Annotated in this window: 55 protein-coding genes and 3 tRNA genes (1 of these 58 cut by a window edge); 32 read left to right on the top strand and 26 right to left on the bottom strand. The window is 44.7% G+C overall.

All coding sequences use genetic code 11. The annotated features are described in order from the left end of the window. Window positions 1-74 precede the first annotated feature (74 nt). The 3 genes from AC27G9_RS04250 to AC27G9_RS04240 are packed head-to-tail and all read left to right on the top strand — an operon-like array spanning window position 75 to window position 3027. Window positions 75-1172, top strand: a complete 1098-nt coding sequence (locus tag AC27G9_RS04250; protein ID WP_487071357.1) for a glutathione S-transferase family protein — start codon at window positions 75-77, stop codon at window positions 1170-1172. A gap of 17 nt (window positions 1173-1189) precedes the next feature. After that, window positions 1190-2044 (top strand): DUF1295 domain-containing protein, encoded by an 855-nt coding sequence (locus AC27G9_RS04245; protein WP_487071355.1) that lies wholly within the window; start codon window positions 1190-1192, stop codon window positions 2042-2044. 35 nt (window positions 2045-2079) lie between these two features. Beyond that, window positions 2080-3027, top strand: coding sequence for a hypothetical protein (locus tag AC27G9_RS04240; protein WP_487071353.1), 948 nt, complete (start codon window positions 2080-2082; stop codon window positions 3025-3027). Window positions 3028-3082: 55 nt separating this feature from the next. Here the strand turns inward: AC27G9_RS04240 and AC27G9_RS04235 are convergent, their stop codons facing one another. Next, window positions 3083-3985: a LysR family transcriptional regulator gene (locus tag AC27G9_RS04235; RefSeq protein WP_487071351.1), complete on the bottom strand. Its 903-nt coding sequence runs from the start codon at window positions 3983-3985 to the stop codon at window positions 3083-3085. A 132-nt stretch (window positions 3986-4117) separates the two neighbouring features. Between AC27G9_RS04235 and AC27G9_RS04230 the strand changes: the two genes are divergently transcribed. The 7 genes from AC27G9_RS04230 (at window position 4118) to AC27G9_RS04200 (ending at window position 9748) form a co-directional block, all read left to right on the top strand. Further along, entirely contained in the window at window positions 4118-4567 is a 450-nt protein-coding gene (locus AC27G9_RS04230; protein WP_487071349.1) for a MaoC family dehydratase, read from the top strand. Window positions 4568-5005: 438 nt separating this feature from the next. Next, on the top strand, window positions 5006-7684 hold the full coding sequence (locus AC27G9_RS04225; RefSeq protein ID WP_487071347.1) for a TonB-dependent receptor plug domain-containing protein: 2679 nt from the start codon (window positions 5006-5008) through the stop codon (window positions 7682-7684). Window positions 7685-7839: 155 nt separating this feature from the next. Then, entirely contained in the window at window positions 7840-8145 is a 306-nt protein-coding gene (locus tag AC27G9_RS04220) for a 4a-hydroxytetrahydrobiopterin dehydratase (RefSeq protein ID WP_487071345.1), read from the top strand. Between the two features lie 176 nt (window positions 8146-8321). Continuing rightward, window positions 8322-8398: transfer RNA gene (locus AC27G9_RS04215), tRNA-Met, on the top strand. 70 nt (window positions 8399-8468) lie between these two features. Next, window positions 8469-8545 (top strand) — tRNA-Met (locus tag AC27G9_RS04210). A 46-nt stretch (window positions 8546-8591) separates the two neighbouring features. Then, window positions 8592-8668, top strand: a tRNA-Met gene (locus AC27G9_RS04205). A 309-nt stretch (window positions 8669-8977) separates the two neighbouring features. Next, window positions 8978-9748 carry a hypothetical protein gene (locus AC27G9_RS04200; RefSeq protein ID WP_487071343.1) on the top strand — a complete coding sequence of 257 codons (771 nt, stop codon included), beginning with the start codon at window positions 8978-8980 and terminating at the stop codon, window positions 9746-9748. A gap of 11 nt (window positions 9749-9759) precedes the next feature. Here AC27G9_RS04200 and AC27G9_RS04195 read toward each other — a convergent pair whose 3' ends face one another. Next, window positions 9760-10356: a TetR/AcrR family transcriptional regulator gene (locus AC27G9_RS04195; protein WP_487071341.1), complete on the bottom strand. Its 597-nt coding sequence runs from the start codon at window positions 10354-10356 to the stop codon at window positions 9760-9762. Between the two features lie 130 nt (window positions 10357-10486). On the opposite strand from AC27G9_RS04195, the gene AC27G9_RS04190 reads away from it, so the two are divergent. Together AC27G9_RS04190 and AC27G9_RS04185 are read left to right on the top strand one after the other, a co-directional pair. After that, window positions 10487-10858: a hypothetical protein gene (locus tag AC27G9_RS04190; protein ID WP_487071339.1), complete on the top strand. Its 372-nt coding sequence runs from the start codon at window positions 10487-10489 to the stop codon at window positions 10856-10858. Further along, window positions 10855-11466 (top strand): HD domain-containing protein, encoded by a 612-nt coding sequence (locus tag AC27G9_RS04185; RefSeq protein WP_487071337.1) that lies wholly within the window; start codon window positions 10855-10857, stop codon window positions 11464-11466. The genes AC27G9_RS04190 and AC27G9_RS04185 overlap by 4 nt, the downstream gene beginning before the upstream one ends. 49 nt (window positions 11467-11515) lie before the next feature. On the opposite strand, the gene AC27G9_RS04180 is transcribed toward AC27G9_RS04185, so the two are convergent. From AC27G9_RS04180 to AC27G9_RS04170, 3 genes are read right to left on the bottom strand one after another with little or no spacing between them, the layout of a single operon-like run. Further along, window positions 11516-12424, bottom strand: coding sequence for a helix-turn-helix domain-containing protein (locus AC27G9_RS04180; RefSeq protein ID WP_487071335.1), 909 nt, complete (start codon window positions 12422-12424; stop codon window positions 11516-11518). Further along, on the bottom strand, window positions 12417-12917 hold the full coding sequence (locus tag AC27G9_RS04175; protein WP_487071333.1) for an SRPBCC family protein: 501 nt from the start codon (window positions 12915-12917) through the stop codon (window positions 12417-12419). Before AC27G9_RS04175 ends, AC27G9_RS04180 begins: the two co-directional genes overlap by 8 nt. A gap of 48 nt (window positions 12918-12965) precedes the next feature. Continuing rightward, window positions 12966-13865, bottom strand: a complete 900-nt coding sequence (locus AC27G9_RS04170) for an alpha/beta hydrolase (RefSeq protein ID WP_487071331.1) — start codon at window positions 13863-13865, stop codon at window positions 12966-12968. Between the two features lie 430 nt (window positions 13866-14295). On the opposite strand from AC27G9_RS04170, the gene rimP reads away from it, so the two are divergent. The 6 genes from rimP (at window position 14296) to rpsO (ending at window position 20768) form a co-directional block, all read left to right on the top strand. After that, window positions 14296-14754: a ribosome maturation factor RimP gene (gene rimP / locus AC27G9_RS04165; RefSeq protein ID WP_487071329.1), complete on the top strand. Its 459-nt coding sequence runs from the start codon at window positions 14296-14298 to the stop codon at window positions 14752-14754. Between the two features lie 46 nt (window positions 14755-14800). Beyond that, window positions 14801-16294: a transcription termination factor NusA gene (nusA, locus tag AC27G9_RS04160; protein WP_487071327.1), complete on the top strand. Its 1494-nt coding sequence runs from the start codon at window positions 14801-14803 to the stop codon at window positions 16292-16294. Window positions 16295-16320: 26 nt separating this feature from the next. Beyond that, window positions 16321-18915, top strand: a complete 2595-nt coding sequence (gene infB, locus AC27G9_RS04155; protein ID WP_487071325.1) for a translation initiation factor IF-2 — start codon at window positions 16321-16323, stop codon at window positions 18913-18915. Window positions 18916-19012: 97 nt separating this feature from the next. Continuing rightward, complete coding sequence (rbfA, locus tag AC27G9_RS04150) at window positions 19013-19411, top strand: 30S ribosome-binding factor RbfA (RefSeq protein ID WP_487071323.1); 399 nt, start codon at window positions 19013-19015, stop codon at window positions 19409-19411. After that, complete coding sequence (truB, locus tag AC27G9_RS04145) at window positions 19412-20392, top strand: tRNA pseudouridine(55) synthase TruB (RefSeq protein WP_487071321.1); 981 nt, start codon at window positions 19412-19414, stop codon at window positions 20390-20392. It abuts the gene before it with no gap. Between the two features lie 106 nt (window positions 20393-20498). Further along, window positions 20499-20768, top strand: coding sequence for a 30S ribosomal protein S15 (gene rpsO, locus AC27G9_RS04140; protein WP_487071319.1), 270 nt, complete (start codon window positions 20499-20501; stop codon window positions 20766-20768). A gap of 77 nt (window positions 20769-20845) precedes the next feature. Here the strand turns inward: rpsO and AC27G9_RS04135 are convergent, their stop codons facing one another. From AC27G9_RS04135 to AC27G9_RS04110, 6 genes are all read right to left on the bottom strand, one after another. Then, window positions 20846-21496: a hypothetical protein gene (locus tag AC27G9_RS04135; RefSeq protein ID WP_487071317.1), complete on the bottom strand. Its 651-nt coding sequence runs from the start codon at window positions 21494-21496 to the stop codon at window positions 20846-20848. A 183-nt stretch (window positions 21497-21679) separates the two neighbouring features. Next, a complete protein-coding gene (locus AC27G9_RS04130; protein ID WP_487071315.1) occupies window positions 21680-22099 on the bottom strand; it encodes a nuclear transport factor 2 family protein in 420 nt (139 codons plus the stop codon). Between the two features lie 106 nt (window positions 22100-22205). After that, the gene (locus AC27G9_RS04125; protein ID WP_487071313.1) at window positions 22206-23030 is read right to left on the bottom strand and encodes a nitrate- and nitrite sensing domain-containing protein; all 825 of its coding nucleotides are present in this window, start codon (window positions 23028-23030) and stop codon (window positions 22206-22208) included. Continuing rightward, window positions 23030-24196: a methyl-accepting chemotaxis protein gene (locus tag AC27G9_RS04120; protein WP_487071311.1), complete on the bottom strand. Its 1167-nt coding sequence runs from the start codon at window positions 24194-24196 to the stop codon at window positions 23030-23032. The genes AC27G9_RS04125 and AC27G9_RS04120 overlap by 1 nt, the downstream gene beginning before the upstream one ends. Before the next feature lie 271 nt (window positions 24197-24467). Then, complete coding sequence (locus AC27G9_RS04115; RefSeq protein ID WP_487071309.1) at window positions 24468-25256, bottom strand: hypothetical protein; 789 nt, start codon at window positions 25254-25256, stop codon at window positions 24468-24470. A 151-nt stretch (window positions 25257-25407) separates the two neighbouring features. Then, window positions 25408-26160 (bottom strand): thioredoxin family protein, encoded by a 753-nt coding sequence (locus AC27G9_RS04110; RefSeq protein WP_487071307.1) that lies wholly within the window; start codon window positions 26158-26160, stop codon window positions 25408-25410. A gap of 200 nt (window positions 26161-26360) precedes the next feature. Between AC27G9_RS04110 and AC27G9_RS04105 the strand changes: the two genes are divergently transcribed. Further along, complete coding sequence (locus AC27G9_RS04105) at window positions 26361-28001, top strand: response regulator (protein WP_487071305.1); 1641 nt, start codon at window positions 26361-26363, stop codon at window positions 27999-28001. Between the two features lie 9 nt (window positions 28002-28010). Here AC27G9_RS04105 and AC27G9_RS04100 read toward each other — a convergent pair whose 3' ends face one another. Continuing rightward, window positions 28011-29327, bottom strand: coding sequence for a DUF2252 family protein (locus tag AC27G9_RS04100; protein WP_487071303.1), 1317 nt, complete (start codon window positions 29325-29327; stop codon window positions 28011-28013). A gap of 247 nt (window positions 29328-29574) precedes the next feature. Between AC27G9_RS04100 and ahpC the strand changes: the two genes are divergently transcribed. The 5 genes from ahpC (at window position 29575) to AC27G9_RS04075 (ending at window position 33495) form a co-directional block, all read left to right on the top strand. Next, window positions 29575-30138 (top strand): alkyl hydroperoxide reductase subunit C, encoded by a 564-nt coding sequence (ahpC, locus tag AC27G9_RS04095; protein ID WP_487071301.1) that lies wholly within the window; start codon window positions 29575-29577, stop codon window positions 30136-30138. Between the two features lie 83 nt (window positions 30139-30221). Next, window positions 30222-31811, top strand: a complete 1590-nt coding sequence (ahpF, locus tag AC27G9_RS04090) for an alkyl hydroperoxide reductase subunit F (protein WP_487071299.1) — start codon at window positions 30222-30224, stop codon at window positions 31809-31811. A 111-nt stretch (window positions 31812-31922) separates the two neighbouring features. After that, window positions 31923-32090 (top strand): DUF6435 family protein, encoded by a 168-nt coding sequence (locus tag AC27G9_RS04085; RefSeq protein ID WP_487071297.1) that lies wholly within the window; start codon window positions 31923-31925, stop codon window positions 32088-32090. Window positions 32091-32477: 387 nt separating this feature from the next. Further along, window positions 32478-32828, top strand: a complete 351-nt coding sequence (locus AC27G9_RS04080; protein ID WP_487071295.1) for a PadR family transcriptional regulator — start codon at window positions 32478-32480, stop codon at window positions 32826-32828. After that, window positions 32821-33495: a permease prefix domain 2-containing transporter gene (locus AC27G9_RS04075; protein ID WP_487071293.1), complete on the top strand. Its 675-nt coding sequence runs from the start codon at window positions 32821-32823 to the stop codon at window positions 33493-33495. Before AC27G9_RS04080 ends, AC27G9_RS04075 begins: the two co-directional genes overlap by 8 nt. Before the next feature lie 95 nt (window positions 33496-33590). Here AC27G9_RS04075 and AC27G9_RS04070 read toward each other — a convergent pair whose 3' ends face one another. The 4 genes from AC27G9_RS04070 to AC27G9_RS04055 form a co-directional block, all read right to left on the bottom strand. Continuing rightward, a complete protein-coding gene (locus AC27G9_RS04070; RefSeq protein WP_487071291.1) occupies window positions 33591-34118 on the bottom strand; it encodes a DUF1569 domain-containing protein in 528 nt (175 codons plus the stop codon). Window positions 34119-34120: 2 nt separating this feature from the next. Further along, complete coding sequence (locus AC27G9_RS04065) at window positions 34121-34588, bottom strand: YchJ family protein (RefSeq protein WP_487071289.1); 468 nt, start codon at window positions 34586-34588, stop codon at window positions 34121-34123. A gap of 52 nt (window positions 34589-34640) precedes the next feature. Next, window positions 34641-34997, bottom strand: a complete 357-nt coding sequence (locus AC27G9_RS04060; protein ID WP_487071287.1) for a deoxyguanosinetriphosphate triphosphohydrolase — start codon at window positions 34995-34997, stop codon at window positions 34641-34643. A 193-nt stretch (window positions 34998-35190) separates the two neighbouring features. After that, window positions 35191-37617 (bottom strand): PAS domain-containing hybrid sensor histidine kinase/response regulator, encoded by a 2427-nt coding sequence (locus AC27G9_RS04055; protein ID WP_487071285.1) that lies wholly within the window; start codon window positions 37615-37617, stop codon window positions 35191-35193. 240 nt (window positions 37618-37857) lie between these two features. Between AC27G9_RS04055 and AC27G9_RS04050 the strand changes: the two genes are divergently transcribed. Beyond that, window positions 37858-38463 carry a flavin reductase family protein gene (locus tag AC27G9_RS04050; protein WP_487071283.1) on the top strand — a complete coding sequence of 202 codons (606 nt, stop codon included), beginning with the start codon at window positions 37858-37860 and terminating at the stop codon, window positions 38461-38463. Between the two features lie 27 nt (window positions 38464-38490). Here the strand turns inward: AC27G9_RS04050 and AC27G9_RS04045 are convergent, their stop codons facing one another. From AC27G9_RS04045 to AC27G9_RS04025, 5 genes are all read right to left on the bottom strand, one after another. Beyond that, on the bottom strand, window positions 38491-39135 hold the full coding sequence (locus AC27G9_RS04045) for a protein-methionine-sulfoxide reductase heme-binding subunit MsrQ (protein WP_487071281.1): 645 nt from the start codon (window positions 39133-39135) through the stop codon (window positions 38491-38493). Between the two features lie 14 nt (window positions 39136-39149). Continuing rightward, window positions 39150-40145, bottom strand: a complete 996-nt coding sequence (gene msrP / locus AC27G9_RS04040; RefSeq protein WP_487071279.1) for a protein-methionine-sulfoxide reductase catalytic subunit MsrP — start codon at window positions 40143-40145, stop codon at window positions 39150-39152. Window positions 40146-40311: 166 nt separating this feature from the next. Then, window positions 40312-41688 carry an anti-phage deoxyguanosine triphosphatase gene (locus AC27G9_RS04035; RefSeq protein ID WP_487071277.1) on the bottom strand — a complete coding sequence of 459 codons (1377 nt, stop codon included), beginning with the start codon at window positions 41686-41688 and terminating at the stop codon, window positions 40312-40314. A gap of 11 nt (window positions 41689-41699) precedes the next feature. Beyond that, entirely contained in the window at window positions 41700-42308 is a 609-nt protein-coding gene (yfbR, locus tag AC27G9_RS04030; RefSeq protein WP_487071275.1) for a 5'-deoxynucleotidase, read from the bottom strand. A gap of 5 nt (window positions 42309-42313) precedes the next feature. Then, complete coding sequence (locus AC27G9_RS04025) at window positions 42314-43534, bottom strand: pyridoxal phosphate-dependent aminotransferase (RefSeq protein WP_487071273.1); 1221 nt, start codon at window positions 43532-43534, stop codon at window positions 42314-42316. Between the two features lie 221 nt (window positions 43535-43755). On the opposite strand from AC27G9_RS04025, the gene AC27G9_RS04020 reads away from it, so the two are divergent. The 3 genes from AC27G9_RS04020 (at window position 43756) to AC27G9_RS04010 (ending at window position 46063) form a co-directional block, all read left to right on the top strand. Further along, the gene (locus AC27G9_RS04020; protein WP_487071271.1) at window positions 43756-44277 is read left to right on the top strand and encodes a hypothetical protein; all 522 of its coding nucleotides are present in this window, start codon (window positions 43756-43758) and stop codon (window positions 44275-44277) included. A 309-nt stretch (window positions 44278-44586) separates the two neighbouring features. Next, window positions 44587-45381: a DUF2189 domain-containing protein gene (locus tag AC27G9_RS04015; protein ID WP_487071269.1), complete on the top strand. Its 795-nt coding sequence runs from the start codon at window positions 44587-44589 to the stop codon at window positions 45379-45381. A 364-nt stretch (window positions 45382-45745) separates the two neighbouring features. Continuing rightward, window positions 45746-46063, top strand: coding sequence for a hypothetical protein (locus AC27G9_RS04010; protein WP_487071267.1), 318 nt, complete (start codon window positions 45746-45748; stop codon window positions 46061-46063). Between the two features lie 68 nt (window positions 46064-46131). On the opposite strand, the gene AC27G9_RS04005 is transcribed toward AC27G9_RS04010, so the two are convergent. From AC27G9_RS04005 to AC27G9_RS03985, 5 genes are all read right to left on the bottom strand, one after another. After that, a complete protein-coding gene (locus AC27G9_RS04005; RefSeq protein WP_487071265.1) occupies window positions 46132-49197 on the bottom strand; it encodes an efflux RND transporter permease subunit in 3066 nt (1021 codons plus the stop codon). After that, window positions 49190-52480 (bottom strand): efflux RND transporter permease subunit, encoded by a 3291-nt coding sequence (locus AC27G9_RS04000; protein ID WP_487071263.1) that lies wholly within the window; start codon window positions 52478-52480, stop codon window positions 49190-49192. Before AC27G9_RS04000 ends, AC27G9_RS04005 begins: the two co-directional genes overlap by 8 nt. A 25-nt stretch (window positions 52481-52505) precedes the next feature. Further along, on the bottom strand, window positions 52506-53582 hold the full coding sequence (locus AC27G9_RS03995) for an efflux RND transporter periplasmic adaptor subunit (protein ID WP_487071261.1): 1077 nt from the start codon (window positions 53580-53582) through the stop codon (window positions 52506-52508). 175 nt (window positions 53583-53757) lie between these two features. After that, window positions 53758-54156, bottom strand: coding sequence for an OsmC family protein (locus AC27G9_RS03990; protein ID WP_487071259.1), 399 nt, complete (start codon window positions 54154-54156; stop codon window positions 53758-53760). A gap of 17 nt (window positions 54157-54173) precedes the next feature. Continuing rightward, window positions 54174-55010 carry a CvfB family protein gene (locus AC27G9_RS03985; protein ID WP_487071257.1) on the bottom strand — a complete coding sequence of 279 codons (837 nt, stop codon included), beginning with the start codon at window positions 55008-55010 and terminating at the stop codon, window positions 54174-54176. Between the two features lie 159 nt (window positions 55011-55169). On the opposite strand from AC27G9_RS03985, the gene AC27G9_RS03980 reads away from it, so the two are divergent. The 4 genes in view from AC27G9_RS03980 to AC27G9_RS03965 are tightly spaced (at most 1 nt apart) and all read left to right on the top strand, a layout consistent with a single transcriptional unit that may run on beyond the window. Further along, complete coding sequence (locus AC27G9_RS03980; protein WP_487071255.1) at window positions 55170-55907, top strand: 5-oxoprolinase subunit PxpA; 738 nt, start codon at window positions 55170-55172, stop codon at window positions 55905-55907. 1 nt (window position 55908) lies between these two features. Beyond that, window positions 55909-56607 (top strand): 5-oxoprolinase subunit B family protein, encoded by a 699-nt coding sequence (locus tag AC27G9_RS03975; protein ID WP_487071253.1) that lies wholly within the window; start codon window positions 55909-55911, stop codon window positions 56605-56607. Continuing rightward, window positions 56597-57553, top strand: a complete 957-nt coding sequence (locus tag AC27G9_RS03970) for a 5-oxoprolinase subunit C family protein (RefSeq protein WP_487071251.1) — start codon at window positions 56597-56599, stop codon at window positions 57551-57553. The genes AC27G9_RS03975 and AC27G9_RS03970 overlap by 11 nt, the downstream gene beginning before the upstream one ends. After that, window positions 57550-57671, top strand: partial view of a D-amino acid aminotransferase gene (locus tag AC27G9_RS03965; protein WP_487071249.1) — the 5' end (the start) only. 745 nt of this gene lie beyond the right edge of the window; 122 of the gene's 867 nt are visible here — the first part of the coding sequence; the start codon lies at window positions 57550-57552; its stop codon lies beyond the right edge, outside the window. Before AC27G9_RS03970 ends, AC27G9_RS03965 begins: the two co-directional genes overlap by 4 nt.

Raw genomic sequence — 57671 nt, 5'->3', positions numbered from 1 at the left:
ATTGGGTATTCGCATTAGATAGAATAACGAGTGGCTTTAGAGGCCGCTTCATTGGAAAGCGTTGAGGAGTGCTAATGACTGCGAACTATACCATGTACGGTGCGCCTATTTCTTTATACACGGGCAAGTTACGGAGTTATTTGATTCAAAAATCAATACCTTATGACGAGGTTTTTTCGTCGTTAAAAGTCTATAAACAAACCATCATACCGAAAACTGGTGTTCGATTTATTCCAGTATTGCGCTCCCCTGATGGCGAGTATATGCAAGACACGGCGGCGATAATAGAGCGTTTAGAACAGAGGTTTAAAACTACTCCAGCGCTACCAACCACACCAAAGCAGGGGCTGGTATCTTTGCTATTTGAAATGTGGGCCGATGAATGGTTACTGATCCCGGCAATGCACTATCGCTGGAACAAGGCAAACTTCCCGTATATTTACGAAGAGTTTGGCAAAGTGGTATTGCCTTGGGCACCCGCGTGGATCAGGCGAATTATTGGCAAAAAAATAGGGAGTAAATTTAAAGGGTTTGTTCCTATTCTCGGCATTAACGACAACACTATTCCTGCAATTGAGGACTGGTTCGAGAACCACGTGCTGGCGCAACTGGACATACACTTTCAAACCCATGACTACCTATTAGGTGGGGCGCCAACCCTTGGAGATTATGGTTTAGTCGGCCCCTTGTATGCGCACCTCTATATGGACCCTGCACCCAAAGCGATTCTACAAGCTAAAGCACCAAATGTGGTTAAGTGGCTGGAACGAATGCAACAGCCCTTCATCAATAACGACACTATCTTAGCTAACGATGACATCCCATCGACGATTATCCCTTTACTACAAGACATCTTCATTAATTTTTGGCCAGTGGTCGAAAGTACAGATAGAGAACTGGCGAGATGGACAGAGCAAAACAATCAACCTGAAAACCTGCCTCGTACTATTGGAGACCACACGTTTACGCTAAATGGTGTGACGAGCAAGCGTGCAATTTTGACATTCCATCAATGGAAGGCACAGCGGGTGTTAGACTACTACGCGAATCTGGATCAGGAAAGCAAAGTGATAGTGGACAGCATGTTAGATACTGTTGGGGGTCTATCTGCAATGCAAAGAAAGCCTGTTTGTCGAGTGAGCCGTAAGAATAACAAGTTGGTGTTTGAATAGGCACATTAGGTATTACTATGAAATCTTCGATTGTCCTAATAGTGATTTGGGCGATAGCATTTGGCTTAACCTCTGCTATATCCGGACAAGATGGCCGGATACTGGGGTTGCCTATTACGGTGGCAGTGTGCTTTTTTGTTTTTGCAATTCAATGGCTTGCTTTTATTCCTGCCTATCTCAAGCAGACAGAGCGTTACTATGATTTAACAGGAAGTTTGAGCTTCATTTCTGCTTGTGCGGTGCTTGTTATTTCATCTGAGGCGTTGTCAGTGTTTCAGTTGATGCTCGCTGGTATCGTCTGTATTTGGGCGATGAGGTTGGGAAGTTTTTTGTTTTATCGGATATGCCAAGATGGTGTTGATTCTCGATTCAACGACATTAAACCCAACCCGCTGCGCTTTTTTATTACTTGGAACATGCAAGGATTGTGGGTGGTCGTGACCCTTGCACCTGTATTTGTTGTTTTATCCAGTTCTGTAATGCCAACGATTAATTTCACTTTTTATGCTGGCACTACGCTAGCGATATTAGGTATTGTCATCGAGAGTATTGCCGATTGGCAAAAACGCCAATTCAAACGCTCTGATTCTTCGCTCCCTTTTATCACAACCGGGCTTTGGGCACATTCAAGACACCCCAACTATTTTGGTGAAATAGTGGTGTGGTTAGGTGTGGCGCTGGCGAGCTTTTCTTGGTTACACGGTCTGGCCTATATTGCGTTGGTCTCGCCCTTATTTGTCACATTGTTGCTCACAAAAGTTAGCGGTGTCCCCTTGTTAGAAAACAAAGCAGATGCGCGTTGGGGGTCATTAAGCGCGTATCAAGATTACAAAAGAAAAACACCCGTACTCGTGCCATTCATGCGAAAATAGTAACAGTTGCCGATAAACAAGGATGTATCTAAACAGTGAAGTATACGATGTTAGCCATCGCATTGGTGTTTGTCAGCGCTTTGATTTATGTGGTGACATTTCCATTTTCTTCCCCGACATACGATTCAGTGACTGAATCGACAAGCGACTTACTCCCTGAGCCAGCTAATCCAGTGGTGCCAGAAATCGTTAATGGGCAAATGACAAACGATGTGGCAGTAGACGTTAGCGTCCAAACATCAAATGACAATAAGGTTGCACCATTGGCTGTCATTGCCCCGATTGAATGGCAATTTGACGAACCATTGGCGCGACATATTCTGTTGTTAAAAAAAGCGGCCCAGCAGGGGGATGTAGAAGCCAGCTTCATTCTCGCTAAAAATTTACGGTTTTGTTATCACGTGCCGAAAACAGAGCAAGACTACGAGACGAAACTCTCCGAGTTATTAGAGTTCAGTGATGCAGACCGCGCCGCTGAGCAACTCACGATGCGATTCGAATACTGTCGTGGTGTAGAAACTAGCGATACTGAGCGATTCTTCGACTACTTGGAATATGCGGTTGTCAATGGATCAGTTTTCGCACAAGAAGAAATGGCTAAGCTGCGCCAAGACTTTTATATGAAGAGCCAGGGATTCTCTCAGCTAGAAAGAGGTGCATTTATCGAAAAGCGCGATGCTTTCCTTGCGCAACGGCACGACGCGTTAAAGGGGGCAGCAATGTATGGGAGTCTTAAAGCGATTGAAACGCTAGCTCGCATGAATGCGACTCAAGAGTTAGGCGCAAACACAGTGGCCCAAGCCTTTGCTTACAATGGGTTAATGTTGAGTTTAACGGACGATAACGAGATATATAATCGCTACACGTGGTTTCAAAACAAACTTATCGAACAAATGACGCCAGAAGAAGAGGCTGTAGCTTATTCGCTACTGGAGGAGTGGAAGGCGACGATTTATCAAAATGGCACCTTATATCCTCGGTAATAAACAATGGGCACCAGTGTCACGTATGAACGTGAACACTGGTTGAGGGTTACAATTAATGTGGTTTGAAGCCTTTTGCAACCTCGAAGATTTGTTCACGCATCCACATATGTGCATGGTCGTGATCGGCACTGACATGCCAGTATAAGAAGTATTCGATAGGCGCAATGTCTACAGGCATCTCATAGATGGCCAAATCGTAATGCTTCGCTAGATGATAAGGCAAACACGCAATCAAGTCAGTTTTGACAATGGCACTTGGTACCGTTAAGAAGTGTTGGCCACGCATGATAACCTTGCGGCGCTTACCAATTTTGTCCAGCGCTTGCTCGATAGGGCCATCACCAGTTTTTCTGTGCGATACATTAATATGACCAAGTCGTAAGAACGTATCCAAATCTAACCCATTTTTTAATGCTGGGTGGTTTTTCCTCGCCATGACCACAAATCTATCTTCCGCAATTTTTTGCTTGCACAGGTGAGGGTCAGTAAAGCCAGACGCATCGGCAAAGAAATCCAAGCTACCACTTGCCATACTCGCAAGAACCTGGCTGCGGTTAATTTCGTAATTAGTCAGGGTTATATTGGGGGCTAAATTTTGCAGACGAGCCATCAAGCGAGGCATGATGCTGGCTTCGAGAAGATCTCTAGAGGCGAAATTAAATGCAATTTCCGCTGTTAATGGGTCAAAGGTATGGCTGTCTTGCACGCTCTTTCTCAACAGGGCTAATGCCTGGCGAGCTGGAACAATAATATTCTGTGCTACTGGCGTAGGTGTCATGCTATGTCCGGTTCTAACAAATAACGGATCGTTCAGCATCTCTCTTAAACGTGCCAATGAATTACTTACGGCCGGTTGAGTAATACACAAAACGTCTGCCGCTTTGGTCAGGCTACCCGCTGTGTATATCGCGTCGAATACGGCGAAGAGGTTTAAGTCAATTCTATTGAGGTTCATCTATAGTATCCCTTTCGATTGTCTTCTCAATCAATTTAACATTTCTATTTATAACTGTTTATTATTATAAATCAATTGCAATATTAAATTCATTGATAGTAATGTAACGAAAAACGACAGAGAAGGGAAGTTATGACCACCTTATTAGATATGAATGTCGGCGATGAGTTTGAACAATCGTCATGGCAGCAAGTCACACAAGACGCAGTAAACTTATTTGCGGATGCAACTGGTGATCACCAATGGATACACATTGATGTTGAACGCTGTCAAAAGGAAAGCCCATTTAAAACGACAATCGCTCACGGCTTTCTGACCGCGTCAATGATGCCCAAAGCGTTTGAAGATATTGTAAAGCCTCACCCATCGATTCCATCCATGTTGAACTATGGCATCAATAGTATTCGCTTTCTCGAACCCGTGAAGGTAGGTGAGTCGGTGAAATACGCGTTTCGCTTAAAGGCGGTGGATGACAAGCCTATGGGCAAGTTATTCACTTTCGAAGGGGAATGCCGAATTCAAGGAAATGAAAAGCCTGCTTTGGTAGGCGAATTTTTAATGCTAGCGATAATTAAACGTTAGAAAAAACGCCTCGTTTTGCTTCGCGCAACCCATTTTGGTGTTGCGGTTGCGCGAATTCACACTTTGTTACTCTGTTTCATTTTGCCTATGCCCACTATTCACATTGTAAATAGTGGGCTATCTCTGTGCTGAAAATCCACTTTAACGTGGAAAAAAGCCGTTTTACCTCACTTTTATCCCTGAAATCACACATTTAATGCGTATCAAACGCCAATTCATCGCTCGTGGTCAGACCATCCGTTTCAATGATGTTTACGTATTACTAACAAAAAATTTACAAATCGCAGGGGCGCACCTAACATTTATTGAAGATGACACCTAAGTCATTGAGACAAAAAAGACAAAGTACAACGATAGCAAAGTTCCAGAGAACTGTTGTAGTGCGTGACGTGAGACTTGTCACAGTCAGTTCATACTGGGAATTTAGGAACACACATTATGAAGCTAAACACCCGAAGAACTGTTTTGGCCACATTAGTGGCGTCTCAATTAGCCCTCGCTGCCCCTACCGTAATTGCACAAGAATCTGAACAGCCCGAAGAAAGCCAAGTTGAGTTGATTCTCGTTACTGGTAGTTATGTGCGTCGCAGTGAGAATTTTGAATCTCCTTCTCCACTCGCTGTAGTGGACAGTGTCGCCATTGACGCCATTGGTGCTAAAAACATTGCGGATATTACACAAACCCTCACTATCAATACTGGTGCGGAAAACAACCCTGATGCGTTCACCCAGAACGCAACGGCTGGTACCTCAAACATCAACCTGCGGGGACTTGGCGTAGCCTCCACATTGGTGCTGCTGAATAACAAAAGACAAGTAGTCAATGCGCAACCGAATAATGAAGGACTAAACTTCGTTGATACCAGTTCTCTGGTCCCCATGATAGCCATCGACAGAATGGAAGTGGTGAAAGACGGTGCTTCCGCGCTCTATGGTTCTGATGCGGTCGCCGGCGTAGTTAACTTTATTACCAAGCGCAATTACGAAGGTATGATGTTTTCTGCGGACTATCAAGACGGTGCGCACGGCAACAATAAAGAATATATTTTACAAGGCTTGTGGGGTGCTGTCGGCGACAGAGGCAGTGTAATGACAGCGATCAGCTACACCAATCGCTCTCCACTGTTTATTAGCGATCGCCGCTTATCACGCCCTCAAGATGATACTAGTGCCTTGGGTAGCCCAGGTTCGTTCTTCCTCGGTGCAACACCTTTTATCGACCCAACAGGTTGTGCTGAGTTTGGCGGGTTCCCGCAGTTGCTGGCGCCAAGTGGTACGGTACCGGGTTTGGAAATCGGATTGTGTGGATTTGATTTCGGTGCAACTTATTCATACGTCCCTGATGAAACGCGAGTTAACGCCTATACAAAAGCGAGTTATGAGCTGACAGATGACATAACATGGGTAGCGGAAATTGGTTATGCGCAAAACCGTGCAGAGCGCGGTGGCTCACCGAGTTTCCCCATCTTGACGGCTCCTGTGGTGCCAGCGGATCACCCCAACAACGTATTTGGCGCCCCGGTAGCGTTTTTTGGCCGAGCGTTAGGTAACGGTTTCCCCGGAGACCCAGCTAATACCGAATCTGAAACGTTCCGCGTCAATATGATGCTGCAAGGTGAGCTAGAAAGTGGTTTCTGGGAGCTGAGTTATACACGAGCAACGAATGATTTCTTGTTCACCGTACAAGATGTACTTAATACCGAGTTCAACTTAGCGCTAAACGGTCTTGGTGGTGGTCAGTGTAACCCATTAACAGGTACACCGGGTCAAGGCGATTGTGAATACTTTAACCCATTTGCTACTTCGTATACGACGTCACCAAACTCGCAATACGTTATCGATTCTTTTATCGGTAGACAAACTATCGACTCGAAATCGGATCTAGAGGTGATGGAAGGTTTCGCATCGTTCGACGTCTTCGATATGGAAGGTGGTGCGGCAGCGCTAGCGATAGGTATGCAATATCGCGAAGAGCAACTCAGACAAGACTATGATGCATTGTCGAATCAAGATAGCTTCACATTCGTCATCGGTAACCCAGATTTTGAAGGTACCTTAGATGTATGGGCTGCATTTGCGGAAATCGCGCTGCCAGTGACTGACGACTTAGACATCCAAGTTGCATTGCGTTACGAAGATTACGGCGGTGTGGTTGGCGATACGCTTGACCCGAAACTGGCGTTTTCTTACCGCGCGACGGATACCTTCTCGCTTCGCGGTTCGGTTTCTACCTCATTCAGAGCGCCAACGGTGTTCTTGAGAGAGGGTGGGGCGACCTCGTTACAACAGCTGGTTGACCCGTTAACGAGTGCGACAGCATTCGTTGCAGTACGTACGTCAGGTAATGAAGACCTTGTGCCGGAAGAGTCAACAGCTTACAACTTGGGCTTTTCGATCGAACCTATTGATGACCTTTCTATCGAACTCGACTACTGGAACTTCGAATTTGAAGATTTGATCATCCAAGAAAATGCTCAAGCGGTAGTAAATGCAAACCCAAGTGATCCTGACCGTATCGTTCGTGCTGGTGACCCAGTGAGTGGGCCTTTAGTTCAGATTAACAATACATACGTCAATGCCAGTTCGCTGGAAACGTCTGGCTTGGATTTTGTCATGAGCTACAAAATTGAAACCGGAGCGGGTAACTTCACACCGTCAATCAATGCGACTTACATCACTAAGTACGACTTAGATGATCCGCAAGGCGGAAGTATTGATGGCGCTGGCCGCCGTAACTTCAACAATATCGGTGTGTCCTCTCCAGAGTTACGAGCTAACATTGGTTTGAACTGGCAGAATGACATTCACGCAGCCAACATCTTCATTCGTTATATCAGTGATTATGACGATGACCAAAACTGCGCAGATGGCACGTCAAATACGATGGGATGTACTAATGGCTTCCGCGAAATTGATAGCTGGGTGTCGGTAGATATGCAGTACAACATCGATATCGGTGGTTTACTTGATACCGAGTCAAGCTACGTGTTGACGGTGGGTGGCATCAACGTTACTGATGAAGAGCCTCCACAAGTATTCACAAACAGTGGATTTGACTCAAAAGTACACGACCCTCGCGGTCGCCAGATCTACGCTCGTTTAGCCGTTGAATTCTAAGCGAAGCAGGTGGATTTGACTAAGCCCGGCTCTGAGCCGGGCTTTTTTGTGTAAAGATTTTACTCCGGTTGTCTTTGGGCACGTATCAACGAAGACTCGAAAAACCGTTCGCATATTCGTATTCTTCCCACTACTAAAACGAAAGGACAGATTCCATGGTTTCAAAATACACAGAAGAACAAATTGTCGCCGCGTTGACTACTTTGAACGAAAACCTTGCGCCAGAAGAACAGTGGCAACGAGACGGTGATAAGCTGACCAAAACATTCAAATTTAAGAGCTTTATCCGTGCATTTGGCTGGATGTCTCAAATGGCGATTTGGGCAGAAAAGCTCAATCATCATCCAGAATGGTTCAATGTATACAATCGCGTTGATGTCACACTGAATACGCATGATGTTGGTGGCCTAAGTGAGTTGGACTTTAAAATGGCCGATAAGATGGAGAAATTCAGAAATTAAGTGGTGTTTTCCGGGTTTTTGATTGTAATTTGGGCAGAAAGCTCAATTTGTCGGCGTTTGGACATAAAAATGCAATATTCTTCTATTGTTCGCTTGCCAACGCCCTGACCCTATGTATAATACGCACCACTTGAAACGAGGCAGTCGTTAGACACTCTTTTCAAAACCAGTTCAGACGCGGGATGGAGCAGTCTGGTAGCTCGTCGGGCTCATAACCCGAAGGTCGTAGGTTCAAATCCTGCTCCCGCAACCAAATTCGCCACAATAAGCAGGTGGTGTGTCTCAGGATAGAGAATATCCAAAAGAGAGTAGATAAGTTCAGACGCGGGATGGAGCAGTCTGGTAGCTCGTCGGGCTCATAACCCGAAGGTCGTAGGTTCAAATCCTGCTCCCGCAACCAACTTATCGCAAACGTGAACAGCAAACTGGTAGTCAAAGAATTCAGACGCGGGATGGAGCAGTCTGGTAGCTCGTCGGGCTCATAACCCGAAGGTCGTAGGTTCAAATCCTGCTCCCGCAACCACATCAAAAGCCTCAGCAATTGCTGGGGCTTTTTAGTTTAATCATCGCTCGTTTACCCAATCTTGATTTAACGCTTAAATCTTGTGACGAAAGGTTAACGATCATTGAGCATAAAATAAGTAGGAAGTCGGCTATAGCTTGCAGACAACCTCCAGCTTTTGAACAATCGATTGTAAAATTGTACAGGGAGATTAGTAGGCTCATTTTAGTGGGGCAGTAGAGTAACCAATTTGCAATGAGTTGAGATCTGGGCACAATCGATAGATACTCTACGTAAAGCATAATTGGATTGTGATTAACATTGCTCAGAATGGACTTAGCAAATAAAAAATACGCGGTAACTACCCCATTGAAAGGTTTACTGGTAGCCTCTTTGCTGCCAGTCTTAGGTCTGTCTTTGACCTCACCCGAAACTATGCTATTTGTAGTCCTTATTGCTGTCCCCTTTAGTCTTTTTTGCATGGCACTGATTGGTGCGCCGCTCTATTTTTTGTTGAAACGCTACAGACTTCTTAATTTCCCTTTATGTATTGTCGCAGGGGTGTTGTGCTCTGTGCCAGGGAGTATGGTGTTTTCATCGTCCGACTTACCGATTGAATTTAGCCTGTCTAATTACATTAGTTTTTCATTGCTCGGTGGCGTTGGAGGATGCCTATTTTGGGCTATATATGCTCGGGTATTTGGCAAAGAGCAAAGGAAGATTGGTTCAGTGTTTGGTTTTGTAATTGCAGCAAGCTTTTCTGCTGCTCTTTCATATGCAAACCAATTTAAAACCATAGAGTATGATGATGGGAAAACATTGACTAAAGGCGTGTCATTTGTGGAATCAAATGAAAGGTTGGTGCCCATAAATGTTGAAGGAGAGCAGGTAATGGTTAGACTCGCTGAACAAGTACCCTACATCTGTAATTGTGAAGTCATTCTTGCAAAATGGCGTGACATGTTCACTCACGAAACCAAGTATTCATTCAGCCATTACCCTCAGGTGCCCAGAGCGCATCATTACAACGTGCTTTCAGAAGAGGGTAAGGCTAAAGTGCCTAGAGACTGCCCGAATGATGGAAAAGTTCTTATTTTCTGATTTTGTGCGTGTTAGCAGGCTAGCCTACTTTCAATAAGTTTGATTACCGATTCAGCCGCATAGTCCTTTGGCATTGCATCAGGTGCAGTAACTGACAGCTGAAAAGCCCCTTCAATCGCTGAAACGATAATGGCGCTTAAATGAGCCACTTCAAAGTCTATTTCAATTTTGCTTGTCCATACGTCAACTATTAGGGCTGACAGGATGTCCAGCTGAGTCTTGATCAGGTTCTGATATATGGTTCTTACTTCATCATGCTTGATCGACTCTGATGCAACAACAATCCATGCCGCCACAATTTGAGGCATTTGTGTTTCACCAGTAGCGAGTCTTGCGTTAACAAATGCTTTAAGTTTCTCCCATGGATCTCGCGCATCATTAAGCATTGCTTGTAATCGTTGCTCAGCCGACGTCGCTATCCAATGTATTGCGGCAATAAGGATGTCTTGTTTGGTTTTAAAATGATAATGAATAAGTCCAGGAGCTAAACCAGCTTGTTTAGCAATGGATTGAATTGAAGCTTTCTCGTAACCGACGTTAGCCATTACTTGCAAAAGAGCTTCCACTATTTCCTGTTTTCGTTGTGCTGTATTTGAAGGTCTACCCATTCATCAAACGTCCGATAATTTTTATTTGGTTATTTAACCAAATTACTTTGCATTATGCGACTTCTTTGTTTATGGTTCATTTATTGGTTGATCAACCAAATAAAGGTTCAAGTAACAGGAGTGCATGTAGATGGATACAGATCTAACGCTGAAGTCGGGTAACAAATGCTTACTGCTGAAAGTTAAACGAGAATTAATACCAAACTACTTTGTTTTAGCCTTTCCTGAAACGCAGGGAGAGCCTTCCGCAAATGAGGTGAGGGAAATGTTAGACATCGGTGTTCAATACGCTAGGGGGCTTTCACAGATGATATTAGGTGATTCTGAAGCGTATTCTGTACTTTATAGCGGATACAGCTCAAGAAGAGAGAAGGGGTGGCATATTCATATTGTGCTACTGGGTAATAGGTGGAAGAAAGCATGGCTGTATTTTGTCCTTTGCGGCAAAAATGTTTTGCAAGCGCTTGGTGTGAGAAAAGATGATGCGCCGAGGTTAATATGAATTTGAAAAAGAGATGGGCGCAATTGATGTCAGAGCTGGGGTTAAAGAAAAACGTTGAAACGTATGAATCGCTGATAGCAGCGTATTCGGAATCCCATCGACATTACCACGATGTAAGCCACTTACAAATGGTCTTGAAACAATTTAAGAGGGTCGAGCAGTTAGCAGAAAACAAAAGCCATGTTGAATTGGCGCTTTGGTTTCATGATGCTATCTACAAACCGTACTCTTCTTCAAATGAACAGGATAGCGCTAACTGGGCGAGTGACTTCTTAATTGCCAATGGTGTCTCAAGTACTGTTGTTGAAAATGTATTAAGGCTGATAATGGCGACATTACACACTATTGACACACACGGTAACGATGAAAAGCTGATTGTCGATATTGATCTCACTGTTTTGGGGCAATCTGCGGAAGTATACGAAAAGTACACGCAAGATATACGGAAGGAATACAGGTTTGTTCCTTCCTTTGTCTACAAAAGGAAAAGACGGGAGATGCTCAGGCAATTTCTGAAAAGACGGGAAATTTATCACTTTAGCCGTTTTAACGCAGAATTCGGTAGTAATGCTCATTGCAACTTGCTTTGGGAGATCAATAATCTATGACCATCAAAAGCCTCAGCAATTGCTGGGGCTTTTTTGTTTCTGGTTTACGCTAATTGATCTTGCGATATTGTGCTGGACTCAATCCCGTTTGTTTCTTGAATAACTTGCTGAAGTGCTGGGGATATTCAAACCCTAAAGCATAGGCTATTTGGCTGACCTGTTCATTTGTCCCCAACAACAGCGTTTTTGCTTGGTCGATTATATTATCTTGGATATGTTGTTGCGCTGTCTTTCCCGTTTCTTTCTTCAATAAGTCACTGAGATAGGGGGCTGACATGTTCAGTTGCTCACTGCAGTATTTAACCGTAGGTAAGCCCTTGTTGATTGCCGCTTCTGACGATAGATAGTCTGCTAGAAGACGTTCAAATTTTGAGACTATGTCTAGGTTTTCGTTAGTTCTGACATAAAACTGCCTATCGTAATACCGGGTACAGTAGTCCAAAATTAGTTCGATGTTCGCTACAACTAACTTCTGTGTGTGCCTGTCTATATGAGTATTCATCTCGTCTTGAATTTTACCCACTAATTCTGAAAGGCTTTTCTTCTCTTTTTCCGATAAATGCAGTGCTTCACTCACGTCATAGGAGAAGAAACTGTAGTCGCCAATACGCTTTCCAAGTTGAGACCTGCGTATCAAGTCAGGGTGAAACAGTAAAATCCATCCACTGGCGCCGACCTCTTGTTGGGTGTCTTTGAAACTCATCGCTTGATGTGGGCGAGTAAAGACCATGGTTCCTTCCTGAAAATCATAGGTGTTGCGACCATAACTAAATGTCCCACTAATACCGGATTTGAGGCTAACTTGATAAAAGTGCATTACATATGTAGCGTCACCATAATCAAATTCAGTGATTTTGTTGTCTATCGGAATCACGGAGACTAGGGGATGCAATGGTGGAGCGAGGCCCAGCGCTTGATGTACTTCGGTGATCGTAGTGAAGGTGACGATATTATTCATCAAGTAACTCCTTCTCAGCTCTTGCTTTAATGGCCTGCGCGAGTGTTTGGTATGCTTCTCCAACAGGCGTTGGATTCCAAAAGGGGACTGCAATACCTGAATAGGCCTCGGTTATTGATAACTGGGTACCACCGTTTTTTTCTTCTAGCAGATAATGGTGGTTGAACGTGAGTATCCCGATAGTCCCTCCGCCTTGATTCAGGCATTTTTCGGGCACTATTTTTTTGACTTTGGTCTCAATGTCATAAGACGTGTTTGAGTCTTGTGCAAAATGATACGTCACTGTAGTCCCCTCATAAAGATGGCCTTCAATTACTTTAAATACAGGATTCCATTGCTCATAGTCTTTTGTATTGGTGATCACAGACCATACTTTATTTACAGGTGCACTGACATGTAGCGTTGTTTTGACTGACTTCTGACCGAGTAATAGCAACACAACTAAAACAGAGGCTAGTGCAGCCGCAATTAAAAACCATTTTGAAGTTAACAAACTATTGTCCTTCTATTTTTGATGCGCAAAAGCGGTAATTCGACTTATTTATATTACGTATTTATCAAACCAGTCTAAGATTGCAGTCGGGTTTTCTCCTAACCATTCATAAGCCGCCCCTCTGTTGACGGCCGCACCACCTTTTTTTCTGGCGATGTCTATCCAAAGTAACGCTTTTTCGACATTCAAGTCTTCGTAAAATTGTTCAATAAACGCCTTATTTAAGTACCCATCATTTTTGTTTTGGATAACTAATGTGGGAACATTGACATCACCAACAAAAGGACGCCAGCTCGTCTCATTGAAGTTGATACCTGTTCTATTCTCGATTGCGCGGTCGGTGCTCTTGGCAATAAAGTTTGGTAGCCCCATTGCTTTAACAAAACAGCTATAGTCCATAGGTTGTACGGATATCATCGTTTTTAACTGATCAAACTGTTTTAATCCATTTTCTTGATGAAAGCCTGAAATTGTTGCGCCTTGTCCCATGCAAATGCTGAGCAGACCGATACTAGCATCGCTATAGTCTGGATGTTCGCAGATAAATCGGGTGGCTGCTATTACGTCCTTGCCTTCTTCCTTGCCCCAAGATACAAAAGGTAAAGTGCCCAATCCGCTGTTACCATGGTTACGAAAATCGTACATAAGTACGGTATAACCAGCATCGTTTAAATATTTTGCTTGGCGCAGGAATCGAATGTCATTAGGGTAGAACTTCATCATTCCCTTTCCTTCACGGGTGTAACCAGAGCGGCTACATTGAACGCCAAAATGAGACTGAATTATGACTTTGTCGGTATGTCCTTTAATTAACCAGCCAGACAGCTGAACGTTGTCATCAGCATAAAATGTGACATCTTCGTAGTCTAAATCATAGTCCGCAGGGTCGTCGAAAACGGGTGCCTGAAATGGGTTGATAAATGTGTCTGCTATCATATTGCCGAACATGGTTTCGTCTCCTCAAAGTTGTTGAAAAGAGAATACAAATGAATTGCAAATTGCACGTATATATATTCCAGAGATTTGTACACATTTTAAAGATCCGCAAATAAGTCAGGCGATGAGCTCATTGTTGGCGACAGATTGAAAATTGTGTTTTTTCAGAAGGCTGTGTGTTGCTTATAATGACTAGTAGCAGTATAATGTGCGCACTTAAGCGGGAGGGTGACTTAGTCATCGCAACGCTTTGCTAATTGCAAGCCCTGCTACATACCAACCCAAGTTACTGTTTTGGTAGTAGCGCAAAGGGTACAGATTTTCGCAAAAAGCCCCGCTAGTCCGGGGCTTTTTGTTGTATCTGCAAGCGGTTTTGAATGATTAAAACCGGTATTCTTGTGTATTGGGCGTTAGGCCCTTTTTTCGTTTTTGGAGGTAGGCATTGTCTAAGCTTGAGCAAAGACTAACCGACATGCTCGAACCGGCAGTCGAAGCATTAGGCTTTGAACTGGTTGGTGTTGAGTTTGTTAGAGCGGGTAAACATTCGATTCTTCGTGTGTTTATTGATCATGAAAATGGAATAACCGTTGATGATTGTGCGGACGTTAGTCACCAAGCCAGTGCAATTCTGGATATCGAAGATCCGATCAGCACAGAGTACAACTTAGAGATTTCATCACCTGGCATGGACAGACCTTTGTTCAAAGAATCGCATTATGAAGCGGTTGTTGGTGAAGAAGTAAGTGTTAGGTTGTCAGTACCAATGGACAATCGACGCAATTTCAAAGGACGTTTACTGTCATGCGAAAATGGTGTGGTCAGTATTGAAGTGGATGGCCAGCAGTTCCAGTTAGCTGTGGCGAATATCGAAAAAGGTAACGTTGTTCCCACATTCGACTAATGGAACAGCATCGCTTTCAATTTATGGAAGCAAAAGTGAGGCGAAAATGAATAAAGAAATTTTGTTAGTGGCAGAAGCCGTTTCAAATGAAAAACAAGTGCCTAGAGAGAAGATTTTTGAAGCATTGGAGTTTGCGTTAGCCAGTGCCACCAAAAAGAAAAACGAAGGCGAGATTGAAGTTCGCGTATGTATCGATCGCGAAACAGGTGATTTTGATACGTTCCGTCGCTGGTTGGTTATTCCTGACGATCAAGAACAAGAAAACCCATTTGCCGAATTGACATTCTCTGCGGCGCAAATTGACGAACCAGAAATCGAAATCGGCGATTATGTAGAAGAGCAAATCGAGTCAATTGCATTTGACCGTATTACGACGCAAACCGCGAAGCAAGTTATCGTGCAAAAAGTACGAGAAGCAGAGCGTGCGCAAATGGTTGCTGAATACGAAGACAAAGTCGGTGAGCTTGTCACAGGTACAGTTAAGAAAGTCAATCGCGACAATATCATTATCGATTTGGGTAATAATGCTGAAGGTGTTATCTATCGCGATGACATGCTACCTCGTGAAACGTTCCGTCCAGGTGACCGTGTTCGAGGCCTACTTTATGTTATCCGCCCTGAAGCGCGCGGTGCACAATTGTTTATCAGCCGCACGCATTCAGACATGCTGGTTGAGTTGTTCCGTCTAGAAGTACCTGAAATCGCGGAAGAAACACTTGAAGTTAAATCGGCAGCACGTGACCCAGGCTCGCGAGCAAAAATTGCGGTTAAGACTAACGATAAGCGTCTAGACCCAGTTGGAGCTTGTGTTGGTATGCGTGGTTCTCGTGTACAAGCGGTTTCTGGCGAACTAGGCGGTGAACGCGTAGATATCGTTCTTTGGGATGAAAACCCAGCACAATTCGTAATCAATGCAATGGCACCTGCTGAAGTGGCGTCAATTGTTGTTGATGAAGATAGCCATATGATGGACGTAGCGGTTGAGTCAGACAATCTGGCACAAGCTATCGGTCGCAGTGGCCAAAACGTTCGCCTAGCGAGTCAATTGACGGGTTGGGAATTGAACGTAATGACAGTGGAAGACCTCAACAAGAAACACGAAGAAGAAAACGCGAAAGTGTTGAGTGTTTTTGTTGACGGCCTAGACATTGATGAAGACTTCGCATCTGTACTTGTAGACGAAGGCTTCGCGACACTAGAAGAAGTTGCATACGTTCCTGTAAATGAGCTTCTTGCCATCGACGGCATGGATGAAGACACCGTTGAAGAGTTGCGTAATCGCGCTCGCGCGGCGCTAACGACTCAAGCGCTAGCAAACGAAGAAACCCTTGAAGGTGCAGAGCCAAAAGAAGAGCTACTAAACCTTGAAGGTATGGAACGACACGTCGCTTATGTACTTGCAAGCCGCGGAATCACCGACCTTGAACAGTTGGCAGAGCAGGGTACAGATGAAATTAGCGATATTGAAGAACTGGACGAAGAAAAAGCCGGTGCCCTAATCATGGCAGCGCGTAACATCGTTTGGTTTAGTGAAGAATAGTAGGTCAACAGGGGGATATACACGTAATGGCAGAAGTATCGATTGAAAAACTCGCCAGTGACATTGGGACTACAGTTGACCGACTGGTAAGCCAATTTAAAGACGCCGGTATTACGAAAAAAACCGACGACAATGTGACTGAGGACGAGAAACGTCAATTGCTTGATTTTTTGAGCAAGCAACATGGTGGTTCTGGTTCTGGTGAGCCCAAGCGAATGACCTTAAAACGTAAAACGACTAGCACGATTAACGTTGGTAAGTCGAAAGAAGTGAAAGTTGAAGTTCGCAAAAAGCGCACCTATGTGAAAAGAACAGACGTAGAAGAGCAACGTTTGGCTGAAGAAAAAGCAGCCGAAGAAGCTCGACTACAGCTTGAAGCAGAAGAGAAAGCGGCTGAAGAAGCCCGTCTTGCTGCTGAAGAAAAAGCACGTAAAGCAGAAGAAGCCAAAAAAGCGGCGGAAGAAGCACGTAAGGCTGAAGAACGCCGCCGTGCGGAGCAGGCTAAACTTGCAGAAGAAACAGAGCTAACGCCTGAGCAGATCGCAGAACAAGAAGCCGCTCGTCAGGAAGAAGAGCGTTTGCGTAAGCAACAGGAAGAAGAAACGCAGAAGAAGCTGGAAGAAGAAGCTCAAAAAGCGGCGGAAGAAGCACGTAAACTTGCTGAAGAAAATGAGCGTCGCTGGAAGGAAGAAGAAGAGCGTCGTAAGAAAGCTGAAGCAGAAGAAGTGCATCTTCACTCAAACCGCTACGCGCAAGAAGCTGAAGACGAAGAAGACATGCAGGTTGAACGTTCTTCACGTCGCCGTAAGAAGTCTAAAAAGCAAGCTGCTGCAAACTTGAAGCAAGGTTTCAATAAGCCTGCACAGCCTGTTGAGCGTATCGTTAAGCTTGGTGAAACGATCACGGTTGGTGAGCTGGCAAGCCGTATGGCTGTGAAAGCGAATGAAGTTATCAAAACCATGTTCAAAATGGGTGAGATGGCGACAATTAACCAAGTGTTAGACCAAGATACTGCAGTACTTGTCATCGAAGAGATGGGTCATAAGTACGAGTTGGTGAATGAGAACGCACTTGAAGATGAGTTGTTGGCAGACACAGCGCGTGGCGATAAAACCACACGTGCACCTGTTGTTACCATCATGGGTCACGTTGACCACGGTAAAACGTCACTACTTGATCACATTCGTCGTGCGAAAGTGGCTGAAGGTGAAGCGGGTGGTATTACCCAGCACATCGGCGCATACAGTGTAGAAACGGATAGTGGCCGTATCACTTTCTTAGATACACCAGGACACGCGGCGTTTACTGCAATGCGTGCACGAGGTGCCACAGCAACTGATATCGTTATTTTGGTTGTCGCAGCGGATGATGGCGTCATGCCTCAGACAAAAGAAGCGGTTCAGCACAGTCGTGCTGCAGGTGTGCCGCTAATCGTTGCGGTTAACAAAATGGATAAAGAGACTGCAGACCCTGATCGCGTGAAAACTGAACTATCTCAACTGGAAGTTATTTCAGAAGAGTGGGGTGGTGAGCATCAGTTCGTTAACGTATCAGCCAAAACAGGTTTGGGTATTGATGAATTGCTAGAAGCCATTTCACTTCAAGCAGAACTACTTGATCTTCAAGCCGTCAACAAAGGCCCAGGTCGCGGTATCGTTATCGAGTCACGCTTGGATAAAGGCCGTGGTCCTATCGCGTCTGTACTGGTTCAAGAAGGTGAGCTGCGCTCTGGCGATATCTTGCTATGTGGTGAAGAGTATGGCCGTGTTCGTGCAATGCGTGACGAAAACGGTAGAGAAGTGAAACTCGCAGGTCCATCGACGCCGGTCGAAGTACTGGGTCTTTCAGGTGTACCGATTGCTGGTGAAGACGCGCTTGTTGTTCAAGACGAGCGCAAGGCGCGTGAAGTGGCGGCAAAACGTCATCAGAAGAAGCGTGAGCTCAAACTGGCTCGTCAGCAGAAAGCGAAGCTGGAAAACATGTTTGCAAACATGGAGTCTGGTGATATCAGTGAATTGAACATCGTGCTTAAAGCTGACGTTCAAGGCTCTGTAGAAGCGATCTCTGAATCACTAATGAAGCTTTCGACGGAAGAAGTTAAAGTTAACATCGTTGGTAGTGGCGTTGGTGGTATTACCGAAACAGATGCTAGCCTTGCCGCAGCGTCTAGCGCAATCGTACTCGGTTTTAACGTTCGTGCCGATGCAACAGCACGCCGTGTAATGGAAGCCGAAGAAATCGACTTGCGTTACTACAGCGTAATCTATGACTTGATTGATGAAGTTAAGCAAGCGATGAGCGGTATGCTTGCACCTGAATTCAGACAAGAGATTATTGGTCTTGCTGAAGTTCGTGACGTCTTTAAATCTCCGAAGCTTGGCGCAATCGCGGGCTGTATGGTTGTTGAAGGTAACGTTAAACGCAGTAATCCAATCCGTGTACTTCGTGAAAACGTGGTTATCTACGAAGGTGAACTCGAATCACTGCGTCGCTTTAAAGACGACGTTCAAGAAGTTCGTAACGGCATGGAATGTGGTATCGGCGTTAAGAACTACAACGACGTGAAAGTCGGTGACCAAATTGAGGTCTTCGAAATCGTCGAGGTTGCTCGCGAGATTTAATTCTCCAACAGCAATTGATGAAATTGAGACGGGGGCGGCGATGCCCCCGTTTTTCGTATTTTAGATATCTTCGCCGTGATGGCGAAAGGAGATAATCATGGCACGTGAATTTTCGAGAACCGATCGTGTTGCTCAACAAATCCACAAAGAAGTGGCGAGTATTTTTCAAAACGAATACAAGCATCGAGTAGGCGATATGCCCTTAATTACCATTTCGGGTGTGGATGTGTCTCGTGATCTCGCCCACGCAAAAATATTCTTAACCTTCTACAACGCTGATGAAGCCTCGGTAAAAGAGCAAATGAAGCAGTTAGTGGAATTTAAAGGCTTTATTCGCAGCCTATTGGCAAAGCGCATTCGCATGCGTTCTGTGCCAAATTTACATTTCTTTGAAGATCGTTCAATTACGGAAGGGATGAGAATTTCCAACTTGGTAAGCGAAACCATCGCCAAGGACAAGCAAAAGACACAATCTGACGAAGGTGAAGAAGAGTAAATGGCAAGGCGACGCAAAGGCCGTAGCATTAACGGTATTGTATTGTTAAACAAAGCGTTAGGTGGTTCGTCTAATCATGTTCTGCAACAAGTCAGGCGTTTGTATCAAGCGAATAAGGGAGGTCACACAGGGGCCTTAGACCCTTTGGCAAGTGGCATGCTCCCAATATGCTTAGGTGAGGCGACTAAGTTTTCTCAGTTTTTATTGGATGCCGATAAAACGTACGAGGTTACCGCATATCTAGGTAAGCGCACGACAACCTCTGATGCAGACGGCGAAGTCGTTGAAGAAAAAGACGTCGATGTCACTGAAGCACAAGTGATGGAGGCGTGTTTAAGTTTTATCGGCGCATCGAAACAAGTCCCTTCAATGTTCTCAGCACTCAAGCATCAGGGGAAACCGCTGTATTATTACGCGAGACAAGGTATCGAAATAGATAGGCCAGCCCGTGATATTACTATCTACGAGCTAACCGTTGATCGCATTGAATTGCCCAATGTGGATATGACAGTGCGTTGTAGCAAAGGTACGTATATTCGCTCGTTAGTGGACGATATTGGCCAAATGCTCGGGTGCGGCGCTTACGTTACTCGTTTGCATCGGACACAAGTCGCGGATTACCCGGCAGACAAGATGATGACATTCGAGCAGTTAGAATCGATTGGCAAAGGCCTGGAAGGCAACGATTATTCGCAACTCGATGCCTTGTTGCTTCCGATGGATACGGCGGTTATGCCGTTGCCCAAGATGCAATTGGATGCCCTTCAAACCCATCGTTTTAATCATGGTCAATCTGTTAAATCAACAGATGAAATGACAGTAGAGGCAGATGCCTATTATCGGGTTTATGGCATGACAGACACGCAGCCATCGTTGTTCTTAGGCGTAGGACAAGCAGTCAGTGATCCCATTGACCAACCTGAATCTGTTCGCAGTGAGCCATTTTATGTCAGCCCACGTCGCCGTGTGGTCTATGATTGAACATTAAACACTTGATAAACCACCGCGCGTCATTATAATACGCGCTTCCTTTACTTGGACTGAATTAGTGATCGGCCAAGTTAACCTCTAAATTTTGGAGAAAATTATGTCACTAACTAAAGCAGAAACTGCAAACATCATTGCTGAATACGGTGTAAAAGAAGGCGACACAGGTTCACCTGAAGTACAAGTTGCATTGTTGACTCACAACATCAACAAACTACAAGGTCACTTCTCTTCACACAAGAAAGACCACCACTCACGTCGTGGTTTGCTACGCATGGTTAGCCAACGTCGTAAGTTGCTTGACTACCTTAAAGGTAAAAATGTTGAGCGTTACCTAGACCTTATCAAGCGTCTTGGTCTACGTCGCTAAGCGATAGACAGTTTTGAAAAAGCGCCTATATGGCGCTTTTTTTCTTTGTGGTGAAAATATGCCAAAGACAACTGGCATTAGGCTTTAGGGCAATGACGGTCTCGCCGCTCCTCAAGGTCGCGACATATGGCTTTTCGGCGCTGTGTGTCGTCGGACATGTCGTCAAAGCCAGCCAAATACTCATCAACGTCTAATACTTCTAAGTTAACCGTCAATTTCCGAAAAGGGCGGGGAATGACTTGCCCAGGCGCCATGACATGATGGAGTCCACCACTATAAGCAATAATAAGCTCACTGCCCGAAAACAAGGGGAGTATATCGACAATGCCACTTCTCACCGTCATAGGTTGGCCATTTTTGTCTAACCCGTTGGGACGTTTCATTCTGCCTTCGGGCATGAAAATGAGAATGGAATCTGTACCTAAATCTTGGACAAAGTCGTTCCAGGTATCGTCTCTTTTTCGGCTCAACCTAGCAATTCTGGGGGCAAACAACTTAAACATCTTACCTTGTGCTTTATCTAAGCTGATGTCGGCGACAGGAAATACGAGCCTTTTTGCCATTTGCCAAAGGAAGGGCGTTGGCATCGTTGTTGCGTAAACGAATTCTACTAAGCTGGTGTGATTGAGAATTAAAATCAAGCGCACCTTGCGCCAATCTTTGTTCGCCTCTTTACCTATCCATTTAAGCGTCGTTGGGTAACACCAATAACGACTGAATTTCAGCATGCATAGCATTAAAAATCGAAATAGATTACCAATCAAAGCACAACCCTTTATTCCTCTATGTTGTTGTCAACATTGGAACATAAGTTGGTAATATGCAAATGTGCGTTTTATTTAATTGCTAAAGAGGACAACTTTCGGAAAACAGGCCACTCCAACTTTAAACGGGAGTGGCAATAGTCGCGCCTAACATTGGTGTGCGGGAAAATACCAAACATGTTTAATGCGAGTCGCCGAAAACTCGTACACAGCCATACTGCATTGGCTTTTTACCTGGTCTTTTGACTGCCAAGAGGCCTGTTCTAACGCGTAGACAAAATTACCACTTTGATGAAGGTGGTGAACATGTGACTTGGCACTCGGCACACTCTTAAAATAGCTTTCCATTGCTTGCTTTAGTTCCTCAATACTAGAAGTTTCAGTGGTTATAGTGTGCCCAGTAACGCTCATCCAACGCATATCTTTATTCACAACGGCTAGCATGCCATCAAGGTCTTTGGCATTAAAGGCGTCTACAAATTGAACAACCGTATCACTGTTTTCCTTGGCTATCGTTAAACCTGAGAAAAAACACATTGCGACTAGTGCGGATTGAAAAACTCTCATGAAGATTGCCACCATTTACTAAGAACGTATTCAGTGTAACGCAGAATATGGGGCGCCACAGCAAAATGCTGTTTTGGTGAAGTCCAGTCGAGACTAGACGCCTGTATTAACGCGAGTATTCGGTGAGTTGATTCAACTGTTTATCCAGTATGTTATTGAGTGATGCCATTGTCTGGCTGGCAATTTCAAAGTACTGGTCACTGTCGATGCCAACTTGGTTTTGTTGGATAAATTCCTGCTCTATCGTTTTAGCCAGCTCGAGACAGGCATATCGGGCGTTATTGACCAGGATAGAGCCCGCAGCGCCATTTGATTGCAGTTGATTGAACACTCGCTGAGACAAATGCAGGATCTTTTCGTGAAGGTAACCGAGTTTTACTTTGTCAATTTGGGTGCTGACTCCAGCCGTTGACACTGCCATTCCCACAGCCCTAGCTTGGCCAACGCATTCAACAGTCAGTGGCAGTTCATGCCACAGATAAGAGGTCGCCATGCTGTTTCTGTTCGTTTGTCGTTGCCAAATCTCGGCGATGTCTTCAAGTAGATAGAGCAAGTTTTCAATCATCGCTGTATGTTGGTTAAAACTGTCTTGTACGCTGAGTTCAAAGGCAGCATCTTTTAGTCTTGGCCAATGGTCTATAAAGCTCAACCAACGCTCTTGCTGGTAAACAATTTTAGAATCTTGCATGTTCCTTTGAAGCGAAGCCATATTTTGGCGAAGGGAAATTATCATGGGTTTAACTCCCTGATTTCCCTGTAGGTAGCTCGCGCTCAAGCCTCGATGTTTTTGAGCACAACTGATGAGCTCCTTGGTCATAACAATGACGTTGAAACAGTGCTCAATGTAGACTCGACGCTTTTTATCACGGACAAGATAAACCAGCGTGATTAAAACGGTAACAAAAGCTATGGAGAAGATAATTGGTACCATTACATATTCTCCTGTTCTTTTAGCACGGTGATAGACTTTAAGTAGTGTGCAACATGACTTGATTGGGCCGCGATTTGATTGTTTTCATTCGCGCCTTGTACCACTAATTCCACGTGTTTTGATATCTCTTCAATCGCAACACTCTGTTGCGTTGTATTAGCAGACACCACTAACATTTCTTGTTGTACACTGTCCGATACGGCGTGTATTTTGGCCAATAAGGTTGACGCATTCTTGGATAGTAATATGCAGTGGTTGGCGTGGTTGACGACATCCTGCATTTTTGTCGATACTGTCTGCCTTTGAGTATTGAGTGCTTCCATACTGGCGTTAATCGTATCAGCACATTGTTTGCTTTCTTCGGCAAGATTACGTACTTCCTCTGCAACGACAGCAAAACCCCGGCCAAGATCTCCCGCTCTCGCAGCTTCGATTGAAGCGTTCAATGCGAGCAAGTTGGTCTGCTCAGCGATTCGTTGTATTGTCGACGTAAAAGTAAATACGTCATCTGCGTTCTTTGCCAGAATATCGATAGCCGCTTGTGTCTGGGCAACGTCGCTTTGCACTAGCTTAAATTCCTCCGATAGCTCATCTACTGACTGGTGACCACGTTCAGCCAAGTGGCTAGCAGAGATAGCAGATTCGTTAACTTGTTGTGCTTTACAGGCTACTTCGCTGAGGGAAGTCGTCATCTCACTCACCGCCGCTGCGGTTGAAGTAGTCGCACTGGATTGATTGCCTGTTATGGCCGCTACTTGATTAGCTGAGGCAATCATTTGTTCGGTGGAATAGCTAATTTCAGCGAGCCGTTCTATTAGTTTTTCTTTGTCCCTAATTAAGTTTCGAATCAAATCGGCAACGGTTGAAGCGTGCTCACTTAATACCGCAGAGCGAACGGGACACTCATTAGCCACTTGTGGTGCAGTTTTAGCTCGAGACAACATCGTATCAAGGGTATTGATTTCGTCTGTGATAACGCTGACGAAGCCTCCAAGTAGCCAAACAAACGGCGCACTTAATAACGCGCCTTCAAACAACGTTGGTGAATAGTGGGTTGCAAAATAGAGCAGGGCAACCGCTATTAAAACTAGGTGTAACATAGAGCCACTTGAAAAACCGAATGCACCAAATATAAAACGGCTAGGCCATTGCAACAGTGTCTTCATCAAGTAAGAGTGTCCATCTCGCTGAGGTAATACGATAAATACAGCAAGCAATGCGCCACAAGTGCACTTATTTAAATTTTTGATTTATCTTAAAAAAATTTGTCTCTTGTGGGCTGTCGAGTCGACTTTAATGTCAGTTTGCACTAAATCAGTGCTTTATTGCAGCAGGCTTGGGCATAAAACCGGTAATTTGGGAAGGGCGACATTGAAGACGTTTTTTTACGAAAAACTGGCAGCGAGTTGAGATAACCATCAATCGCCGCCGCTCATCTTATTCTGGCGAACCCGCGGGCGTACTAGCCGGTTGACTCACCAATTGAGTTGCCATCTCTCTGATTTCATTTTCAAGCGCGCCAATCCGGCTCGAAAGTGAATTGTTTCTTTGTTCCAGCAGTGCAAGCTTGTCATCAACCACTTTCTTTGATTGCCCGAATTGTGAGGCCAGTTCACTGGTTTGTTCCATGCGGACATTAAGCGCAAGTAAGTCATCCGCTACCGCTGACAATTGAGTTTGTAAGGCAGAGAGTTGGGTCTTTTGTTGGTCGGCATTGCGTGCAACTTGGCTAATGGATTCATTTACACTGGCTTTGTTAGCGTCGACCTTTTCAGATAAATCAGAGATCTCTTTTTGGTTTCGGCGCCAAGCTGAAGCCCACAGCTTGTCCATTTGCTCCCACAGTTCATTGGTTTTATTGCTTAACTCCGTCACTTTGACTTGCAATGCTACGGTGGATTCGCCAATTTCCTCGCCAGTCGCTGATAATTTGTTTTCAAGCTGCTCAATACGGCGTTCTGCGTCTGCCATTACCACTTGTTGTTTCTGACTTAAGTCATAGAGGAAATAACAACCACCCGATGCACCTAATGCAATCAGTAAACTCAACGTCAACACAAAGGTGTTGCCACCTGACGATTTTGTCTTTGCCGGTTGCTTGTCACCGGTGCTTGAATGTCTCGGTGCCGCCGCAGAGGCACTGGATTGCTTTTTTTGATAATCACGACGATCTTCATCGTCTAATCTGATGGTAGGAAAATCGTCGTTTCTTGAATTGCTAGACATATTGATAACTTATCCGATAACTACTTTTCTCACTGCGACAATCTTGTGGTTACTTACATAGCAACGTCATACAGCGTAAAAACTTAATGGTTTAAATGTTATCGCCAAATTGCGCTAAATAGCAATATATGGCGAGTGTTCTTTGTACAAATCACTTCGATTCGAAGGAGAGCGCCTGATAAACAGGGTACGAATCGAGTTGGTTATTGTGAGCTTCAACCAAATCGTGCTGTAACTGGTAGCGAAAGCGCCTCACCTCATTCCACAGGTCATCCAAAGGCCCTTTATTGCCATTTACAACTTCGTCTTTTAACAAGGGCCCGATGATTTCATAGGCTTTGTATAATCGATTTGTTTGTGATTTTTCGTATTCAATTAGTTCGGCAGGTATAGTTTGGGGTTGCCACGCATCACTCGCTTCGACTTGTAATGAGAGGTAGCGTTCTAACGAAGTGGCGCTTTCTCCATGAGCACTTTGCCAACGTTGCACGCTATCGCGATTCATCACTTGCTTTGATTGGGGGTCAATAATTAAAAGCGTCGGGGTGCCGAAATAACCCGGATGACCGTATTGTCCAAGCAGCCCGGATAAATTGTCTAACCACTGCGCGTTAACCGTCTCCATAACAAAGTGATGTTTGAGAACATCAGCATGTTGGATGTCAGAAAAATGAGCGGAAAGGGCGTCAGAGTCATGGCACCAATTGGCACCGATTACTAATAGTAACAACTGCTCGTTTTCAAGTGCTTTGTCGCGAGCTTCAGCAACGGCAGTCATTGGCTCTTTATGAATCTTGTAAAAGTGCTCGTTGTCGCCAGTCTCGGCCTGAGCTACCGAAACACACAGAATCAATACAACAGCTAACGATTTCAGGCTGTCGTTGATGAAATTTTTTAGCGTCATTTTTGTCGTCCTTCACCTTTTCGCTGGCGCGTAATTTTATATTTTAGTTGTTTGCGCTGGTGCATCCTCTTTTGACAGATGCTACCATCAGACAAAAGATATACTACGATTGTAAAGTGATTGATTATTAAAACAAGTCGTAGACTCGTTTTAGGCCGACAACTGTCCAAATAAATGGAACCTAATAGACTGTTTCGTAGATGCTAAAAGAAATACCTCCTTTAACGCCCACAAATGAACTGAATGCACTCGTTATCGACAACCAGTCGCTCGTGCATGAAATGATTACGCAGGCACTTTGGGGCGTAGGCTTGACGAATGTTAAATGCGCTTACAATGCTTACCATGCCGTGCGTCTATGTGAAGAAACGCAGTTTGATTTTGTATTTATCGCATTTAATGTCAGTAGCGATAGAGACGGCTTCCATCTATTCGAAGAGCTTAAACATCATAATTTTATTGGCGAGAAAACAACCGTTATCTTCCTTTCTGCGGAGACTAGTGCCGAACTGGTAAACTGTATTGTTGAAATGCAACCCGATGACTTTTGGGTTAAGCCACTAGACAAGTCGCGAATAGAAGGGCGAATTCGTCATCTCATCAATGTCCGCAAAAAGCTTCATAAGCTGCTTTACTGTTTACATCAAAAAGAATTCGCAGCAGCGATTTATTATGCGGAGCGGCAATTACAAGATAGCACCGTAAGCGAGTATCATCCTAGACTGCGCCGCATTGTTGGTGACTGTTTGATGTCATTACATCAATTTGAGACGGCTCAGGACTATTACACTAAGTTAGCGCAAACGATTGATCATGCTTGGGTTCACATAGGCTTGGCGGCGTCTTTGTTGAAACAGGATAATCTCGAGGAGGCTGACGTTTTGATCGAGAGTTTACTCGAACGTCGCGATACTCGTTTTCTCACCTACGATTTGTTGGCCAAATACTACGTAGAAAAAGAACAATTTGATTTGGCTTATGAGCAAATTAAGCAAGCCAGTAAGCTCGCGCCACGTAATATTCAACGCAATAAAAGAGTGTGGGATTTAGCCCGTTTGAATCACGATAAGTCGGGCCAACTGGCTGCGGTTCAAAACATGGCGAAATACGCCAAAAATTCGATTCACGACTCGCCTGATATGTCGCTAAATGTCATTCGGTCAACCATAGATTTAGCGACGACATTAGGGACCGCTGAAGCAGAAAAGTTGATTCGAAAAGCGTCGTCAGATCTTGTTGAATTGCAGCAACGACGCGCGTCAGATAAAGAATTAGCCAATCAAATATCAGTGATTCAGTCGAGGATATATTGTTTACAAGACAAAAAGAAACTCGCTGAAGAGATTATGCAAGATAACGCGATGCGCCGCACCAAAGGTGTGTCTATTGAAGATAATCTCGATAAAATGAAAGCATATCATGAGCTAGGTATGCGAGAGGAGTGTGTCCATATCTTGGATGCGCTACGCACCCAAATGGAAGGCGATACGTTTTCTGGTCAAGTGGTCAATGCCTACTTAGAACAAGAAGCCATTGAGCGACAAGAAATTAATTTTACCCCAAAAGAGCTCAAACAAATGGCGGCGGTAAACTACAAAGAGAATCGGTTACTGCCTGCTTTTAATAATCTAAAGCAAGCGTTTGTATTGTCGCCCTCAGACAAGCAGATTGCCTTGAGTCTATTAAAAGTACTTGCCAGCATGAATGAAAAATCCCCAATCAATCAAGACCAAGAGGACGTGGCTAAAAAAGCGGTGTCCTTTTTGTCTTCTTCCAAATTGGTTGCGGTACAACAAGAAAAGTTTGACGCTTACTCCCTTGCTCTTGGCATGCAAGCTTAGCCTCGTTGATTACTTCACGGTTTGCTTTAACCAATCAGTGTCTTTGACAACTTGTTCGGTGTAGTTGAATGCGGCGTCTTTAAGTGATTCAGCATAGGATGGCAACGTATCAACAATAGCGGTTTCAAACTCCGTAGAACGTCTATCCGAGCGACAATGCGCAAGGGCCAAGGCTCTACCGCAATATTCAGCATACCGGGCGAAGCTGCCATTCACATTTTTCTTGCCAACACCGATATCGATGGGATCGATTCCCACTTTTGCATGGTGTCGGGAACGCACTAGCCAATGCGCATCATTCCAAAAAACTTCATCGAGCAACAAGTCTGCACGACGCTGCATCCTTCTTTGACAACGAGCCGTTAAGTGAGCAGGGTTGAGCCCATTGACAGGGTGTAAATGGGCAAAATGAAACAGAGGGGCGGCATGACGTTGTTTTTTGACTTCCACAATGTGGCTGCGGGCAAAGGTTGTGTCTGTACACGGTATTTTCGGGCCGACTAAAAAGTAGTAACGCTGCATGTTTACTGACCCCGTTCCGGCGTTGAGTCGTGCTACTATATCGAGCACTACGTCGTCCATGTACGGAGAAAAAACGCGTTCAAGTTCTTGATATTGTGCTTCTGGTAGCGTTGCGAATTTTTCAGGCAAGGTTTTGAACGACAGCAAGCCTGCAATTGGCGTTACCGCCTTCGCTAATGCACTTTTTGTCAAAAAGTCACTTCCGCCGGCGGCTCTCCGAAGAGCCTTTCTATAGAAACGATACAGTTTAGTTTCCGGGTCGATAGTTTCTATCGCATGATAGAGGTAATCGTTCGATTGACTGGCGCGGAGACAGGTTTTCGTGTACTCATTGAGGAAAGCGTCCATTGCCAGCTCAACGTGTTGCATTGATATCACCGGTTTTTCCTGGCTAAAATCCGGGTCGGTAATTTCGCCCGCAATTAAGCCTTTGCAATGCACAAATACTAATTGCAGCGAACACAAATACCGTATCAAGTCCCAAACGGCATGCCCCATACACGCATCATCAAAGTCATTGGGGGCAAAAATCACATTGTCGCCGTGCGAGCCTTCTTCGGTTAAAAAACCAAAATTTGATGTATGGCAATCTCCCATCACCGCCGTGAGAGGAATGTCGAGCAGTGGTTGGGGTAAGTTGATAAGTCTATTGTGGATATCGGTATAAAATAACTGCGCAGAACCGCGAAAAAACAGGTAAGGGCTCAATGCCATTTTTCGATGTTTTGCACTTCCAGCGGTGGGTTCAACCTTATCCACTCGGGTCAATTCTGCGCTCAGCACTTGTGCTCTATTCACTGTCATTCCTATCGTTGGCATCACATCATGCAGGCCTTTTATTCAACACTAAGTTACGTGTCAGTACAATTAATGACGTAACAATTAAAAAAATCGATTGAAGTTAATAGATTTCCCAATTATCCAATTAAACAATTCAGTTCTATTATCTGTATCAACTTCGAGGCGTTGCTTGTATTGCAATCTTACACGCAGCACGTCACAACATGATAAGTGGTCTAGACACTTTACTATTAACCATTGGAGAACAGAAATGGCACTAATCAATACTGCTATCAAACCATTCACTGCAAGTGCTTTTCGCGACGGCGAATTTGTAGAAGTCAGCAGCGAAGATATCAAAGGAAAATGGGCAGTTTTCTTTTTCTACCCAGCAGACTTTACGTTTGTTTGCCCAACTGAGCTAGGCGACCTTGCAGACAAGTACGAAGAGCTTCAGTCTCGTGGTGTTGAAGTCTACTCTGTTTCAACTGACACCCACTTCACGCACAAAGCATGGCACGATGCATCAGACACTATTGGTAAGATCAAGTACACCATGATCGGCGACCCAACAGGTGAAATCACTCGTAACTTTGACTGCATGCGCGAAAACATGGGTCTTGCAGACCGTGCAACTTTCATCGTAGACCCTGAAGGTATTGTTCAGGCTATGGAAATTACTGCTGAAGGTATCGGCCGTGACGCAGATGACCTAGTTCGTAAGGTGAAAGCGGCACAGTACGTAGCAAGTCATCCTGGTGAAGTTTGCCCAGCAAAATGGAAAGAAGGTGAAGAGACATTAGCACCTTCACTTGACTTGGTAGGCAAAATCTAAGTCGACGACAAGAACCTGTCAAAACGCATACGGGTGCTCGTGCACCCGTATTTTCCCCAATGAACGTTTAGAGGCATAGCACAATGTTAACTAAAGAAATATTGCAAGCATTGAAGGGCTACACCGAAGCAATGCAAAAAGAAGTCACGTTCGTCATTCAAACTGGTGAACACAGCAAACGAGCCGAGTTAGTCCAGTTTCTAACCGACATTGCGGGCGTTAGTGACAACATTAAAGTAGAAGAACGTGACACGAATGGTGTGTTGCGCAGTAGCATTAGCTTTTTATTGGAAGCTAATGGTGAAGATACTGGGATCCGTTTTTCAGGTATTCCCGGTGGACATGAATTTAATTCTCTGATTTTAGCGTTGCTACACTCATCTGGCACTGAACTCAAGATAGATGACAGTGTGAAAAACATCGTGAGTGGTGTGACTGAAAAGCTGCATTTCGAAGTATTTATCAGCCTCAGTTGTCACAACTGCCCAGACGTTGTACAAGCGTTGAATCAGTTCGCATTGATTAACCCTAATATCACATCTGAGATGATTGACGGTGGCTTGTATCAAGATATGGTGAGCCAACGAGACATTCAGGGAGTGCCAAGCGTCTATCTCAACGGTGAATTGTTTGCCAATGGTAAGGTTGAGGCTGGTACGCTTATCGACAAATTACTTGAGCGCGATCCAAGTTTGGTAGAGGCTAACAGTGGCTCGAATTTACCGTTACAAGACGTAACTGTCGTTGGCGGCGGTCCTGCTGGCGTGAGTGCGGCGATTTATAGCGCACGTAAAGGTTTGAAAGTGACAGTGATCGCGGATCGTTTCGGAGGTCAGGTCAAGGACACAATGGGTATTGAGAACTTAATCTCAGTGTCACAAACAACTGGTCCAGAGCTCGTTGGTAATTTGATGGCCCATATGAACGACTATGACATCACGTTAAAAGAGCACGTCAGAGTCACAGACATCGAAAAGGGTCATGTGAAAACCGTAACCCTGTCGTCAGGTGAGCAGATTCAAACGAAATCACTGATCATCGCGACCGGTGCCAAATGGCGAGAGCTGGGCGTACCGGGAGAAAAAGAGAATGTGGGTAACGGCGTGGCATATTGTCCACATTGTGACGGCCCATTCTTTAAAGGCAAAGATGTTGCAGTCATTGGTGGTGGTAATTCAGGTGTGGAAGCGGCGCTGGACTTAGCCGGCATCGTAAAATCCGTAACGCTTTTTGAGTTTTTACCAGAGCTAAAAGCCGACCAAGTTTTGGTTGAACAGGCGCAGAAGCGCGACAATATTACTATCGTGAAGAATGCGGCGACTAATCAGGTGCTAGCAACAGACGGAAAAGTCTCTGCGATAGAATATACGGATCGTGAAACCAATACCGTACACACCCAAGACCTGTCTGGCGTATTCGTTCAAATAGGTTTGGTTCCAAACAGCCAGTTTTTGAAAGGGGTTGTTGATTTGTCTCCTTACGGGGAAGTCGAGGTTGATCACAAATGCAATACGTCTGAACAAGGTATTTTTGCCTGTGGCGACGTGACAACCGTCCCTTACAAGCAAATCGTGATTTCGATGGGTGAGGGTGCCAAAGCCTCTTTAGCCGCGTTCGAATATTTGCTGAGTTACGAAGACAGTACAGAAGAATCCGAATCGGTGGCAGCTTAGTACAGCGTATCCGAGTGAGAAAGCCGCTTAATAGCGGCTTTTTTTATCTCGTCACAAATCTTTTTGGTCCTAACCACAGTAAAAATGGCATCGCTCACAATAAGGTGCACTATGTTTTCATTTCTTAAATCAAACCCGACCAAAAAATTGCGTAAACAATACGATATGAAATTGGAGCAAGCGATGTTAGCTCAGCGTCGCGGTGATATTAAAAGTTACAGTATGCTAACCGCAGAAGCTGAAACACTGTGGGCAGAAATCCAGAAACTCGAAAGCTAGGACTGTCGGTCTTCGAAGGGCATAGTCAAATTGGTATGTGGAATTCTAACGCGTACTAGTGACTGATAATTTGCACATCTGAAAAAAAATTGATTCCACACAAATGAATGTTGGCGGTGTTCTTTGCGCCGTCGCCATTGCATTTTATCTATTACCATCGCTTTCCTGCTGTCTTTGCTAGCCAAAAGCGCCTCTACTAGAAAGTAGGCTTTTCTGTATTAAAAATAATACCTGTGTATATTCTCTACATTGTCGGGTTTATTGACTAATCTATGTATTACTCTAAATTGTAGAGTAAATAAGATTTCACTGACATCAGGATGTCGTGCCGATTTGAGGTGGGAACGAGTGAATCAAACGATTAACGCGGATGAGGTTTAATACGACATGAGTCGACAGAAATTTTTAGGCGAATTTGAGCAAATGATTTTGCTTGCCATGATGCGTCTTGGCGATGATGCCTATGGCAGTACCATTCGTCAATTACTGGTAGATACGATAGAGCGAGACGTGTCAGTTGGTGCTTTGTACACCACGTTAGAGAGGCTTGAGACCAAGGGACTGATTACAAGTCGTTTGGGTGAATCGACAGCCGAGAGGGGAGGTCGTGCGAAAAAGTATTTTTCGGTAACGGCCGAAGGGCGACGTCAGTTGAACAAAACTAAACGAGCGTTAGATACCCTATGGCAGGGTGTTGCATTGAAAAATGACTGGAACAATGGGGTGTCACATGGATGAGCAAAAGCCTGGTTACTCTTCCGTACCTCGAGTAGCTGAGAAATGGCTGACTTGGAGTATGCCTCGGTCGCTACATGAACCAGTACTCGGCGATTTGTGGGAAACATATCAATTGTATGCCAAACAATATGGCCCGTTTAAAGCCAGACTTTGGTACATCAAACAAACATTAAAAAGCAGTTTACGATTTATATTGCGATACAAGAGAGGAATGATGATGTTTTTATTGAGCTTAGCGGTTTTTGTGGGCGTGACATTTATGGCAATGCTGTTAGGAGGCGAATTATCGATGTTCGTGAACTGGCCCTCAGCAGTGATCGTTTTACCTGTTAGTGTTGCGTTTGCGATAGCCACAACGTCGATTGAAGACTTCAAACGCGCGTTTTCTATCGCGATTAGTGATGGTCATGAGTGGACAGAGAAACAATATCGTTCTGCAGAGCATGTGTTTGATATGATCGGAAACAGCGCGGTGATGATGGGATGGTTTGGCGTGTTGTTGGGGGCAATTGCCATGGCGTCACATATTACTAAAGATAGTTTCGCCGATGTCTTTGGCCCAGCAACGGCAGTATGCCTACTGACAATTTTTTACGGCTATGCCATAAAAATTGTTTGTTTTACTGCAACTCAGCGGATAAAGCATTTTAGTATCGTGAATCAGTAAAACAAAAAGCCGGCAATTGCCGGCTTTTTACTTTACGGAGTTAGAATAAGACAAAGGCTTTCTGTGGTGTTTACACAAACGTAACTTGGCACTAATTAGGCCACAAGCAGCTGCTCAAAGTGGTTTTCAATATGCATGATATGTGCACCTGTGTATTGGGCTTTACTTAACTTCCCATAGGCAAAATGCGGGGCCATTTCTCCGTCATACTGTTCAAAACGTCGTAACGCACGAATCAACATGTCAACGGAATAGTTCACCGAAGCGGTGTTATCTAAACTTGGTGCACCAGGGATAGGTTCTGATAGATCATGAGTCATTCCACCATTCGCTTCAAACAGCGCAAATGCAACAGTGCCTACGGTAGATTTGAATACGTCTGACTTATGTTCTGGGTATCCAAGAATTGACATGTTTATACTTTGCGCACAGTGCTGGAAAATAACGGCGGGCTGCCATTGACCTGTTGAGGTCACCGTTTTTGCCTTGCATGATTCTAATTTGGCAATGGTTTGAGCGATTGAAGGTAAAGCAACTGTTGTTTTGCGGTTACTAACATACACAATACCAGTGGCTCCAATAATTACGCTGGCTCCAGCAGCCATAAAAAGTCGCCTATTCATGTTTACCTCAATTTTGTTAAACAGCACTGCTTGTGCTTTTTTCCACTACCGCAGAAACAGCTGTCATTTCGCTTGATACTCACTTTACCACAGTCTTCATGCAATGTGCCGTCTACATAGCGCCAATGCCCGGCTTCTTGAACAAAATTTGATGTTTCGTGCATTTGATAAAATTGCTTGCCATCAATGTAGTAAGCGACAAATTCGACTTGTTGAGGAGAGGGGATACTCAATATTCGCAATCCAATCCATCGAGAATCTTGTGCGCTTTCTTCCAGTAAAGCGACAGACAGTAAACTCTGCTTTTCTCGTGAATAGGTGCGCAAGATATATTGATAATCTTGACAACAATAAGCGGAATACCTTGAGCGCATCAACTGCTCTGGTGTTTCAGGCTTATGTTCATCCGATAGGTAAGGGCGACAACAGTGGTTAGCAGTTTTGCCGCTACCACACCAACATAAACTCATTTCAAGAACTAAGTAAGGTTAAAAGTCCGTATTGTACTGAGTTGACGACAACTTACCAAGGTCCAGAAACAACATTTGTTGGGTGCTCACAGTTAGCTGAAACACCAACAACTTCAACGCGGTAAAGGCTACACAACGCCTTTATTTCTCTTTCGTCACGTTGAGACAGGCGTAAGTCCTCAACATAAATGGCGCTGCATTGACCACTGACAATCAACTTACTGATCCACTGAGGTACGATAGCTTCCTGAGGTTTTTGAATGCGAATGGCATTTTCAACATCTCGATTGAACGCCAATGACTCCGAAATGAGATACCGCCAAGCTTTAGTGGGCTTTTTGGCAGGCAATGGCTGTTCGATATCCGGAAGTGGGAATTGATATACATTTGTCGAAGTAGAGTATTTCATAAGCATTGCCTTGTTTATTTATACAGTGTGTATGGATATACAGTATTACTGTATGTGGCTGCTTGCAAGACTTTTTTGTGCTTTTTTTATTCGTTTTTTGTTTTATCTTTAGTGAGCTCGTATTTAATTATAAAAATCAATGGGATAAATTAACCCATTGATTTTGTATAGATGAGACAAACAGAGCGTTGTTTTAAGTTTGAAGATGATTAGCGAGTTGTTCGAACAGTATGTCTTGAATAATAGGTTTGCCGATATGGCTGGAGAAGCCATTCGTCAAGTATTCTTGGACGTCCTCAAGTAGCACATTAGCCGTCAGGGCAATGATAGGCACATTTTGGTTTTTTGAGCGGATAATTCTGCACGCCGTAGACCCGTCCATTTCCGGCATTTGGATATCCATAAGGACTAAATCTGGCACCAAGCGATTGAAAAGGTCGACGGCTTCAATTCCATTTTTAGCAAGGTCAATTGTCGCGCCAGTTTTTTCGACCATAGAGGTTACGATAAGTTGATTGATTTCGTTATCCTCCGCGATCAGTATTCTGTATTTCGCGAGATCAGGTATTTGATCTCTACCGTGAGATTCAGCCTTGTCTGTTATTTGAGTCTTTTCCAAAGGCAAAGTGATATGGATTGATGTCCCTTTGTTTACCTCACTTTCTACCTCAATATCGCCTCGCATTAAGTTAACTAAGTGCTTTGTAATCGCCATGCCCAGACCGGTGCCACCGTATTTTCGCGTCGTAGAAGCGTCGGCTTGGGTAAACCTATCAAACAACCGTGATACCGTTTTTCCGGTCATACCGATGCCTGTATCAATAACTTTAAACGATAAGCACTCGTCCTTAGTGAAAGCTTCTATGCGCACACTACCTCGGGATGTGAATTTGATGGAGTTTGACACTAGATTCGTCAAGATTTGTTTGACTCTTGTCGGATCGCCGCGCCAATCATCGTGGAAGCCTGGTGATACTGTTACTGACAAATCTAATTGATTGCTGATTTTGGGAGAAAAGCTAGATATCACGTCGTCAACAATATCTGTGAAGCAAAAACTGATGTTTTCAAGCGTCAACATGTTTGCTTCTATTTTTGAGAAGTCCAGGATATCGTTAATTATCGTGAGCAAAGAAAAGCTAGAAGCCAGTGATTTATCCAGAAGCAGTTTGCCTTTAGGGCTGACTTCCGATTCTAACAGTTGGAGAGCGCCCAATATACCGTTCATGGGAGTGCGAATTTCGTGGCTCATGCTGGCCAAAAATTGGCTTTTTGCGTGATTAGCCGTTTCGGCTTTGCGTTTCGCTAATACTAGCTCTTTCTCCGTCCTGACTCGCTCCGATATGTCCTGTACAACAGACCAAATATAGTCTTGACCGTCTATCCCTTTTATTTTGATACCTGAAAGTAACACCGGGTATAGATGCCCCTTTTTGTGAATGTATTCTTTTTTATAGGGGCCATATCGACCGGTTGCTTCCATCATGTCGAGCTGCCCCTGTTCATCCTCTGCATATTTATGAGGGGTTAGCTCCCAGTAATCCATAGCATTGAGTTGCGTTGTTGTGTAACCCGTAAAGCGACTGAATTTATTGTTAACGTATTCAAAGGCACCATCAGACAATCGATTGATAGCAATACCGACAGGCGCTAGGTTAACAAATTCCTCAAATTTGCGTTGTTCGAATCGGTACGCTGCCTCTAACGATTTTTGTTCGTGAATGTCTTCTAGGCTACAAATCATAAACGTTGGCTGATTTTGAGCGTCGCGCTGAGCTTTGCCTTTTACCCTGAACCAACGATATTGTCGATCACAGCATCTCAACCTAAATTCTACTTCGTATTTACTGTCTGAAGCTAAATGGTTATCTAGTGCCAAGAGTACGCCGTCTTTTTCGCCGGGATGCAGTCGTCTGACAAACTCGTCAAAAGAGGCTTCGAGCCCGTTGTTTTTAAAGCCTAATAGCTCGTAGAATTTGGGTGACCAATAGTTATGGTCTGTTGCAACGTCCCAAGACCATAAGCCCACGTTTGTGCCATCAATAGCCAGGTGATACTTATGGTTATTTTCTTCAAGTTGCTTGGCATACTTCGCAGCTTGCAAGTGGGCTTCTTCTAACTCTTGAGTCTTGCGTTTTACTTCGTGCTGAATATGTTCGTTGACTTGCTCAAGCTTGGCCTCTTGGTTTTTTTCTCTCGTAATATCAGTGGCAAAGGCAATTAAGATGTCTTCGCCATTGTGATGAAGCAGGTGTCCTTGGACTTTTACTGGAAAGACATCGCCCGACTTATTTTGATGCTGAGTTTCAAATTCGAGGTGTTTTTGTTCTTGTATTTTCGCCCAAAATGTCGGCCACACTTCTTTGGGGAACAGTGGGTCCCATTCCCATACCCGCTTTCCAATCAACTCTTCTTTGGCGTAACCCAACTTTTTACATGCGGCGTCATTGACATAAAACACTTCTGAGGTGTCACGCATCCAGAATACCTCATCAGCGGCCATTTCTACTGAATACTTGAGAATAGTGAGTAGGGTGTCTGATTCAATATTGGTGGGCAGCGTACACGGAGATGATTCTCGATTTAACGGCAAAAGTGAAACATTTAGCTCTCGATTCATTTGCGAAGTCAGCGCAGGTTATTGTTATTGATGTTATATAAAGCGTAGTTTATATAGCGAAATTTAAAAGTGTTTGAATATGAGAAAGTTAAAAACAACAACCAGACTCGGATTAAATGGGCTAATTGACACAGTCGATAAACAATTTGTCACGAAACTGGGGTAAATTAGGTTGTGTTTTCTAGAGGATTTTAGAAAAGTCGTTGTGAAAATGGTGAACAACCAATAAATGGAAGCGAAATGTTTTATCAACCTAAAAACGGCCACGGTTTAAGCCACAATCCGTTCAGTGCCATTATTTCTCCCCGCCCCATCGCGTGGATATCGACGCAAAGTCGCGATGGCGTTGCGAATCTAGCCCCATATTCATTTTTTAATGCTGTTGCATACGAGCCACCACAAGTGATGTTTGCATCAGTGGGTCGTAAAGCAGATCAAGTCGATACCAAAGATACGCTAGCGAATATCAGGGAAACCGGTGAGTTTTGCATCAATATCGTTGAATTTGATCAACGCTTAGTCATGAATGGAAGCTCTGCTCCATTCGCCAAAGAGGTCGATGAGTTTGAAAACATGGCGGTAGAAAAAGCGTCATGTCAGATGATTGCTTGCCCTCGAGTGGCCAGTGCTCCAGCATCTCTTGAATGTGTCGTCACGCACATTGAACAGATACGTGGAGAGGGTAATTTCGTCGTATTTGGTGAGGTGGTAGGGATTCATCTGCGAGATAACTGTGTGGTTGACGGTATTTTTGACGTAACGCTATACAAGCCGATGGCGAGGCTCGGTTACCGAGATTATGCCGTTGTTGAGCAAACTATCTCGCTTGATCGACCAGAAGAGTAAGTCATAGAACTGACTCTTCTGTTTTATTTAGGCCCGCGCTTTTGTGACAAATTTCGCTTTGAAGCGCAGCCACTGGTCTTTTCGCATATAGAGTAACACCAATAGTCCAGCCCAATAGAACAAGGGTTCTTCTAAACTCGTTTTTAATGACCAGGTGTAGTGTAACAACGCGAGCCCTGCACAAAGGTAAACGGTGTTGTGGATTTGTTGCCAGCGTTTACCTAAAACCCGCATCATTTTCTTAAATGAAGTCGCGGCCATCACTACCAATAGTAACAATGCACTGAAACCGACAACTATGTACGGCCGCTCAACCAGCTCCGAAGCGACTAACATCCAATCAAATTGAAGCTCGAAAGCGATGTATACCAAAAAATGGGCGAGGGCGTATACAAAACTGTAAACCCCAACCAGCCTTCTGTACTTGATTAAATCGGGCATGGGTACACGCTTGGCCAATGGCGATATGGCCAGCGTTAGCATGAGAATATTGACTGCCCAGATACCGGTTTCATGCAGTAGTGCTTCAACTGGGTCTGCACCTAGCTGGTCACCAATGGCAAGGTAAAACAAGGCAACCAAATAGCCCAATGCCGATAAATGAATGAGCGCTTTGCTCAACCCTATCTGCCACTGAGATAACCTAATGGGTTTAGATAACCACCTTTTCATTTCGCCAATAATCCCTAGTAGTACCGCGCTAGGTCCATACCTGAATACATCGAGGCGACGTCTTGGTAACCATTGAACATTTGCGTCTTTATCCGATTTCGAGCAAGTAATCCACCGGTCGTGATACGTCTTTCACTGGCTTGACTCCAGCGAGGATGATCCACAGTCGGGTTTACATTGGCGTAGAAACCATACTCGTGAGAGGCAAGTCTATTCCATGTAGTTGGTGGTTTTTTATTGGTAAGCACAATTCGAGTGACCGACTTGATGCTCTTAAATCCATATTTCCACGGCACAACGAGGCGAATTGGTGCTCCATTTTGTGGAGGAAGTGTCTTACCATATACCCCAACGGACATCAGGGTCAGTGGATGCAGTGCTTCGTCCAATCGAAGTCCTTCAACGTAAGGGTAATCGATACCACCACCCACAAAGCGACTTTTTTGGCCAGGCATCTGCTTTGGATCATACAGCGTTTCAAATGCCACGTATTTTGCTCCAGCCAAAGGCGCCGCAGCTTTGATTAGACGGCTTAATTCAAAACCAACCCATGGAACAACCATTGACCAAGCTTCAACACAGCGCAAGCGGTAAATCCGTTCTTCGAGTGGAAACTTAGTGAAAAGGTCGTCGTAACCCAGAGTTAATGGCTTTTCTACCATACCTTCAACACGGAGCGTCCAAGGATCGACCTGAAACTGTTGTGCTCGATTTGCGGGGTCGCTTTTTGAGGTACCAAACTCATAAAAGTTATTGTGGCTGGTCACTTTTGCATAAGGCGTGAGCTTTTCGTCAGTCGTGTAAGTCCCTGCTGGCGTAAAATCGAGGTCCTTAGCTTCGAATTCTGGCTTGTCATCAAACCATCCACGGGCGTTGGCAGAGCCGCTAAGAAGCGCACCTGCACCGACGAAACCCAGGGACTTCAGTACGGAGCGACGATTGTTGAATATTGACTCGTCTGTTACGTCATTGTCTGTCAATTTAACTGAAGGTTTGTACGGCTTTGCCATTTTATTTTCCTATTTACCACTCATATGCTTGTTGATTAAGACCAGACTGCACGGCAAAAGCTTTCAAGGATAGGAATACAAATTCTCCATTGTTACCGAGTTTGGAAGCATAAACAAAAGCCCTAGTTCAATTAACAACGAAAAAGGGGACTATTGCATGTCATACTTACCAACCCGGTTGGCTCTCTTGGTTAGCGCCTTTGCGTGGCGCAAAAAGATCGCCGTAAAGTCGAGAGGCAAATTCGTCTGTCATACCCGATATGTAATCGGCTATGACGCGCATGCCCAATCCGTTTTCTTGTGCTTTGAGCCAGCGCAGCTTGGTATTGGCGGGTAACAAGCGCTCTGGGTCCGAACTAAAAGCTTCAAACAGTTCCATTACTACTTGTTGGCCTTTGTATTCTAGTAGTTGCACTTCAGTTCGCTGGATCACTTGCTGATAAACAAATCGTTTAAACAAGCTAAGCGCATCAGAGAATAAAGGGGGCATGACGGCATTATGAGCAAGTAATGGGTGACTAAACTCTGGGATGTCATGAATCTCTATCGCGGTAATAAAACAATTGACGAGTGCGCCAATAGCATTTTTTCGTTCGTAGTGTTCATTGCCAAATAAACGTTCAGACAAGCTGGCGATATGTTCACTCAACCAAGGCACATTACTGTCTGCGATAGGAGCGACGAGGGCCTCATCAAACGCTCGTTTGCTTACCAAACCCATAACCAACGCGTCTTCTAAGTCATGGATGGCGTAGGCAATATCGTCAGCCAGTTCCATAATCGAGCAATCGAAAGACTTATATTGGGTTTTGCTGTGTTTGTCGTCAGCTGAAAGTGTGGCCATAAACAAGGTTTTCTCATTAGCTTCAAGTGGTGCTAATAACCAGTCGAATAAGCCTTGATCACACCTGAATAATCCCTTTGGAGGATGCCACTGTGATGCTTTGACTTGTCTGAGGGAGTTTACTGGAGAGCCGTTTGCTTTTGGGTTGTTTAACGCATCGAGAAAATTGGGGTATTTAACGAGGCCTAGTATGCTTCGACGGCACAAATTCATACCATGCTCGGCTGTGTAAGGTTCCAACTGCGTGATGATTCTAAAGGTTTGCCCATTACCCTCAAAGCCGCCATTATCTCGCATCATATAGTGCAGTGCGACTTCTCCCCCATGACCAAACGGAGGGTGCCCAATATCATGAGCTAAGCAAAGGGTTTCAATTAAATTGGGATCAAGGGCTAGGGCAGCAGTTTGTTGAGGGTATTTCCCCATTAACTGGGCAGTGATGCCGGTGCCAATTTGCGCAGCTTCCAGAGAATGAGTCAATCTGGTGCGATAAAAGTCGCTTTGTCCAACCCCGAGCACTTGCGTTTTTGCCTGCAGCCGCCTAAATGCCGCTGAGTGAAGCACTCTTGCTTTGTCTCTTTGATAAGGATTGCGATGATCGCCGTCTCGGGCAGCTGTTCTGGGAAGTCGCCTTTCAATCCAGGGTTCCATCCATTCAGGAAAGGTGTCTGAAGCTAAATTCGAGATATCTGCCGCCATTAACGGTTCCTTTAATGATCTTCCCCGTCATCAAGCGTAATTTCATCTAGGCTCAATGAAAAACTTGGTACATAACGGGTGATGAAGTAATCAACTTCATCGGAGTGATAGTCTTTCAATATTTTATCTAAACGTTTTTTGGCCAGTTTAAATTCTTGATTTCCCGCGGATAGTTCTTCAAGGGTCTTGAGGTAAGCGCATAATACGTCAGCGGCCTTTACGATAAACGCTTCTTCTGGGCTGTGGTTGTGCCCGTCAATCAAATCTGCGTAGTCGTCGCGGAAAACCTCAGGTGCCATTTCGATTAGCTTGTGTTCCGCGATTTTTTCAATTTTCTTGTATTCTTCTTTAATTGCAGGGTTAAAGTACTTTACCGGAGTCGGCAAGTCGCCTGTAAGTACTTCAGATACATCGTGAAACATTGCCATAGTGGCAATCCGCTCTGGATTTAAGGTGCCATTGAAAAATTTATTCTTTATCAGCGCAAGCGCGTGGGCCACCATTGCTACCTGCAAACTGTGTTCTTGTACGTTTTCGGTTCTGACATTGCGCATCAATGGCCAGCGATCGATCAATTTCATTCTGGCCAAGTGGGCGAAAAAGTGGCTTTTGTCACTCATGAGAATTAGTTAACTTGTCTATAGTTATCAAAGAAATTGCCAATTTTTTCTAGCGCAGGCTTTAACACGTCACTGTGTGGCAAAAATACTAACCTGAAGTAAACCCCTTCAGAAAGATTAAAGGCATTACCGTGTACCAATAATATCTTTTCGTTGTTGAGCAAGTCGAAGATCATTTTTTCATCATTGGTAATATTGAACCGCTTAGCGTCAACCTTTGCAAAGCAATACATTGCTCCTTTGGGCGTCACACATTCAATGCCAGGTATGTCATTTAGCATGCTAGAGGCTAAATCTCGTTGCATTTTTAAACGGCCACCATCAATGATTAAATCGTTTATGCTCTGATAACCCCCAAGCGCGGTTTGGATAGCACTTTGACATGGCACATTGGCACACATTCTCATCGACGATAAAATATTTAACCCTTCAACATAGCTTGACGCGACACGTTTATTGCCGCTAACAACCAACCACCCAGCGCGAAAACCGGCGACGCGATAGTTTTTGGACAACCCACTAAGTGTTACGCAAAAGATATCGTCTGCCAAAGAGGCGATACAAGTATGCTTGTGCTCGTCATACAATATTTTGTCGTATATTTCGTCACTGAAAACAACGAGTTCGTGTTCTCTAGCCAGTTCTACAACTTGTTGTAATAGGGCTTCGCTATACACAGCGCCTGTGGGGTTGTTAGGGTTGATCAGTACGATCGCTCGGGTATTCGACGTAATTTTGGACTTGATATCATCAATATCGGGGAACCAATCTGCTTGTTCGTCACAACGATAATGCACTGGCGTTCCAGACGAAAGACTGACCGCAGCCGTCCATAACGGATAATCTGGACTTGGTATCAATACTTCGTCGCCACTGTTGAGTAGCGCTTGCATTGCCATCATGATCATTTCACTCACGCCATTTCCAATGAATACATCGTCAATGCGGATATTAGAAATGTTTTTCTGCTGATAGTATTGCATCACGGCAACGCGAGCGGCATAAATCCCAGTTGAGTCTGAATAGCCTTGAGATGTAGGAAGGTTATGAATAACATCTTTTAAGATGTCATCAGGGGCTTCAAATCCAAATGGGGCAGGATTGCCGATATTGAGTTTAAGGATTCGATGACCTTCGTCTTCCATTTTTTTTGCTCGTTCAGCAATTGGGCCTCGGATGTCGTAACAAACGTTGTCCAATTTACGGGATTTTTCTATTACTCTCATTGTCTTGATGTCTTATTTAGTAGGCTTCCAGAGTATCTAAAGCCAACAAAAGTGTTAAGTACTATTTTGTTATACCTACTGTTTTTTATGTTAATGGCGTAAGTCATTGCGACAGAAACCTCGAATAACGGTTTAAATGAGACAGTCTGTTACATTTTGCTGATTGAAAATTAGCCAAAACATGTCCATCTTTAGGTTAGGTATTGTTGGAGGAGTATCACATGCCGTTACCATTGGTATGGATTGGTGCTGGCGTCGCTGCCGCCGTAGCGGGGTCCTATTTAAACAGAGAGCAGCAAAAATACGATGGACACGTCGCAATCTTTCCTGGCGAGAGCAAACACAGGGTAGCCCCTGTTGATGGTGCTATTATGTGTTGTGGTATTTATGAAATGCTACAACACACGGGCATTTGGGTTGACGGTGGTATCGTAGAGCTCAATGGAAACGGTTTGTTCAGACTTATTTCTCCTTCTCGTTTTCTCGCCGACCGCAGCGGTGACAGAATCTATATCGCATGCGATGAACACGGAACGCCACTCGTTGCGCCGCAGGCGATGGCTCGAGCATCAGCCAAAATCTACGACTACGCTGATTATCACGTACTCAACAATAATTGTCATCGATTCACCCGATACTGTTTTACGGGCGACAATTCTCCGTTAACGTTGTTTTCTGAATTAAACAGTGCGCTCGCGGCGCACTTTGATACGCCGGTCTATTGGCACCAGATACAGCGATAGCAGCCTGCAGCAGTGTAGTTTAATTCAACTTTTTCTTTGCTTGCGAAAAATCAACGCAATCTCACCCACTATAAATCGCCTGTATGTATATCTGTTTTATAAATTTTGTTAAAAATTTGTGAACTGAGTCAGAAAAGCCTATCGTATACATAAGGCAGTCTCAAAACTGCCCGACCCTAGTACCTCAAAGGGAGCATGACTAGAACTCATGTAGTTGTATTGTAGTGAAAGCAGATGGGGTAGGGGTCTGAAGTAGCGCGCTAACATGTAGTCGTGCCGAATGTATCGGTTTGAATAAGTGAGGGAACAATGTCACATCACTTCAAAGAAACACCTGAAAATGCCATCACACAAAGCGGAATTGCTAGGGTAATACCATGTAAAGAGTTAGATTTAGGCGACCCAATTAAGTGGCTTTCGCTAGGACTAAGAGATTTTCTTCGTACTCCAATTTTATCAGTTGCTTACGGCGTATTGTTTGCCGTCATCCCTTGGTTTATTACGTATTTAGTTGCAATGACCGGCTGGCATCTCGTCATTATGCCTGCCATTGTTTGTTTTATGTTGATTGGGCCGTTTTTAGCGGCAGGCCTGTACGATATCAGTTGGGAGCTTGAAAAAGGTCACAAACCCACTATTTCGCACAGTGTTAAGGCGATTCGAAGAAACGCGGTTAACGAGTGGGGTTTTGGTATTTTGCTCACTGTGTTGATGATTTTTTGGCTTCGCGTTGCATCTATCATTCATGCATTGTACCCGTCGTACATGGACGAAACGCTAGAAAGCTTAATGCCATTCTTAGTGTTAGGTACCATCGCTGGGGCCGTTTTTACCGCGGTCGTGTTTTTTATTAGCGCATTTACCCAGCCAACATTAATGGAAAGGAGGGTGGACCTCGCCACTGCCGTATTAACAAGCGTGAACGCCGTGTGGGTTAATAAGATGCCAATGCTGATTTGGGGCGGAATTATTTTCTCAGCGGTAGCAATTGGTTTTGTTACAGGATTCATCGCGTTTATATTCTTAATGCCTTTGATTGGCTATGCGACATGGCATGCCTACATCGATACCATTGAGACAAAACGGGAAAGAACCTACGAATAAACTGTAATAAAATTACAGAATAGTGCCTTTATTACAGTTTTTTGACGTGATGGAGGCACTTTTTATGTTAATTCCCGTTAATATTTCATCTTTGTTTGTATTTAAATTACATTTTTGTTGTATTTTGTAGCTATTAAAACTGCCTCTGTTATTCCTTTCTGTTCTATTTGATTTTAAAAAATCAATATAAATCAATTGTTTAGTTTTATTAATGAAATGTAATTTCGGCTTTTACGCAATGTTTACTCGAGTCATACAATAAAACAACAGAACTTGTTTCCTTTTTGATGCATAAAGTAATGGCACTGAGCAATAACGCTGAGTGCGAGTTTGGTTAACGACTTTATCCAATTGAGGAAATGACATGAAAAATGTAATCAAAGTAATCGCTGCTGTAGCACTAGTAGCATCGTCAGCAGCACAAGCTGCTTCAACAAAACCTGTTCGATTTGAAGGCGACGTGAGATTTGCAAGTTTTTGCAAAGCAGTTGTGCTTGATGACGTACGTATCTTGCGTTCAAGCCTCGCTCGTAATGTAGGTCGAATCGGTGGAAGCCAGCGTGAAGTGCTTCGCTTGGTAACGGCGGAAGATGGTTTGACGTGTAACGGTACTAGCTTGGTTGAGTTTTCTCGCCAGCGTGAAGCTAATGCGGTATACCAATACTTAACTGCTAGAAGCTAAGCCTGTGGTTTGGCTAAGCAAACGGGAGCCTGATTACCCTAAAAGGGTCGGCTCCCGTTTCTGCTTTACTATATTTTTACCCAGCGTGAAACTCGCTGTTTGCTCTCTAGAATCATGACTTGAGTTTTGTATCGAAGTTTTAGCAAACCAACGTAAGCTAACGGTACAAGAACAAGACTGGTCATCGTTGAGAAAATTAATCCGCCGATAATCGCGATTGCCATAGGCGCATAGGTAGGTCCATCACCACCAATTCGCGTCGATCCCATCGCCAAAGGTACAAGCCCTAGTACAGTTGTTGCCACTGTCATAAGAATGGGGCGAATACGGCTTTGACATCCTTCTACGACTGCATCATAAATGGTTTTCCCTTGATTAATCAATTGGTTGATTCTGTCTACAAGCACAATCCCGTTGTTAACGACAATGCCCATTAGAATCAGCATGCCAATCATTCCCATCACTGACATGGGGGTGCCTGTGATGAAAAACGCCCAAAACACGCCAGTGTAAGAAAAGAGCAACGAGGTAATCACTGCACTAGGCAGCACCAAAGATTCAAACAACGCTGCCATAACAACGTAAATCATGCAGATAGCCAATAACATGTTCATTTGCATGACCGCATTCGCTTCATCTTGTCTTCTGAAGCTTCCACCAAATGTCCAATCGTAACCCGTTGGCAATTCGATATAATCCATCGCCGCTTCAATACGCTCTTTTGCCTGCTCGATGGTTGTATCTTCAGATAAGTTAGCCCCTATACTGATTGCGGTTTGTCGATAGTTACGTCTAATTTCAGAAAGCTGTGGCACGACACTGATATCGGCAATCATATCAAGAGACACACTTTGGCCTTGCAAGCGCGACAAGCTGATATTACGTAGCTCTGATAGCGAAGACTGCAAGTCTTCTCCGTACATCAAGCGAATATCGACTTCTCCCGCCTCGCCATAGCGGAACGTGCGTAAGTTGTTTCCTCGTAGCGCCGTTCCAATAAGGCCCGCAACTTCTTGAATGTTTATATCGAGTCTATTGGCCTTTTCTCGATCAAGACGGATTTGTATCTCTTGGCGCTGACTACCGACATCGGCCCTCACATCCTCCAATCCTTCAATGTTAGCGAGGACAGGAACAATCTGATCAGTAATGTCCATTAGTCTGTCCGACGATTCACCAAGTAGCGTGAGTCTTACACCCCCTCCATTTCCGCTATCCCATTGGAATGACGGGCGGGCTCGCGCGAACGACGGCATATCTTCACGAATCATGTCTTTTAATTCTGTGACAGACATGGGGAGATCTGGCTTCAAGGTAATTCCTGATACCGCGTGACCCGGCGTATAGTAGGTGTAAACCTGCTTAATATGGAACCTCTCTTGATTTTCGTAGAGGTAGGCCTCCATCTTATCCACCGTTTTTTCGACCTCATCCAGGGTGTAATTTTGAGTAATATGGTAGTTCAACCAGACTCGTTCTTGGTTTTCACCGCCTTCGTCATCGCTGGTGACCGCACCGATAGGAACCAGAGTGCTGCCCAAGATTGCAAAAGCGATGAGGGTGGATTTGCCTTTATTGTTCAAAGACCAGCGAAGAATGCGGCCGTAGCGATGGATATACCCTGGTGTTTTTTGCTGGCTGGCCTTTGGTGCTTTGACTTTAGACGCCAACAAGGGAATCAAAGTTTGTGCGATGAGCAAAGACGCAAATAGCGAGATACAGATCGCTATCGCAACGTGCTCTAAAAATACCGTTACATCAATCTTTACCCCAACAATATTGGGCAAAAACACGATTGCCGTTGTGGTAGTACCCGCAATCACCGCAAGACTAACTTTCCCAACACCAATTTTACTTGCGGTTTGTGGATTGTCGGTGTTGGCACGTTCTTGGAAAATACTCTCGGTTACTACAACTGCATTATCTACTAGCATACCAACGGCTAACATTAGGCCCATGAGTGATAGGATATTGAGTGAATACCCCATTACATACATCAAGCCTAAAGTAATGCAAATTGCAAAAGGAACAGAGAGTACGACAATCAGAGTTGTCGAGAGTTGACGCAGGAAGAGATAAAGCACGCCCACACTGAGCAACGCACCAAGTAAACCAGCGTAAACCAGGTCGCTGAGCGACTGGGTGACACTGTCTGCTACGTCATCCATTACAAATAGGTTGATACCGTCAAATGCAGGGTTTTGCTCCGCTTTGTTGATGACCGTCATCACGGCATCAGACACTTCAACTAAATTACTCCCTGACTCGCGAAAGATATTAAAACCTACCGCATAGGACCGATCTAAGTGGCGACCTTCGCTACGCTGAGGCGATTCGTATCTGACGGTTGCGATGTCACTGAGGCTTATGCCCGGTTCGATCAATAACTCTTCAATTTCTTTGATATCCGTAAACTCACCAATCGGGTTCACAGTAATTTTTTGATCTAAATCGTAAAAGTGGCCTGCGGTCATCGAGAAATTGGCATCTCTTAGGGTTTTACTTAGTTTTTGCGTATCAATATGTAATGCCGCAATCATTTTGGGGTCGATGCGAATAGCAATCTGCTTTTTCAAAACACCATATAACTCAACGCGTGACACGCCATTTACGCGCTCGATAGGGCGCTTGAGGTTGCGGTCCAGTAGGTCATAGGCGTCAGATAAATCGCGTTCACTGGACACCCTCAGTTGGAAGATCGGCATATCATTGGTATTGAATTTGAAGACCAAAACGCGTTCAACGTCTTCGGGCAACAAGTGGCGAATTGCATCAATCTTTTCGCGAGCCTCGATACTTTTTGCCTTGATGTTTTCATCCCAATCGAATTCGACGAACAGCTCTGCTCGGTTTTCAAAGGACGTCGCTCTCAAGCGCTTGATACCTGACATTGTCGCGATAGCTTCTTCTACCGGACGTGTGATCATCCGCTCAATTTCTGCGGGTGTTGCATCATTGTATGGCACCTGTACAACCATTTGGGGGATATCAATGCCCGGGAATTTTTCCAACGGTAGCAGGCGACTGGCAATGATGCCAAACAGCAACATTGAGAAGAAAATCATACAGATTGTTACCGGACGCTTGAGTGCAAACGCCGCAAGCGCGGCGCCAGAGTTAGCAAACTTATCCATAAACTTGCTCCTCAGATTCTGCCGTTGTAGAAGCGACGTCGAAGTGTTTTCTGTCAAACAAACTGTAAAGTGCTGGCAATAAGAATAACGTCAGCATTGTGGAGAAGAGCAACCCAAATATCACGGTAACTGCCATGGGTGTTCGAACTTCGGCACCTTGACCAAAACCAATTGCCATGGGTAATAAACCCAAAATTGTGGTCAGTGTCGTCATGACGATTGGGCGCAAACGGCTTTTTGCTGCATCGATAATGGCATCCGTTTTTTCCATACCTTGGGTACGTAATTGGTTTATTTTGTCGATGAGTACAATGGCGTTATTGACCACAATTCCACACAGCATTATCAGGCCGATAAATACCACTACACTGACATGCGTATTTGTGAGCCAAAGGCCGTAAATAGAGCCTGCACCAGCGAGAGGAACGGCGAACAGTACCAGTAGAGGGTGCATTAGTGATTCGAACTGTGAGGCCATTACCAGATACACCATAAATACAGCCATCGCTAAGGCAAACTGTAAAGACATGAAGCTCTGTTGCATGTCCTCACTTTGGCCAGCAATCGTAGCTCGCAATGTCACTGGTATCGCAATTTCATTCAGTAATGATTCGACCTCAGCGACACCCGCACTCAAATCACCGTAGGTCAGGTTGCTGCTGATTAGCGCCACTCTTTGTTGGCCAACGCGGGTAATCTCGCTTGGACCCACGCTCATGTAGATATCTGCGACGGCTGACAATGGAATAGGTTGGGCCGCGCCTGGATTGACAATAATCTGCTGAATATCAGTGATATTGTCACGTTGGGTATCTTGTGTTCTAACCAAAATGTCGACTTTACGATCCTGTAGACTGTATTGGGTCGCGACTTTACCGCCAATTTGTGTCGCAATGAGCGATGATACTGTCGGCGCGTCTAAGTTTAGTCGCGCTAGTTTGGCATGATTAAAATCGATTTTGAGTTCAGGGTTACCGGTTCTCAAGGTCGTTCTGACATCCGCAAAGCGGTCGCTTTGCTCTAACTTTTCGACGATCTCTTGGCTAGTGCGTTGCAATAGGCCTAAATCATAACCTTGAAGTTCGACTTGAATCGGCGGGTCAAAGCTGAACAGCTCAGGCTCGCTGAATTGGCTCTGCACGCCAGCTTGTTGGCTTAAAAATTCGCGCATTTGTTGCTGCAGCTCGCCAATTTGTGAATCACCCGTGCCGGGCAGCGTCACAATATTTAAACGGCCCCAGTGATCGCCTCCTTGATTAGGTGCGGCACTGACTAAACTTCCTGTTCCGGCAAGTGAATAGGTGCGTTGAACAATATCTGATTTAGCGCCTAGCTCAGCGAGTTGACGGAGTAAAGCGTCGGTTTGTTCCACGCGACTCCCTGTGGGCAGTGTCACTTCGACAGAAAACTCACCTTGAGACATGGTAGGAATGAGCTCCATACCCAGCTTAGGCAACAGCGTCATCGAAACTGCAGATATACCGACAATCGTTGCCACTATCACTACTCTAGCTTGTAGCGCTCGTTTTAGCGCACCATCATAGGCTTTCGCGATGACGTCGAATACCGTATTAAATAGCCATACTAGTGGTTTAAATACCAATCCAAGTCCTTTACCGACAACCCGTGACACTGCGATGACGACGGTTGTAAAAACAGTAGGTAATAGGACAAATATCAGTTTAAGCAACAGGATGATAGGCATAACTGGATACCCCAGCCATTTTCTCCAGCCCGTTTTAGGCGCTCGTGGGGCCGCTTCAAATTCTTCTGCGTGTTTTGGTGTTTCACGTTTTTGGCGTCCAGCGAGAGTCGGTATCAGTGTCAGTGCGACTACCAGTGAAGCTGCTAGTGCAAATGACACAGTTAACGCTTGATCTCGGAACAATTGACCGGCGATACCTTCTACAAAGACGAGCGGAATGAACACGGCCATCGTGGTCAAAGTGGACGCTAGGATGGCACCAGAAACTTCCTTTGTCCCCGCTGTTGCTGATAAAGCATTGTTCGGTGTGACTTGTTTTCTTTTGTGTCTATCGATGTTTTCTAATACGACAATGCTGTTATCAACCAACAAGCCAACCGCGAGGGCAATGCCGCCCAAGCTCATAATGTTGAGACTGATATCGTTACCGTACATCAAGTTAAAGGTGGCAATAACGGACACCGGAATTGAGACCGAGATAATCAAGGTCAGCCAGAAATCCTTCAAGAACAAATAGAGGATCAGCATCGCGAGCACGCCACCGATGACTGCGGCAGACTTAACGTCGTCTATGGCTTGTTTAATGAACTTGCTTTGATCGTAAACTAAATCGAGTTGGTATTTTTCGGGTAAATTTTCTTCAATTTGAGAAAGCGCTTGTGTGATGCGTTGAGCAACATCAACCGCATTTGCGTCACCTTCCTTGTAAATGGCGATTTCCGTACCTTCAATGGCGTTAAATCGCGTGATGGCGTCACGTTCTTTGTGAGCACTATAAACACTGGCAATGTCTTTTAATTGAATGTTCCGACCTTCGAAACGGCCGATGTATAGGGCTCTGATTTCATCCAATGATTGAAATTGATTGATCGTTCTAACTAAGAATGCTTGTGTGCCGTCTTCAATTCTGCCACCCGCAGCATTGACGTTCTCACGAGCGAGTCGGTCGGTAATAGTGGCTACGTCAATATTGAGCTGACTGGCTTTGCGTTGGTCGATAAGTACCTGAATTTCGTTCTCCAAGCCACCGCCAATTTTTACTGAAGCCACACCTTCAATGGACTCCAACCGACGCTTAATTTGCTCGTCCGCATAAAGCCTTGCTTGCTTCATTTGCTCGACTGAAGCAATAGTGTTGTCATCCAAGTTGAAGCCAAGTCCCATTTTGATAATCGGGTCCATGCTTGGGTTAAAACGAAGCAGTCGCGGTTTATCAACATCGAGAGGCAGCTGCAATACATCCAGTTTTTCTCGTACCTCAAGGCTGGCAAAGTCCATGTCGGTACCCCATGCAAATTCGAGTACGACATCGGATTGCCCGGCTCTTGAGGTTGAGGTAACAGTGCGAACACCCTTGACTACTCCAATAGCCTCTTCAATAGGCTTGGATACTAATTGTTCAACCTCGCCAGGCGCCGCACCGGTGTAATCGGTGCGGATAGTTAATGTAGGGTAGGCCAATTCAGGCAACAGGTTTACCGATAATCTACCTAGCGACACCATTCCGAAAAGTAGGACCGCGAAGGTAAACATAGCGACCGCGACGGGACGTTTTACAGCAATATTGACGATACTCATAATAATCTCCAGAAAACGGCTATGCTTAGCCGTTTACCACTTCTACAGGAGACGCGTCTTTGAGATTTTGGTGACCGACCGTCACCACGGTTTCATTGCCGTTAAGACCAGATAGCACCTCGACAACGCCACCTTCTTCGAAACCGGTTTCAACCGTGATCTTTTTAGCGACACCGTTGTCGACAACGAATACAGAAGCAGTATTGTCGATAGAAACCAACGCTTTCCTAGGTAGCAATGTCGCGTTATTGTGGGTACTGTAATTAATTGCTACTTCGCTAAACATACCCGCTTTTAACAATTCATTCTCGTTTGGCACACTTAGCGTGACTTTAAAGGTTCCCGTTTCGGCGTTGATCACTGGGCTAATGCGCTCAACAAAGCCCTCGACCGTTTGATTGCCTAACGCACTGACGACTAAGCTGGCGCGTTGTTGTTTACGAATGTTCGGCAGTTCGTTCTCTGGCAAGTAAACAATGCCTTGAAGTTGACGTTGCTGCACAATATGAAACATACGTTCACGTTGAAAAGACTCGGTTAAGTTACCAACTTTTGCATTTCGTTCGGCAATGTAGCCGCTAATGGGCGCGACAATTGTGGTTTCCTTGAGATCAAGCTGTGCGAGTGCCAGTGTGGCTTTTGCTGCTTCGTATTGTGCACTTAACTTGTCGAAGGTATCGTCACTCACCAATTTTTGTGAGTAAACTTTATTAATCTTTGCAAGCTCTTGCTCTATGCCTTTTAAATCCGCTTTTGCACGTTGTAAATTGAGCTGGTAGCGTTTTTGATCAAGTTGAGCAAGTTTTTGCCCTTTCTCAACGTAGTCACCTTCCTCAACAAAAATGTTCTCAATGATCCCAGATGCACGTGCAACAACAAAAGCTTCTTCTTTTGCTTCAAGAATTGCTGTAGACGTGTAATTCGAGGATATTGCTCCAGTCGTGACTTCAGCAGTTTCTACTGGAATGGTCACAACTACTTCTTCTGTTTCTTCAGGTGTATCAACCGCTTCTGCGCTGCCACAGCCACTCATGATGCCCGTTGTTGCAATAAAACCTGCAAAAACGAGTGCTTTTGTGATGTTTGATTTAGTCAGTTCCATGATTTTCGCCCGTAAGTAATAATTTTTAACGGATAACAGCAGAGTCCATGCCATAGTCGAAAATAAATTAATAATTCAATTAATTCAATGGCTTATGTTTTATTAGGGTGGTGATGTAAAAAAGGCCAACTAAAAAGTTGGCCTCTTATGCTAAAAGGTAGTTAATTTGACTAAATTAACCTTCGACGATTTCGTAACTCGTAGTGATATCGACATTGCCCTTCAACATTAACATTACTGAGCAATATTTTTCTGCAGACAGGTCAACTGAACGCTTGACGGCTTTATCCGTGAGTCCCGATCCCGTCACTATGTAATGAGCATGTATTTTTTCAAATACACGGGGTGGCTCTTCCGCACGTTGCGCATCGAGTTCACAGCGGCAGTCTGTGATATCAAAGCGACCTTTTTTCAGGATGTCGACAACGTCAATAGATGAGCATGCTCCAACGGCTGCGAGGACAGATTCCATTGGCGATATGGCTTTGCCGTTACCATCCATTACTGTCTTATAACCAGACTCAGTCGTTGCAGAGAATGAAAGGTCATTTTTCCATACAACTGTAGCTTTCATTTAGTGTCCTTTTTCGTTTAGGGTAGTAACTTTACAGATTGTTTATTCAACAGGATTTTCTTTTGTTTATACAAGGCGCCGATAGCTTTTTTGTAGGCACCTTTACTGACGTTGAAACGGGCATAAATTTCTTCAGCCGGGCTTTTGTCGGTAAGCGAAGAGATGCCACCATGTGCTTCTAAATCGTCCAAAATAGCTTGTTGTAAGGCGTCGCGTCCTTCTTGGTTTTGCCTTTGCAATATGACATCAATTTTGCCATCTGTGCGGATTTGTTTAATCACACCAGATGTACGTTGGCCAATTCGCAAAGGTTTAAACGCGTCACTGTGGAATACAAGTCCAAGGTACGTGTCGTCGATTACGACTTTATAGCCCAAGTCCGTTTTGGCATAGACGAGGAGTTCGACATCGTCATCGGCTTTTACCGAAACCTGTTTTTCACGTAAGAAATAGTGTAGGCGTGTCGCACCGAGCAAACGCTGAGTGGCGTCGTCATAAAATACATGTACTACGTACTGCATCCCTTCATTGATAGGGGCATCCTGGTATGCGCTAGGCACCAATAAATCGCGTTCTATGCCCCAATCAAAAAAGGCACCAAATTCTGTGACGCCAACAGCTTTTAACACCTTGGTTTCGCCCAAGTAAGCCAACGGCTTTTTCAATGATGCGGTAAGAGCACCATGTTCGCCAGGGTAGACAAATACATCAAGGATATCGCCGATATCGATATCTTCCGGTGCATTATCCGTTGGGAGAACGACAGTTTCGTCGTCGCCAACGTGTTGAAGCACGAAGCCAAATGGAACCGCATCCTTGACGGTCAGAGTATTGAAATTGCCAATTTTAATCATATAACCTGCAATGGTAGATGGTATAGTGCAACACCATTGAGCCAAGAGTGACTATACATTTGAAAATACACTTAATACGCAAAGGTAAATCATCGGCTCAGATGGGGTATAAAAGCGAACTGCTATGATACGTCAATTAAATCAATGTGCGATAGAAATATGAAGTTAAATTGCGATTTAGGTGAAAGTTACGGCGCTTGGGATATGCCCGTCGATAAAGAGATCATGCCACTATTGGATCAGGCGAACATTGCATGTGGTTTTCACGCGGGCGATCCATCAACGATTAAATCGGCCATTTCATTGGCTATTCAATTTGACGTTGAAATCGGTGCTCACCCCAGCTACCCCGATCTTCAAGGGTTTGGCCGGCGCAGTATGGCCATGTCGAAAACCGAATTAATTGACTGCCTGCATTATCAACTCTCGGCAATAGATGGGTTGTGCCGTCAAGCTGGGACACGAATGCATTACGTTAAACCTCACGGCGCATTGTACAACGATATGATGAAAAGCCCACAAGTTCGGCTAACTGTAATGGAAGCTGTCAGTTCGTATGCGGGGGGCCAGACCCTAATGATTCAAGCTCATCCAGACCAAAGGCAACATGAGAAAGAGGCCAAGAACTTTGCCTTATCACTCTACTTTGAGGCCTTTGCCGATAGGCGTTATCAAGACGATGGCCTACTGGTTTCACGCCGTGAAAGTGGTGCGGTGTTGGAGCATGACGAGGCATTGTCGCAAGTAGAACATTTGCTAAACAACGGTGTAATTGTGACGCAATCAGGCCAAACACTAGCGATGAGTGTGGATACACTCTGTGTGCACGGTGATACAAAAGGTGCCGTAACCATGGCCAAAGCGATCCGTCAACGTTTACAGTCAAAGAACGATTAGTATGCAAGATGCCCAAGACGTGAAAATGCGCATAGACACAGCGGGTGCCAACAGTGTAATTGTGTATTTTTCTGGTTCGAGTACACTTGCGCTAAATCGGTCAGTGATGTCCTTTTACCACGCACTGACTGCACGCCAGTACCCATGGTTTGAGAGTGCGGTGCCGTCTTACGATAGTGTACTTGTCACTTATGACTGGTTGCAGGTGGATCATCTGTTAGTGCGCCAATTACTATTGCAGTTGAGCGTTAGTGATGTCGACGATAATAGCAGTTGCCATCACGTAATGAAGGTGTGGTACGGTGCTAAAGGCGCAAATGACCTTGAATTGATTGCCCAACAAACCCAGTTAAGTGAAGCAGAAATCATCGATATACACTGTGGGCAGACATATCGTGTATTTACCGTCGGTTTTATGCCTGGTTTTGCCTATCTGGGCGAGACACCGAAGCGTCTGGCTGTTCCAAGAATGGCGTCTCCCCGGTTAAAAGTACCCAAAGGCGCGGTAGCGATTGCCGATCGACAAACGGCAATTTATCCAGATGTATCGCCGGGTGGTTGGCATTTAATGGGGTTGTGCCCCACAAAACTGATAGACGATAAATCTCGGCTTTCACTACTGACCGCTGGAGATACGGTAGCGTTTGTGCCGATAAGCGAAGAAGAATATCGAGAGGAGAGTCGCGCTCATGTCGAGTGAAACTCAAATTGTGATAGAAGACATTGGTTTTCATGCGATTCTCGTCGATTCTGGGCGCAATGGCATGCAATTACACGGATATTCGCCATCTGGGCCAATGGATGAATTGGCCTATAAGGCAGCCGATAAATTGGTGACCAACAGCCGCGACAGTGTGCAAATCGAATTTATTGGCCCATTGCGTTTTCGTACATTGTCTTCCTTGTGGGTAAGCGTGACGGGTCCCGATGTTACGATCCAAGTGGCAAATCAATATGTTGACGCCTGGTGCCAACTTCATATACCCGCTGGCTCCCTAGTACATGTTGAGCCAGCGAAAATGGGGCAACGTCATTACATTGCTATAGCTGGTGGCATTACGTGTGAACCTGTGTTGGGCAGTGCAACAAGTGTTTTAAGAGAAAAAGTTGGTGGCATCGACGGCGAAGGTTCAGCATTACGTGCAGGGGATAGATTAAATGTAAATCGGGTGTGTTATTCGAGTAAGCAAGGTCCTTGTGAAGTTAAGCCCGTGAACTACAGCTTGAATGCGCCGATACATGTGGTCCAAGGCTATCAAGCTTCGACGTTCTCCTGCATTGCGAAAAGGCGTTTTTTCTCTGGCCGCTACATCCTGAGCAACGCAGCAGATCGGATGGGGTATCGCTTACAAGGTGAGCCTGTGAATTCCAGTCTCAATAGCATGAAGTCTGAAGGGATTGCACTCGGGGCAATACAATGTCCACCGGATGGTCAGCCAATTATAATGATGCGAGATAGGCAAACCATAGGTGGTTACCCCAAAATAGGATGTGTTGCGCCATATGATCTACATCGATTGGCTCAAATGGTCCCCGGAGAAGCGGTGACCTTTGAATCCGTGAACATCGAAACGGCCAGAGCCAATATGTTGTTAATTAACGCTGGTTATCAGCGTTTAAAAAATGAATTTGTAGGAAGTGAATGAGTATTGCATTTTTAAATGGTGAATTTTTGGACTTGAATCAAGCAAGAATTTCACCTTTAGATCGTGGTTTTTTGTTTGGCGACGGTATATATGAAGTCATACCCACATATAAGGGGCA

The organism is Alteromonas sp. 5NS40-0096 (assembly GCF_057544385.1).
This window is presented reverse-complemented; position numbering and strand designations above follow the sequence as displayed.

What these genes read in the sequence shown, in the direction of transcription:
- AC27G9_RS04120 (WP_487071311.1), bottom strand. Translation starts at nt 24,196, where the DNA reads ATGAAGACACTGTTGCAATGGCCTAGCCGTTTTATATTTGGTGCATTC.
- AC27G9_RS04065 (WP_487071289.1), bottom strand. Translation starts at nt 34,588, where the DNA reads ATGAGTTTATGTTGGTGTGGTAGCGGCAAAACTGCTAACCACTGTTGT.
- AC27G9_RS04250 (WP_487071357.1), top strand. Translation starts at nt 75, where the DNA reads ATGACTGCGAACTATACCATGTACGGTGCGCCTATTTCTTTATACACG.
- AC27G9_RS04005 (WP_487071265.1), bottom strand. Translation starts at nt 49,197, where the DNA reads ATGGATAAGTTTGCTAACTCTGGCGCCGCGCTTGCGGCGTTTGCACTC.
- truB (WP_487071321.1), top strand. Translation starts at nt 19,412, where the DNA reads ATGGCAAGGCGACGCAAAGGCCGTAGCATTAACGGTATTGTATTGTTA.
- infB (WP_487071325.1), top strand. Translation starts at nt 16,321, where the DNA reads ATGGCAGAAGTATCGATTGAAAAACTCGCCAGTGACATTGGGACTACA.
- AC27G9_RS04080 (WP_487071295.1), top strand. Translation starts at nt 32,478, where the DNA reads ATGAGTCGACAGAAATTTTTAGGCGAATTTGAGCAAATGATTTTGCTT.
- yfbR (WP_487071275.1), bottom strand. Translation starts at nt 42,308, where the DNA reads ATGAGTGACAAAAGCCACTTTTTCGCCCACTTGGCCAGAATGAAATTG.
- AC27G9_RS04110 (WP_487071307.1), bottom strand. Translation starts at nt 26,160, where the DNA reads ATGACGCTAAAAAATTTCATCAACGACAGCCTGAAATCGTTAGCTGTT.
- AC27G9_RS04010 (WP_487071267.1), top strand. Translation starts at nt 45,746, where the DNA reads ATGAAAAATGTAATCAAAGTAATCGCTGCTGTAGCACTAGTAGCATCG.
- AC27G9_RS04035 (WP_487071277.1), bottom strand. Translation starts at nt 41,688, where the DNA reads ATGGCGGCAGATATCTCGAATTTAGCTTCAGACACCTTTCCTGAATGG.
- AC27G9_RS03980 (WP_487071255.1), top strand. Translation starts at nt 55,170, where the DNA reads ATGAAGTTAAATTGCGATTTAGGTGAAAGTTACGGCGCTTGGGATATG.
- AC27G9_RS04085 (WP_487071297.1), top strand. Translation starts at nt 31,923, where the DNA reads ATGTTTTCATTTCTTAAATCAAACCCGACCAAAAAATTGCGTAAACAA.
- rbfA (WP_487071323.1), top strand. Translation starts at nt 19,013, where the DNA reads ATGGCACGTGAATTTTCGAGAACCGATCGTGTTGCTCAACAAATCCAC.
- AC27G9_RS04180 (WP_487071335.1), bottom strand. Translation starts at nt 12,424, where the DNA reads ATGAATAATATCGTCACCTTCACTACGATCACCGAAGTACATCAAGCG.
- AC27G9_RS04135 (WP_487071317.1), bottom strand. Translation starts at nt 21,496, where the DNA reads ATGCTGAAATTCAGTCGTTATTGGTGTTACCCAACGACGCTTAAATGG.
- AC27G9_RS04230 (WP_487071349.1), top strand. Translation starts at nt 4,118, where the DNA reads ATGACCACCTTATTAGATATGAATGTCGGCGATGAGTTTGAACAATCG.
- AC27G9_RS04115 (WP_487071309.1), bottom strand. Translation starts at nt 25,256, where the DNA reads ATGTCTAGCAATTCAAGAAACGACGATTTTCCTACCATCAGATTAGAC.
- AC27G9_RS04170 (WP_487071331.1), bottom strand. Translation starts at nt 13,865, where the DNA reads ATGTTCGGCAATATGATAGCAGACACATTTATCAACCCATTTCAGGCA.
- AC27G9_RS04105 (WP_487071305.1), top strand. Translation starts at nt 26,361, where the DNA reads ATGCTAAAAGAAATACCTCCTTTAACGCCCACAAATGAACTGAATGCA.
- AC27G9_RS04050 (WP_487071283.1), top strand. Translation starts at nt 37,858, where the DNA reads ATGTTTTATCAACCTAAAAACGGCCACGGTTTAAGCCACAATCCGTTC.
- AC27G9_RS04235 (WP_487071351.1), bottom strand. Translation starts at nt 3,985, where the DNA reads ATGAACCTCAATAGAATTGACTTAAACCTCTTCGCCGTATTCGACGCG.
- AC27G9_RS04045 (WP_487071281.1), bottom strand. Translation starts at nt 39,135, where the DNA reads ATGAAAAGGTGGTTATCTAAACCCATTAGGTTATCTCAGTGGCAGATA.
- ahpF (WP_487071299.1), top strand. Translation starts at nt 30,222, where the DNA reads ATGTTAACTAAAGAAATATTGCAAGCATTGAAGGGCTACACCGAAGCA.
- AC27G9_RS04000 (WP_487071263.1), bottom strand. Translation starts at nt 52,480, where the DNA reads ATGAGTATCGTCAATATTGCTGTAAAACGTCCCGTCGCGGTCGCTATG.
- AC27G9_RS04220 (WP_487071345.1), top strand. Translation starts at nt 7,840, where the DNA reads ATGGTTTCAAAATACACAGAAGAACAAATTGTCGCCGCGTTGACTACT.
- AC27G9_RS04055 (WP_487071285.1), bottom strand. Translation starts at nt 37,617, where the DNA reads ATGAATCGAGAGCTAAATGTTTCACTTTTGCCGTTAAATCGAGAATCA.
- ahpC (WP_487071301.1), top strand. Translation starts at nt 29,575, where the DNA reads ATGGCACTAATCAATACTGCTATCAAACCATTCACTGCAAGTGCTTTT.
- nusA (WP_487071327.1), top strand. Translation starts at nt 14,801, where the DNA reads ATGAATAAAGAAATTTTGTTAGTGGCAGAAGCCGTTTCAAATGAAAAA.
- AC27G9_RS04130 (WP_487071315.1), bottom strand. Translation starts at nt 22,099, where the DNA reads ATGAGAGTTTTTCAATCCGCACTAGTCGCAATGTGTTTTTTCTCAGGT.
- AC27G9_RS03975 (WP_487071253.1), top strand. Translation starts at nt 55,909, where the DNA reads ATGCAAGATGCCCAAGACGTGAAAATGCGCATAGACACAGCGGGTGCC.
- AC27G9_RS04060 (WP_487071287.1), bottom strand. Translation starts at nt 34,997, where the DNA reads ATGAAATACTCTACTTCGACAAATGTATATCAATTCCCACTTCCGGAT.
- AC27G9_RS04225 (WP_487071347.1), top strand. Translation starts at nt 5,006, where the DNA reads ATGAAGCTAAACACCCGAAGAACTGTTTTGGCCACATTAGTGGCGTCT.
- AC27G9_RS03990 (WP_487071259.1), bottom strand. Translation starts at nt 54,156, where the DNA reads ATGAAAGCTACAGTTGTATGGAAAAATGACCTTTCATTCTCTGCAACG.
- msrP (WP_487071279.1), bottom strand. Translation starts at nt 40,145, where the DNA reads ATGGCAAAGCCGTACAAACCTTCAGTTAAATTGACAGACAATGACGTA.
- AC27G9_RS04245 (WP_487071355.1), top strand. Translation starts at nt 1,190, where the DNA reads ATGAAATCTTCGATTGTCCTAATAGTGATTTGGGCGATAGCATTTGGC.
- AC27G9_RS03985 (WP_487071257.1), bottom strand. Translation starts at nt 55,010, where the DNA reads ATGATTAAAATTGGCAATTTCAATACTCTGACCGTCAAGGATGCGGTT.
- AC27G9_RS04075 (WP_487071293.1), top strand. Translation starts at nt 32,821, where the DNA reads ATGGATGAGCAAAAGCCTGGTTACTCTTCCGTACCTCGAGTAGCTGAG.
- AC27G9_RS04100 (WP_487071303.1), bottom strand. Translation starts at nt 29,327, where the DNA reads ATGACAGTGAATAGAGCACAAGTGCTGAGCGCAGAATTGACCCGAGTG.
- AC27G9_RS04190 (WP_487071339.1), top strand. Translation starts at nt 10,487, where the DNA reads ATGGATACAGATCTAACGCTGAAGTCGGGTAACAAATGCTTACTGCTG.
- AC27G9_RS04200 (WP_487071343.1), top strand. Translation starts at nt 8,978, where the DNA reads ATGGACTTAGCAAATAAAAAATACGCGGTAACTACCCCATTGAAAGGT.
- AC27G9_RS03995 (WP_487071261.1), bottom strand. Translation starts at nt 53,582, where the DNA reads ATGGAACTGACTAAATCAAACATCACAAAAGCACTCGTTTTTGCAGGT.
- rpsO (WP_487071319.1), top strand. Translation starts at nt 20,499, where the DNA reads ATGTCACTAACTAAAGCAGAAACTGCAAACATCATTGCTGAATACGGT.
- AC27G9_RS04025 (WP_487071273.1), bottom strand. Translation starts at nt 43,534, where the DNA reads ATGAGAGTAATAGAAAAATCCCGTAAATTGGACAACGTTTGTTACGAC.
- AC27G9_RS04195 (WP_487071341.1), bottom strand. Translation starts at nt 10,356, where the DNA reads ATGGGTAGACCTTCAAATACAGCACAACGAAAACAGGAAATAGTGGAA.
- AC27G9_RS03970 (WP_487071251.1), top strand. Translation starts at nt 56,597, where the DNA reads ATGTCGAGTGAAACTCAAATTGTGATAGAAGACATTGGTTTTCATGCG.
- AC27G9_RS04020 (WP_487071271.1), top strand. Translation starts at nt 43,756, where the DNA reads ATGCCGTTACCATTGGTATGGATTGGTGCTGGCGTCGCTGCCGCCGTA.
- AC27G9_RS04185 (WP_487071337.1), top strand. Translation starts at nt 10,855, where the DNA reads ATGAATTTGAAAAAGAGATGGGCGCAATTGATGTCAGAGCTGGGGTTA.
- AC27G9_RS04015 (WP_487071269.1), top strand. Translation starts at nt 44,587, where the DNA reads ATGTCACATCACTTCAAAGAAACACCTGAAAATGCCATCACACAAAGC.
- AC27G9_RS04125 (WP_487071313.1), bottom strand. Translation starts at nt 23,030, where the DNA reads ATGGTACCAATTATCTTCTCCATAGCTTTTGTTACCGTTTTAATCACG.
- AC27G9_RS04070 (WP_487071291.1), bottom strand. Translation starts at nt 34,118, where the DNA reads ATGAATAGGCGACTTTTTATGGCTGCTGGAGCCAGCGTAATTATTGGA.